47 protein-coding genes (1 of these 47 only partly in view) are annotated in these 57,671 nt (G+C 68.6%); 25 read left to right on the forward strand and 22 right to left on the reverse strand.

Annotated features, from left to right (window positions below; genetic code table 11):
* On the forward strand, positions 1-81 hold the 3' portion of the coding sequence (locus AB0J93_RS14780) for a hypothetical protein (RefSeq protein ID WP_363921926.1). 387 nt of this gene lie to the left of the window's left edge; the window shows 81 of its 468 coding nt (coding positions 388-468); its start codon lies beyond the left edge, outside the window; the stop codon is at positions 79-81.
* Between the two features lie 43 nt (positions 82-124).
* Here AB0J93_RS14780 and AB0J93_RS14785 read toward each other — a convergent pair whose 3' ends face one another.
* A complete protein-coding gene (locus AB0J93_RS14785) occupies positions 125-823 on the reverse strand; it encodes an RICIN domain-containing protein (protein ID WP_363921928.1) in 699 nt (232 codons plus the stop codon).
* Positions 824-948: 125 nt separating this feature from the next.
* On the opposite strand from AB0J93_RS14785, the gene AB0J93_RS14790 reads away from it, so the two are divergent.
* The 9 genes from AB0J93_RS14790 to AB0J93_RS14830 all read left to right on the forward strand — a co-directional run bounded on the left by AB0J93_RS14790 (position 949) and on the right by AB0J93_RS14830 (position 12,167).
* Entirely contained in the window at positions 949-2,328 is a 1,380-nt protein-coding gene (locus AB0J93_RS14790; RefSeq protein WP_363921930.1) for an FAD-binding oxidoreductase, read from the forward strand.
* 76 nt (positions 2,329-2,404) lie between these two features.
* The gene (locus AB0J93_RS14795) at positions 2,405-3,745 is read left to right on the forward strand and encodes a class I SAM-dependent methyltransferase (RefSeq protein ID WP_363921932.1); all 1,341 of its coding nucleotides are present in this window, start codon (positions 2,405-2,407) and stop codon (positions 3,743-3,745) included.
* Between the two features lie 101 nt (positions 3,746-3,846).
* Positions 3,847-4,404 (forward strand): helix-turn-helix domain-containing protein, encoded by a 558-nt coding sequence (locus AB0J93_RS14800; protein ID WP_363921934.1) that lies wholly within the window; start codon positions 3,847-3,849, stop codon positions 4,402-4,404.
* A complete protein-coding gene (locus AB0J93_RS14805) occupies positions 4,397-5,257 on the forward strand; it encodes an SRPBCC domain-containing protein (RefSeq protein WP_363921936.1) in 861 nt (286 codons plus the stop codon). The genes AB0J93_RS14800 and AB0J93_RS14805 overlap by 8 nt, the downstream gene beginning before the upstream one ends.
* 110 nt (positions 5,258-5,367) lie before the next feature.
* Positions 5,368-6,471 (forward strand): hypothetical protein, encoded by a 1,104-nt coding sequence (locus tag AB0J93_RS14810; protein WP_363922071.1) that lies wholly within the window; start codon positions 5,368-5,370, stop codon positions 6,469-6,471.
* A 64-nt stretch (positions 6,472-6,535) separates the two neighbouring features.
* The gene (locus AB0J93_RS14815; RefSeq protein WP_363921938.1) at positions 6,536-8,029 is read left to right on the forward strand and encodes a hypothetical protein; all 1,494 of its coding nucleotides are present in this window, start codon (positions 6,536-6,538) and stop codon (positions 8,027-8,029) included.
* Positions 8,030-8,686: 657 nt separating this feature from the next.
* The gene (locus AB0J93_RS14820) at positions 8,687-11,014 is read left to right on the forward strand and encodes an EAL domain-containing protein (RefSeq protein ID WP_363921940.1); all 2,328 of its coding nucleotides are present in this window, start codon (positions 8,687-8,689) and stop codon (positions 11,012-11,014) included.
* Between the two features lie 36 nt (positions 11,015-11,050).
* The gene (locus AB0J93_RS14825; protein ID WP_363921942.1) at positions 11,051-11,809 is read left to right on the forward strand and encodes a MerR family transcriptional regulator; all 759 of its coding nucleotides are present in this window, start codon (positions 11,051-11,053) and stop codon (positions 11,807-11,809) included.
* 73 nt (positions 11,810-11,882) lie between these two features.
* On the forward strand, positions 11,883-12,167 hold the full coding sequence (locus AB0J93_RS14830) for an antibiotic biosynthesis monooxygenase family protein (RefSeq protein ID WP_363921944.1): 285 nt from the start codon (positions 11,883-11,885) through the stop codon (positions 12,165-12,167).
* A gap of 60 nt (positions 12,168-12,227) precedes the next feature.
* Here the strand turns inward: AB0J93_RS14830 and AB0J93_RS14835 are convergent, their stop codons facing one another.
* Positions 12,228-12,995, reverse strand: coding sequence for a hypothetical protein (locus AB0J93_RS14835; RefSeq protein WP_363921946.1), 768 nt, complete (start codon positions 12,993-12,995; stop codon positions 12,228-12,230).
* 59 nt (positions 12,996-13,054) lie between these two features.
* On the reverse strand, positions 13,055-13,699 hold the full coding sequence (locus AB0J93_RS14840) for a sigma-70 family RNA polymerase sigma factor (protein ID WP_363921948.1): 645 nt from the start codon (positions 13,697-13,699) through the stop codon (positions 13,055-13,057).
* 332 nt (positions 13,700-14,031) lie between these two features.
* Here AB0J93_RS14840 and AB0J93_RS14845 point away from each other — a divergent pair, with 332 nt between their 5' ends.
* Positions 14,032-15,165, forward strand: coding sequence for a hypothetical protein (locus AB0J93_RS14845; protein ID WP_363921950.1), 1,134 nt, complete (start codon positions 14,032-14,034; stop codon positions 15,163-15,165).
* An 8-nt stretch (positions 15,166-15,173) separates the two neighbouring features.
* On the opposite strand, the gene AB0J93_RS14850 is transcribed toward AB0J93_RS14845, so the two are convergent.
* Complete coding sequence (locus AB0J93_RS14850) at positions 15,174-15,542, reverse strand: VOC family protein (protein ID WP_093401989.1); 369 nt, start codon at positions 15,540-15,542, stop codon at positions 15,174-15,176.
* Between the two features lie 150 nt (positions 15,543-15,692).
* A complete protein-coding gene (locus AB0J93_RS14855) occupies positions 15,693-16,049 on the reverse strand; it encodes a helix-turn-helix domain-containing protein (protein ID WP_093401988.1) in 357 nt (118 codons plus the stop codon).
* 148 nt (positions 16,050-16,197) lie between these two features.
* On the opposite strand from AB0J93_RS14855, the gene AB0J93_RS14860 reads away from it, so the two are divergent.
* Together AB0J93_RS14860 and AB0J93_RS14865 are read left to right on the forward strand one after the other, a co-directional pair.
* On the forward strand, positions 16,198-17,067 hold the full coding sequence (locus tag AB0J93_RS14860) for an NAD(P)-binding domain-containing protein (protein WP_363921953.1): 870 nt from the start codon (positions 16,198-16,200) through the stop codon (positions 17,065-17,067).
* Positions 17,064-17,960 carry an NAD(P)-binding domain-containing protein gene (locus AB0J93_RS14865; protein WP_363921955.1) on the forward strand — a complete coding sequence of 299 codons (897 nt, stop codon included), beginning with the start codon at positions 17,064-17,066 and terminating at the stop codon, positions 17,958-17,960. The genes AB0J93_RS14860 and AB0J93_RS14865 overlap by 4 nt, the downstream gene beginning before the upstream one ends.
* On the opposite strand, the gene AB0J93_RS14870 is transcribed toward AB0J93_RS14865, so the two are convergent.
* Entirely contained in the window at positions 17,957-18,400 is a 444-nt protein-coding gene (locus AB0J93_RS14870; RefSeq protein WP_363921957.1) for a winged helix-turn-helix domain-containing protein, read from the reverse strand. The two genes, AB0J93_RS14865 and AB0J93_RS14870, sit on opposite strands and share 4 nt — an antisense overlap.
* 107 nt (positions 18,401-18,507) lie before the next feature.
* Between AB0J93_RS14870 and AB0J93_RS14875 the strand changes: the two genes are divergently transcribed.
* A complete protein-coding gene (locus AB0J93_RS14875) occupies positions 18,508-19,740 on the forward strand; it encodes a multidrug effflux MFS transporter (protein ID WP_363921959.1) in 1,233 nt (410 codons plus the stop codon).
* Positions 19,741-19,764: 24 nt separating this feature from the next.
* On the opposite strand, the gene AB0J93_RS14880 is transcribed toward AB0J93_RS14875, so the two are convergent.
* From AB0J93_RS14880 to AB0J93_RS14915, 8 genes are all read right to left on the reverse strand, one after another.
* Positions 19,765-20,523: a DivIVA domain-containing protein gene (locus AB0J93_RS14880; protein ID WP_363921961.1), complete on the reverse strand. Its 759-nt coding sequence runs from the start codon at positions 20,521-20,523 to the stop codon at positions 19,765-19,767.
* Positions 20,524-20,620: 97 nt separating this feature from the next.
* The gene (locus AB0J93_RS14885; RefSeq protein WP_363921963.1) at positions 20,621-21,439 is read right to left on the reverse strand and encodes a hypothetical protein; all 819 of its coding nucleotides are present in this window, start codon (positions 21,437-21,439) and stop codon (positions 20,621-20,623) included.
* A gap of 114 nt (positions 21,440-21,553) precedes the next feature.
* Positions 21,554-21,988 carry a VOC family protein gene (locus AB0J93_RS14890; protein ID WP_363921965.1) on the reverse strand — a complete coding sequence of 145 codons (435 nt, stop codon included), beginning with the start codon at positions 21,986-21,988 and terminating at the stop codon, positions 21,554-21,556.
* 29 nt (positions 21,989-22,017) lie between these two features.
* On the reverse strand, positions 22,018-22,371 hold the full coding sequence (locus AB0J93_RS14895; RefSeq protein ID WP_363921967.1) for a nitroreductase/quinone reductase family protein: 354 nt from the start codon (positions 22,369-22,371) through the stop codon (positions 22,018-22,020).
* 149 nt (positions 22,372-22,520) lie between these two features.
* On the reverse strand, positions 22,521-24,737 hold the full coding sequence (locus tag AB0J93_RS14900; RefSeq protein WP_363921969.1) for a choice-of-anchor J domain-containing protein: 2,217 nt from the start codon (positions 24,735-24,737) through the stop codon (positions 22,521-22,523).
* A 165-nt stretch (positions 24,738-24,902) separates the two neighbouring features.
* Positions 24,903-25,400, reverse strand: coding sequence for a hypothetical protein (locus tag AB0J93_RS14905; RefSeq protein ID WP_363921971.1), 498 nt, complete (start codon positions 25,398-25,400; stop codon positions 24,903-24,905).
* Between the two features lie 85 nt (positions 25,401-25,485).
* Positions 25,486-25,662 carry a hypothetical protein gene (locus AB0J93_RS14910; protein ID WP_363921973.1) on the reverse strand — a complete coding sequence of 59 codons (177 nt, stop codon included), beginning with the start codon at positions 25,660-25,662 and terminating at the stop codon, positions 25,486-25,488.
* A 46-nt stretch (positions 25,663-25,708) separates the two neighbouring features.
* Positions 25,709-26,716, reverse strand: coding sequence for an MBL fold metallo-hydrolase (locus tag AB0J93_RS14915; protein WP_363921975.1), 1,008 nt, complete (start codon positions 26,714-26,716; stop codon positions 25,709-25,711).
* Positions 26,717-26,891: 175 nt separating this feature from the next.
* Between AB0J93_RS14915 and AB0J93_RS14920 the strand changes: the two genes are divergently transcribed.
* The 3 genes from AB0J93_RS14920 to AB0J93_RS14930 all read left to right on the forward strand — a co-directional run bounded on the left by AB0J93_RS14920 (position 26,892) and on the right by AB0J93_RS14930 (position 29,823).
* Complete coding sequence (locus tag AB0J93_RS14920; protein WP_363921977.1) at positions 26,892-27,932, forward strand: DUF5937 family protein; 1,041 nt, start codon at positions 26,892-26,894, stop codon at positions 27,930-27,932.
* 341 nt (positions 27,933-28,273) lie between these two features.
* Positions 28,274-29,023, forward strand: coding sequence for a hypothetical protein (locus AB0J93_RS14925; RefSeq protein ID WP_363921979.1), 750 nt, complete (start codon positions 28,274-28,276; stop codon positions 29,021-29,023).
* Positions 29,020-29,823, forward strand: a complete 804-nt coding sequence (locus AB0J93_RS14930) for a hypothetical protein (protein WP_363921981.1) — start codon at positions 29,020-29,022, stop codon at positions 29,821-29,823. The genes AB0J93_RS14925 and AB0J93_RS14930 overlap by 4 nt, the downstream gene beginning before the upstream one ends.
* Positions 29,824-29,834: 11 nt before the next feature.
* On the opposite strand, the gene AB0J93_RS14935 is transcribed toward AB0J93_RS14930, so the two are convergent.
* Complete coding sequence (locus tag AB0J93_RS14935) at positions 29,835-32,903, reverse strand: DUF3427 domain-containing protein (protein WP_363921983.1); 3,069 nt, start codon at positions 32,901-32,903, stop codon at positions 29,835-29,837.
* A gap of 623 nt (positions 32,904-33,526) precedes the next feature.
* Between AB0J93_RS14935 and dpdE the strand changes: the two genes are divergently transcribed.
* The 8 genes from dpdE to dpdD are packed head-to-tail and all read left to right on the forward strand — an operon-like array spanning position 33,527 to position 50,929.
* Positions 33,527-36,631, forward strand: coding sequence for a protein DpdE (gene dpdE, locus AB0J93_RS14940; RefSeq protein WP_363921985.1), 3,105 nt, complete (start codon positions 33,527-33,529; stop codon positions 36,629-36,631).
* Positions 36,628-39,165, forward strand: coding sequence for a protein DpdF (gene dpdF, locus AB0J93_RS14945; protein WP_363921987.1), 2,538 nt, complete (start codon positions 36,628-36,630; stop codon positions 39,163-39,165). The genes dpdE and dpdF overlap by 4 nt, the downstream gene beginning before the upstream one ends.
* Before the next feature lie 2 nt (positions 39,166-39,167).
* Entirely contained in the window at positions 39,168-40,079 is a 912-nt protein-coding gene (locus tag AB0J93_RS14950) for a hypothetical protein (protein WP_363921989.1), read from the forward strand.
* Positions 40,076-43,147 carry a hypothetical protein gene (locus tag AB0J93_RS14955; protein WP_363921991.1) on the forward strand — a complete coding sequence of 1,024 codons (3,072 nt, stop codon included), beginning with the start codon at positions 40,076-40,078 and terminating at the stop codon, positions 43,145-43,147. Before AB0J93_RS14950 ends, AB0J93_RS14955 begins: the two co-directional genes overlap by 4 nt.
* A complete protein-coding gene (locus tag AB0J93_RS14960) occupies positions 43,140-43,829 on the forward strand; it encodes a hypothetical protein (RefSeq protein ID WP_363921993.1) in 690 nt (229 codons plus the stop codon). Before AB0J93_RS14955 ends, AB0J93_RS14960 begins: the two co-directional genes overlap by 8 nt.
* Positions 43,822-48,249: a protein DpdJ gene (gene dpdJ, locus AB0J93_RS14965; protein ID WP_363921995.1), complete on the forward strand. Its 4,428-nt coding sequence runs from the start codon at positions 43,822-43,824 to the stop codon at positions 48,247-48,249. Before AB0J93_RS14960 ends, dpdJ begins: the two co-directional genes overlap by 8 nt.
* The gene (gene dpdK, locus AB0J93_RS14970) at positions 48,246-48,776 is read left to right on the forward strand and encodes a phospholipase D-like domain-containing protein DpdK (RefSeq protein ID WP_363921997.1); all 531 of its coding nucleotides are present in this window, start codon (positions 48,246-48,248) and stop codon (positions 48,774-48,776) included. The genes dpdJ and dpdK overlap by 4 nt, the downstream gene beginning before the upstream one ends.
* Positions 48,773-50,929, forward strand: a complete 2,157-nt coding sequence (gene dpdD, locus AB0J93_RS14975; protein ID WP_363921999.1) for a protein DpdD — start codon at positions 48,773-48,775, stop codon at positions 50,927-50,929. The genes dpdK and dpdD overlap by 4 nt, the downstream gene beginning before the upstream one ends.
* A gap of 119 nt (positions 50,930-51,048) precedes the next feature.
* Here the strand turns inward: dpdD and dbpB (AB0J93_RS14980) are convergent, their stop codons facing one another.
* The 7 genes from dbpB (AB0J93_RS14980) to queC are packed head-to-tail and all read right to left on the reverse strand — an operon-like array spanning position 51,049 to position 57,317.
* On the reverse strand, positions 51,049-52,251 hold the full coding sequence (gene dbpB / locus AB0J93_RS14980; protein ID WP_363922001.1) for a DGQHR domain-containing protein DpdB: 1,203 nt from the start codon (positions 52,249-52,251) through the stop codon (positions 51,049-51,051).
* A complete protein-coding gene (gene dpdA, locus AB0J93_RS14985; RefSeq protein ID WP_363922003.1) occupies positions 52,235-53,476 on the reverse strand; it encodes a tRNA-guanine transglycosylase DpdA in 1,242 nt (413 codons plus the stop codon). Before dpdA ends, dbpB (AB0J93_RS14980) begins: the two co-directional genes overlap by 17 nt.
* Complete coding sequence (dbpB, locus tag AB0J93_RS14990; RefSeq protein WP_363922005.1) at positions 53,473-54,615, reverse strand: DGQHR domain-containing protein DpdB; 1,143 nt, start codon at positions 54,613-54,615, stop codon at positions 53,473-53,475. The genes dpdA and dbpB (AB0J93_RS14990) overlap by 4 nt, the downstream gene beginning before the upstream one ends.
* Positions 54,615-55,616, reverse strand: coding sequence for a hypothetical protein (locus tag AB0J93_RS14995; protein ID WP_363922007.1), 1,002 nt, complete (start codon positions 55,614-55,616; stop codon positions 54,615-54,617). The genes dbpB (AB0J93_RS14990) and AB0J93_RS14995 overlap by 1 nt, the downstream gene beginning before the upstream one ends.
* Entirely contained in the window at positions 55,613-55,972 is a 360-nt protein-coding gene (gene queD, locus AB0J93_RS15000; protein ID WP_363922009.1) for a 6-carboxytetrahydropterin synthase QueD, read from the reverse strand. Before queD ends, AB0J93_RS14995 begins: the two co-directional genes overlap by 4 nt.
* Entirely contained in the window at positions 55,972-56,703 is a 732-nt protein-coding gene (queE, locus tag AB0J93_RS15005) for a 7-carboxy-7-deazaguanine synthase (RefSeq protein ID WP_363922011.1), read from the reverse strand. Before queE ends, queD begins: the two co-directional genes overlap by 1 nt.
* Positions 56,616-57,317 carry a 7-cyano-7-deazaguanine synthase QueC gene (gene queC / locus AB0J93_RS15010; protein WP_363922013.1) on the reverse strand — a complete coding sequence of 234 codons (702 nt, stop codon included), beginning with the start codon at positions 57,315-57,317 and terminating at the stop codon, positions 56,616-56,618. Before queC ends, queE begins: the two co-directional genes overlap by 88 nt.
* Positions 57,318-57,671 lie beyond the last annotated feature (354 nt).

Below are 57,671 nucleotides of genomic sequence, written 5' to 3' on the forward strand. Positions count from 1 at the left end.
GGCCGCACGATCGATCTGCACGCCCGCGTGCACCTGCCCCGCCACCTCAACGAGCTACGCGCCCTGCGCCGCCGGCCCTGACGGGTACGGCTTGCTGGGCGCCTCCCCGGGGAGGCAAGCTCGGCTACTGGAGCGTCCAGCGCTGGGCGGGGTTGCCGTCGCAGGGCGCCTGGACGATGTCGGTGCCGGCCGCGGCGGCACCGTCGCGGGCCTGGGCGCACTTGCCGCTGTGCACGGCCACCAGCACGGTCGCGCCGCCGTCGACGGGTCGCAGCCGCCACTGCTGGTTGCCTTCGCCGTGGCAGCCGAACTGCTGCAACCGGGCACCGTCGTCACCGCTGCCGCCCTCGACGTCGAGGCACTGGTTGTGGGCGGCGTTGGTAAGCGTCACCGTGTCCGGGCCGAAGGTGTTGACCACCCACTGCTGCTCCGGCCCGCCGCTGCAGTCGGCGAGCTTGGCGACGGCCCGCTCGCCGTCACCGTCGAGGCCGAGACAGAGATTGGATCCGACCCCACGGAACACCTTCGGCCCGGCGATCGCGTCCGGATCCTCGCTGGGGCTCGGCGTGGGGGATGGCTCGGACCTGGTCGGGCTCGGTTCCGGTTCGCTCTCCGTCGGGCTGGCCTGCACCGTGCTCGGGCTGGGCGCGGCCACCGTCGGTGCCGCCTCCGGCTCGCCGCCGCCGAGCACGCCGGTGGCGAACAGCACCCCCAGCAGTACGCCGACCAGCCCGACCGCCAGTGCCGTGACGAGCAGCGGATCGCGGGGCGGTCCGGCTCGGCGGGTGCCGTAGACGCTGCCCGACCCATCGGTGTGCGACATGCCGGCATCCTGTCCCACCGCGCGAGGTACCGGCCAGCCGCCCCCGGGTGCCCGGCCTGATCTGGGCGAGAAACGCCTCCGATGGACATCCCGCCAGCCGCCCCCATGACGCGTAAAGTGATCCCATGCACGCCGTGCGTGATCATGACCAGGCGGTGGCCCAGCTACGACGGTCGTACGCGGCGGTGCCACCCGGCCAGCCGGTGCGGTTGGCCAAGCGCACCTCCAACCTGTTCCGTCCGCGCAACGCCCCCGTCTCCGGTCTGGACGTCAGCGGTCTCGGCGGGGTGCTGGGCGTCGACCCGGTCGCCCGCACCGCCGATGTGCAGGGCATGTGCACCTACGAACGGCTGGTCGCCGCGACCCTGCCGTACGGCCTGATGCCACTGGTGGTGCCGCAGCTGCGCACCATCACCCTCGGCGGGGCGGTGACCGGGCTGGGTATCGAGTCGACGTCGTTCCGCAACGGACTGCCGCACGAGTCGGTGACCGAGCTGGACGTGCTCACCGGCGCCGGTGAGGTGGTCACCGCCCGGCCCAACGGCCCACACGCCGACCTGTACGCCGCCTTCCCCAACTCGTTGGGCAGTCTCGGATACGCCACCCGGCTGCGGATCGAGCTGCAACCGGTCCGCCGGTACGTGGCCCTGCGCAACCTGCGGTTCACCAACCTGACCGCGTTGACCGAGGCGATGGGCGAGATCGCCGCGACCCGCCGTTGGGCCGGTGAGAGCGTCGACGCGATGGACGGGGTGATGTTCAGCCCCGGTGAGGCGTACCTCGTGCTGGGCAGCTTCACCGACGACGTGCCGGCGGTCTCCGACTACACCGGCCAGGAGATCTACTACCGCTCGCTGCGCCAGCGCCCGCACGACGCGCTGACCGTCCACGACTACCTGTGGCGCTGGGACACCGACTGGTTCTGGTGTTCGGCGGCGTTCGGCGCGCAGCATCCGGTGGTGCGGCGGTTGTGGCCGGCGCGGTGGCGGCGCAGCGACGTCTACCACCGCATCGTGCGTCTGGAGCACCGGCACCGGGTGGCCGCCCGGATCGACAGGTGGCGCGGCCAGCCGGCCCGGGAGCGGGTCGTGCAGGACGTGGAGATCCCGCTGGACCGCACGGCCGATTTCCTGCACTGGTTCGCCACCGGCGTCGGGATGACGCCGGTGTGGTTGTGCCCGCTGCGGCTGCGGGAGCCGGCGGGTCCGGGCTCGGCCCGGTCCTGGCCGCTGTATCCGCTACGGCCGGGGCAGGACTACGTAAACATCGGGTTCTGGGGGAGCGTGCCGATCGCCGAGGGCGCCGCCGACGGCGACGTCAACCGGGAGATCGAGCGCGCGGTGTCGGAGGCGGGCGGGCACAAGTCGCTCTACTCCGACGCGTACTACGACCGGGATTCGTTCGACCGGCTCTACGGCGGCGGGACATGGCGCGCCGTGCGGGACCGGTACGACCCGGAGCACCGGCTCACCGGACTGTACGAAAAGGCGGTAGCACGCGCATGAGCGAGCGGAGCGAGCGAATCATCAGGCTCAGTGCGGATGTGCCTCATGGCGGCACGGAGCGGAGCGGAGTGCCGGCATGAGTCTCACCGACCGTAGCCAGGGAGCGGCAGGCGCTCCCGCCCCGCCGCCCCCGGGGGGCCGGCGGCGTGGGTCGACCGTGGCGGACATCGTCCGGGCGGTGACCTCGGGCCCCCTGCCGGTACGCGTCACCGCGTACGACGGCAGCTCCATCGGCCCGGCCGACGCCGGGATCACCCTGTCGATCCGCTCCGAGCGAGGGCTGTCGTACCTGCTCACCGCGCCGGGAGATCTGGGCATGGCGCGTGCCTACGTCAGCGGCGACCTGAGCCTGGAGGGAGTGCACCCGGGCGACCCGTACGAGGCGTTGCGGGTGCTCAGCGGGCTGCGGATGCGGGCCCCGGCACTGGCCGACGGGCTGGCTCTGGTGCGTGAGCTGGGCTGGGAGCGGCTGCTGCCGCCGCCGGCTCCGCCGCAGGAGGCCCGGCCCCGTTGGAAGCGGATCCTGGGTGGCCTGCGGCATTCGCGGACCCGCGACGACAGCGCCATCTCGCATCATTACGACGTGTCGAACGCGTTCTACGAGAGGGTGCTCGGCTCGTCGATGACGTACACCTGCGCGGTGTACCGCAGCCCGGACGACACGTTGGAACAGGCGCAGGCGAACAAGTACGACCTGGTCGCCGGCAAGCTCGCGCTGCGGCCAGGGATGCGGCTGTTGGATGTGGGCTGCGGCTGGGGCGGCATGGTCCGGCACGCGGCCCGGGAGTACGGCGTCAAGGCGATCGGGGTGACGCTGTCGCGGGCGCAGGCGCAGTGGGCTCAGGCGGCGATCGAGCGGGAGGGGCTGACCGGGTTGGCGCAGGTGCGGCACCTGGACTACCGCGACGCGCCGCGCGAACAGTTCGACGCGGTCTCCTCGATCGGCCTGACCGAGCACATCGGAGTCCGTAACTATCCGGCCTACTTCGGGTTCCTGCGTGACCGGCTGCGCCCGGGGGCCCGGCTGCTCAACCACTGCATCACCCGGGCGGACAACCGGGCGCCGCACCGTTCCGGGGCGTTCATCGACCGGTACGTCTTCCCGGACGGCGAGCTGGCCGGCCCGGGTCGGGTGATCAGTGAGATCCACGATGCCGGGTTGGAGGTGCATCACGAGGAGAACCTGCGCCAGCACTACGCGCTGACCCTCGCTGCCTGGTGCCGCAACCTGGTGGAGCACTGGGATTTCTGCGTCGCCGAGGTGGGTGCGGGTACGGCCCGGGTGTGGGGGCTCTACATGGCCGGTTCACGGCTGGCGTTCGAGCGCAACGGCATCCAGCTGCATCAGGTGGTGGCGACGCGTAACGGCCCGGACGCGGTGAACGGTTATCCGCTGCGCCCGGACTGGCTGCCCTGACCGGGTACCTCGGGACTGAGCGGGGCCGCGCCGGAGCTGCCGGCGCGGCCTTTCTCGAACCCATTGACAAGGAAGTTTTTTACGTACAAACTGATTTTGCCATGAGAGACGTCCTGTACCTGGAGCAGATCGAGCAGGCCGAGGTGCTGCTGAAACCGCAGCGCGTCGAGATCCTGCGGCAGCTGGCCGAGCCACGCACCTGCACCGAGGTGGCCGCCCGGCTGGAGCAGACGCCCCAGCGCGTCTACTACCACGTCAAGCAACTCGTCGCGGCCGGGCTGGTCGAGCAGGTCGACCAGCGCAAGGTCCGTGGCATCACCGAGGGCATCTACCGGGCGGTCGCCCGGTCGTACTGGCTCTCACCGCGTCTGGTGGGCCGGATCGGGCTGCGCCGCGCCCGCGACGAGCTGAGCCTCGGCTACCTGCTGGACCTGATGGAGGAGGTCCAGGCCGACGTCGCCGCCCTGGACCGCACCGCTCCGGAGCTGCCGTCCATCGGCGTTTCCGGCGAGATCCGTGTGCCGGCCGAACGCCGGCAGGAGTTTCTGCACGACCTGCAGTCCGCGCTGCAGGAGTTGTTCACGCGCTACGGCGGCGCTGAGGGAGACGCCTTCAAGCTCGCCGTGGCCTGCTACCCGAAGGGAACCGACAGTGACTGAACCGATGACCCTCGCCGTCCGTCTCGCCGCGCCGATCGCGCGGGTGCGCCAGGCCCTGACCGACCCGGCCGAGCTGCGCGTCTGGCTGGCTGAGCACGCCGAGGTCGAGCTGCCCGAGCGGTACGAGTTCTGGGGCCGCTACACGCCCGAGGGCGACGCTCCACATCAGCGGGTGCTGCACGCCGACGACGACCGGCTGCGCTTCGCCTGGCTGCTCGACGGGGTGGAGACCACCACCGAGATCACGCTGAGCGCGGACGGGCCGGACGCCACCGTGCTGCGACTGTCACAGACCCACTTCGACTTCAACGACGTGATCAACGGCACCAGCATCCGGGGTGTCCTACAGACCTACTGGGCGCTGACCATCGCCAACCTGGAGGCCCACCTCGCCGGCCAGCCGCTGCTGCCGAAGGTGGACTTCACCGGCACCGACTTCCGAGGCGAGCTGGAGATCGCCGCACCAGCCGACAAGGTGTGGGAGTCCCTGACCGACTCCGAGCAGGCCAGCGCCTGGTTCGGCTACCCGATCGGCATCGAACCCTGGGTCGGCGGCCGGTACGCCATGGGCGGCTTCGACAGCGGGTTCGCGGCCAAGGTGGTCGACCTGGAGCCCGGGCGGCGGATGTCCGTCGACTGGGGTGCGCCCGGCGTCACCAGCTGGGAACTGACCGAGTCCGAGGGTCGGACGAAGCTCACCTTCGTGCAGAGCGGCTTCGACGAGCAGAACCCGCCGTACGCTGCCTGGGCGGGGTCGGTCTCCGGGCTGGCCGAGCTGCGCCGCTTCCACGAGGTGCCGGACTGGCAGCCGATCTGGCTGCCCGAGGAGACCAGCGCCGCGACGGCCGGTTGAGCCCTCCCGGCACGGGCGGTCACCGGGACGTCTGGTGACCGCCCGACGCCCCGGCGTGCGGGACGGGCCGGAACTCGCCACCGCGACTATCGTGGCCTGTCGTGACGGACATCGAGCAGCGACTGGCCGCGATCCGGGGCGACGCACCGCCGAAGCGACACAACGCCCGCACGATCGCCGCGCTTACCGGCAACCCGGGCTGCACCCGGCGGGCGGTCCTCGATGGTGCCGGGGTGGACAAGCCGGCACTGGCTGGACGGGTCGGCTTTCCCGCCCGGTTCGGGCAGTCCCGCTTCGCCATCACCCGGGGCAACATCTTCGAGGCGCAGGTGAAGGCCGACGGCGGGGCCGAGTTGCTGCGACTGGTCGCGGAGCGGCTGGGCGTACCGGTGCCGACGGCGGCCAGCTGGACGGACCTCGGCGACGGCGACGACCCGGCCACCCGGGCCCGACGCTCGGCGACCCTGCTCACCGAGGCGGTGTCGCCCGTCGATACCGACGCCGACGCCGACGAGCCGGCGGCGCTGTTCGACCATCCGATGCTCGGCCTGGTGGTCGCCGGGCAGCGGGTACACCTGGAACCGGACCTGGTGGCCGCCCGGCTGGGCGGCCGGTTCCACGTGGTCGAGATCAAGTCGTTCCCGGTGATCGACGGCCAGGCCGACCCGGCGAAGGTGGCCGCCGCGGCGGTGCAGTCCGCCGTCTACGTGCTGGCCCTGCGGGAGCTGTTCACCGCCCGGGGCCACGACCCGCAGCTGGTGTCGCACGAGGTGGTGCTGGTCTGCCCCCGGGACTTCAGCAACGAACCGGTCGCGCACCTGCTCGACGTCCGCCGGCAACTGCTTGTGGTACGCCGGCAACTGGACCGGATGGACCGGCTCGACACGCTGCTGGCCGACGTGCCGGCCGACGTCACCGCCGATCCCGCCGCCGACCCGGCGATCCTGGCCGGTTCGCTGGCCCGGGTGCCGGCCCGGTACGCCCCCGACTGCCTGGCCAGCTGCGAGCTGGCGTACTTCTGCCGGCACGAGGCACGCGGGCAGACCGGGGCGCTCGGCCGCCCGGTCCGCGAGGCGCTCGGCGGAATCGCCGACGTCGGCGAGGTGCTGGCGCTCGCCGGTGGGGAACCGGCCACCGAACCCGAGCGGGCGGAAGCCGCCGCGCTGCTGCGGACCGCGGCCCGCCTCCGCGCCGACGCCCTCACCACCGCATGACCGAGCGCATCACGCACCGTGCCGCGGCGTCTCCGGCCGGCACCCGGTGCAGCGGAGTGCCGGCATGAGTACGTTGCGGGCGCTGGCGGCGGCACAGGCAGTGGCCTCCGGGGTGGCCCAACCGGTGGCCACCGTCCGGCATCTGCACCTGTCGAGGCGGCCGCTGGTGCTGGTGCCGCTGGCGATGGCGGGGGAGGCCAACGCCCCCCTCGCCGCGATGGTCGGCTCGGCCCCCGGCGAGGGGCGGCTGTTGATCGTGCCGCAGCCACGGAACCGGGACCAACGGTTCGCGTTCGCCGCCGAGCTGGCCGCGATCGTCCTGCCGTACGTGGACGGGCACCGTACGGCGAACGAGGCGGTCTCCGTGGACCGGGGTCGGGACGTCCGGTACCGGTACCTCGACGCTCCGCAGCTGCTGGTGCCGAATCCGGCGGGGGTGACGTTCCTGCGGCTGCTCGGGCGGTCCACCCGGTTCCGTCGGGTCGACGGCGAGTATCCGGTGCCGCCGCAGGTGCCACTGCTGGGCCGCTGGCTGACCTTCTTCGCCGAACGGGCCGAGCATCCCGGCTCGTCGGCGCTGCTGGCGATGACGCAGGCGTTGACGCTGCACTGGGCGACCGGGCAGAGCGCGGTGGAGGATCTGCACCTGCCGGCGCTGCTGGGCTGGATCGCGCCGCCGGCTGGGCTCTCCGGCGCCGAGGCGGCGGCCCGGGCCGAGGACCCGTCGATCTGCCCGCCAGCCGGCCCGGCCACCGATCCGGAGTTCGACAACCGGCTGCTGGCGCCGGCCATCGAGGCGTACGCCGCCGCCGGCACCGACGAGGCGACGCGCGTCGAGGCGTACGCGGAGCTGGAGCTGCTGCTGCGGGACCAGCTGACGCCCACCTGGGAGCTGATGTGGCGCGGCCTGGGGTTGTTGCGTGCCCTGCCGCCCGGCGCCCGGGTGGCCGGGCGGTGGGACGGCGACCGGGACGCCTTCACCGCCCACACCGAGCACCTCGACTCCGACGGTGCGCCGCAGCCGCGCCGTGACGGTGCGGTGGCCGCGGCGGCCCGGCTGCACCGCCTGGAGCGGGCCGCCGCGAGCTACGCGGTGCAGCGCGCCTACGACGACCCGCTGGTGATGGCGGAGTACCGGCTGACCGGGGAGGCTTTCGTCGGCGAGGTGCTGCTGGCCGACCCGACCCGGGTCGACGACAGTGGCCGACGCCCGGTGTTGCGCCCGCGTATCCAGCTGATGACCACCGACCCGGTGCTGGTGCCGGTCGGCGCGACCCTGTCCAGCCCGTCCCGCCCCGGGCAGAAGGCGCGGCTGGTGTTCGTCACCCCGACGGCCGACGGCAAGACCGAGGTGGTGCTGGAGCTGTCCGGCAGGATGGGACGCGGCCTGACGGCCAGCCCGGGCAGCGTGCCGGAGGTGGGGGAGCGGCTCTGCTACACCACGCTCAGCGACGCCTACATGCCGGGCGCGGCGTTCCCCACTGTGGACGAAACCCCGTGGACCCACGGCGGTCCCCCCGCGGCCGGAGTCGCGGCACCCGACGAACAATGGGCCTGAGCGCAGCGCCCGCGCCCGATTGACCACCCGCCCTGACAAACCCACACATCGCCGAGCCGGACCGCCGACCGCCGCCAGGACCGCCGACCGCCGCCTGGACCGAGTGACCGCCGACTGGACCGGTGACCGCCGACCGCCGATCCCGGACGGTAACCATTCCCCGGCAGGGACACTGTGACCTTTGGACGCTTTGCTCTGCTTACCTATACGCACAGGTTGCGCTGCGTGACTGGCGCGAACGCCGCGCCTTCCCGATAAGGCCAGCTCAACGTTGGGTTGCGTATAGGTAAGCAGAGCAAAGGTGGAAGACAACATTGTCGGTGGTGGGCTGGCCGGTCACGTTCAGTGATGCATCGTTATGGTCACGCAGGGTCATGTCTGTGTTGCGGCGGGTCGTGGTCGGCGGGTGGAGTGGGAGGCCCCGCCCTGAGGACACCTCCCCGCCGGTGCGGGTGCGACAGGCGCGACAGGGCACTACGGGGAGCCCGCGAGCGGGTCGTTGCCCGCGTCGCCGCACCGGGAGCCATCAGGTTGTGGACTTGCCTACCCCGTTGGATCTGGCGGGGCGGCTGCGGGCGTGGCTAGGCTTTCGGGGTTTGCCAGGGCAGGACCTCGCCGTCGAGGGTGTACGCACGAGAGAGAGCCGGAGCGATCGCTGTGTCGCGGAAGGACGTCGAGCGGGCTGCCGCGCGCTCACCCGGAACGGACCGGGTCGGCCGTGTGGGGCTGGTCGGTGCCGGTGCCGTCGTCGCGATCGAGGCGCTCTGGTTGGTGCTGGGGCTACCCGCCGGCGCGCTGGTAAGCGATCTGGGCGCGCTCACCGTGGCAGGTTGGGCGGCGGTGGCCTGCGTCGCGGCGGCCCGCCGGCATCCGGCGACGTTGCGCCGGTTCTGGCTGCTGTTGGCCGCCACCATGGCGTTGTCACTGGCTGGACGGGCACTGTGGACGTCCCAGCGGCTGCTCGGTGAGAGCCTGCCACACACCCTGCCCATCGGGTTGATCTTCGCGGCCAGTCTGCTGACCGGCACCGCCGCGTTGTTCTGTTCGGTCACCGCGCCGCGTACCACGGTGGGTCGGGCCCGGACCCTGCTCGACGGGGTGATCGTCGGGCTGGCGCTGATCCCGATCGGCTGGCTGCTGATCTTCCGCAACGTCAGTCTGGCCGACCTGGACGAGCCGCTGCGCACCGCCGGCCTGCTGTACCCGATGTTCGATCTGATGCAGCTGACCATCCTGGTCGCGGTGGTCGGCCCGGGCCGGCCGGTGTGGCGGCCGATGGCGCTGCTCGGCGTGAGCCTGACGGTACGGGCGGTGGCCGACACGTTCTACGTGTCGCTGGTGGCCGCCGGCACCTACCAGCCCGGCACCCCGGTCGACGTGCTCTGGCCGCTGAGCTACCTGCTGATCGTGGTGGCGACCCGGATGCCCCCACCTCGGGACCATGGCGCTGCCGAGGAGGCCGGGGAAGCGCCGTTGCCGCCGTGGTGGCGGGTGGTGCTGCCCTACCTGCCGGTGGGCGGGGCGATCGTGGCGACCATGCTGGCCCGCGACGCCGGCGGTCACACCCCGATGCCGATCTTCCTGGCGATGATGGCGCTGTTGGCCACGCTGGCGCTGCGGCAGGGCTTGGCGGCCAACGAGAACCTGCGTCTGGTGCTGCAGCTACGCAAGCTCGCCTACGTCGACCAGCTCACGGGGCTGCCGAACCGACTGGCGTTCATCCGCCGGCTGCGGGGTGCGTTGCGCGGCACCAACCGGGTCGCCGTGCTGCTGTTGGACCTGGACGGGTTCAAGCAGGTAAACGATCGGTTCGGGCACACCACCGGCGACACGCTGCTGTCCGGTCTGTCCCGGCGGATGCGCCGGGCGGTCGGCGACGACGGCATGATCGCCCGGATCGGTGGTGACGAGTTCGCCGTGCTGGTCACCGACGGGCGGCCGTTGGCACCGGAGCGGCTGGCCGAGCGGTTGCTGGCGGCGCTGCAACCGTCGCCCGGCGAGGAACTGGTCGGCGTGCACCCGTCGGCCAGCATCGGCATCGCCGAGTACGGGCCGCAGCACATCTCGCACACGGATCTGCTGCGCGACGCGGACATCGCCATGTACGCGGCGAAGGCGGCCGGCAAGTCCGCGTACCGGCGTTGCACGCAGGGGTTGCGGGAGTCGGCGGTGAGCCGGGCCGAGCTGATCGCCGACCTGCGGCGGGCCGTCGACGAGGAGCAACTGCACCTGGAGTTCCAACCGATCGTGGACCTGGCCACCGGGGTGGTGCGCAGCGCGGAGGCGTTGGTGCGGTGGCGTCACCCCCGGCTGGGCGTGCTCAGTCCGGCCCGGTTCCTGCCGCTGGCCGAGGAGACCGGGCTGATCCTGCCGATCGACAGGTGGGTCATCCACGAGGCGTGCCGGGCGGCGGCCACCTGGCAGGACCGGGTTCCGTCGGCGACGGTGGCGGTGAACATCGCCGCGTCGCACCTGCGCCGGCCCGACCTGATCGCCACCGTCACCGAGGCCACCGCGGGTGCCGGGCTGGCACCCCGCGCACTGACCCTGGAGCTGACCGAGTCGGCGTTGATCGAGGGCAGCGACGCGGTGCTGGACCGGCTCGGGCAGCTACGCGAGTTGGGCATCCGAATCGCCATCGACGACTTCGGCACCGGGTACTCGTCGCTGAGCTACCTGCACCGGATCCCGGCGACCGAGTTGAAGATCGACCGGTCGTTCGTGGCCCGGATACCCGAGGACGCCCGGGCGTACGCGACGGTTGAGATGGTGACCCGGCTGGCCGGCGCGTTCGACCTGAGCGTGGTGGCCGAGGGGGTGGAGACCGAGCGGCAGCACGAGGCCGTGGCCGCGATCGGCTGCGTGCAGGGGCAGGGCTACCGCTACGGTCGCCCGACCGCCCTGGCCGAGCTGCGTAGCCTGCTTGTCAACTCCGACCCGCAGAGGGTGTCCGGCGTCGCAGAATCGGGCTTGACCCTCACGTAACGGCAGGCGGGACCGTGGTTTCGGAAAGGGGGAACCATGGCTCACACGGTTGGTCAGGTGGCGAAGCTCGCCGGCGTGACGGTCCGGACGCTGCACCACTACGACGAGATCGGTCTGCTGACGCCGAGCGGGCGCAGCGGCTCGGGCTACCGCCGCTACTCCGAGGCGGACCTGGAGCGGTTGCAGCTGATCCGGTACTACCGCGAGCTGGGGTTCCCGTTGGACGAGATCGCCGTGATCCTCGACGACCCGGCGAGCGGCCCGGGAGCGCACCTGCGCCGCCAGCACGAGCTGCTGACGGTGCGGATCAAGCGCCTTCAGGAGATGGTCGCGGCGATCGAATTCGCGATGGAGGCGAGCAAGATGGAGATCCAACTGACCCCGCAGGAGCGGTTCGAGGTCTTCGGGGACTTCGACCCGGACGCGTACGCCGAGGAGGCGGAGCAGCGGTGGGGCGGCACCGAGGCGTACCGGGAGTCGAACCGGCGGACGTCGAGCTACCGCAAGCAGGACTGGCAGCGGTTCAAGGCGGAGACCGAGGACTGGGGACGGCGGATCGTCGCGCTGCTGGCCTCGGGCGCGCCGGCTGACGGGCCGGCGGCCAGGGAGTTGGCTGAGGAACACCGACAGCAGATCAGCCGGTGGTTCTACGAGTGCACGTACGAGATCCACACCGGGCTGGCCGACCTGTACCTCGCCGACGAACGGTTCACCGCGCACTATGAGGCAATGGCCCCCGGTCTGACGGAGTATCTGGCCGAGGCGATCCAGGCCAACGCGATCAGCCGCGCCTGATCGATAGCGTGCGGACGGTGGCGGATCGGGAGAGTATGACTGGCGTCCGCTCTCCCGATCTTCGGAGGTTGCATTGCTGATCGTCGCCGGCACGCTACACGTCGACCCGGCCGAGCGGGACGATTACCTGGCCACCTGCGCCGAGATCGTCCGCCAGGCCCGCGAGGCGCCCGGTTGCCTCGACTTCGCCATCAGCCCGGACCTGATCGAGCCGGCACGGATCAACGTCTACGAGCGCTGGGAGTCCGAGGAGCAGCTGCTGGACTTCCGTGGCTCCGGCCCGGAACCGGAGCAGCAGGTGGCGATCGTCGAGGCCGAGGTCCACAAGTTCCTGATCAGCGCGGTCGAGTCACCCTGATCGCCGGTTGGAGTGGGCGCGGGGCCGGACGGGTCGGGGAGAACCCGTCCGGCCCCGCGGTCAGCGGCCGGGGGTGCGGGGCGTCGCGGCCGGAACGCTCCCGGTAGGCGCACCGGGGACGGTCACGGTCGGGACGCCACCGGGCCGCTTGGTGGTGGGCGTGTCGGGGTGGCTGGTCGGTGTGCCGCCACGCGGGTTCGGGGTGGGTCGGGTGGTCGGCCGGCCGGCACCGCCCGGTGCGCCCGTGGGGCGGGCGCGGTCCTCCGACGTGGCGTCGGCGCAGTACTCGTCGACCTGTCCGGCACCGCCAGCCGCCTCGACCAGTTCGGCGAAGGCCGGGTTCTCCGACGCCTTGCCCGGGTTCGTGGCGGCACCGGCCGCATACGCCTGGCACAGGCCCACCAGCGAGGGCGACGGACCGTCGCTCGCGCCGCCCCGGTCGGCCGGTCCGGTCGGGTGCGACGGGGTGACGGTAGGTACTGCCGGGGCGTGGGTCGCCGGGCGCGTGGTCGGGTCGACAAGCGGGTTGGGCAGCGCGCCGGTACCGGCGGCCAGCGCCACACCACCGAGCCCAGTGGCGACGACGGTCGCCGCCTTGACGGTGAGCAGCTTCGCCAGCGTGATCTTGAGCATTGATTCTCTCCGTGGTCGAGGTTCGGGGGCGAGATCAGCGGCAGCCCGGAACGCGGCCACCGCCAGCTGCTCCCCAGCCATCTCGTCGTGTCGTGCCGGCCCGCGTGCCGCGCGTAGTGGCGCGGCGAGCGGACCGGCCTGGCTCAGGGCGACCGGGTCGGCGTTCAGCAGCCGCTCGGCGGTCTTCCTGTCCATGCGTCGAGGTGACGGTTTGCTCATCTCGTCTTCCCTGGCGTCGTCCCGGATCATTTGTGTCACTCACCCGCCGCGAGTCGCCGCATCGTGGGCGTGGGCGGGCGTAATTCCTGTTCGGGCGCGATGACCCCGTCCCGTACGGTCTGCGAGTCGAGGCGCGCGGCCAGCCGGCGCAGACCCCGCCAGGCGGCGGTACGCACCGCGCCGGGACGCTTGCCCAGCACCTGGGCGGTGGCCCGGGCGTCGAGTCCGACCACCACCCGGAGCAGGATCGCCTCGGCCTGGTCGCTTGGCAGCGTGGCGATCAACTCGATGGCCGCGCGGGTCGCGGTTGCCTGGACGGCCTGGTCGGCGGTGTCCTGAGCGGCGGGCAGGTCGACCAGCGCGTCGGGCGACAACGTCGCCGCGGGCCGCCGTCCCTGGCGGCGTAGGTGATCCAGCGCCCGGTGTCGGGCGATCCCGGCGGCCCAGGCCCGGAACCCGGCTCCTTCGTCACGGAATCGGCGCAGGTCGCGGGTGATCTGCAACCACGCCTCCGAGGCCACGTCCTCGGCGTCGGCGCCGACCATGCCTCGCAGATAGCGCAGCAGGCCGGGTTGCACCTGCCGGTACATCAGCCGGAACGCATCCTCGTCACCATCCTGTGCGGCCCGTACCAGCGCGGCGAGGTCCGATTCGGTATGGCCGCCGGTGCCGCTCGTCACCGACACCACCGGCAGGGATCCACCGGCACGACCGCCAGTTCCGGTATCGCCAGCACCTCGCCACCAGATTCGCCATCATGGGCCACGCCATTGGACGGCAGCCCTCGTCAACCCGTACGACTGATCGGCGTACCGGTGGCCGGTTACGTCACAGCCGCGGGAACGGAAAGCGAACGGCGCGGAGCGAAACCACCGTCTCGTCCATGTTGCTCCACCGATCGGGTAATTCGACCACTTCTGGCCGTGTCCATGCCGGTGCTCGCAACCGTTAACACTGTGACACCCCATTAGGTGGCCTGCGGTTGGTGGCATGCGCGGCGAAGGAGTTCGGCGTGGCGAGGACTGATTCGACGGGTTCGACATGGCGGTACCGGTGGGCGCGCCGGCAGAACGAGCGCCGGCTGCGGCTGTTCCGCAGCGCCGAGGGGACCTGGCGGCGACGCGACGACGAACTGCGTCGCCTGCGTACGCTCGCCGAGCAGTGCCAGGGCTCGGCCACGGCCGGCGACGGCCTCCCGTTGGAACTGGCCCCCGACGAGGTCGTACTCCGGGTGGTGCCGGCCGCGCAACTGGTCGAACTGCGGCACAACGGCGTGCTGCCCGCCCCGGACCTGACCGTGGGCGCGCAGACCGGTCGGCTGCGCCGGCGCCTTCCCGACGGGGTACGGGTCACCGACGCCGGCATGGCGGTGATCACCAACCGGCGGCTGGTGCTGCTCGGCGGGCGGGGCCGGCGCGACTGGGCGTACGGCAGGATGACCGGTCTGGCCCACGACCCGCACGCGTCGGTCACCCTGATCCAGGTGCTGGACCGGCGGCGGACCTCCGGCGTGCTGCTGCGCCCGGACGTGGCGGCCGAGTTCCGGTTCGTGCTCACCCTGGCCTTCGCCGACGCCATCGAGCAGCGCCAGGCGGTCATCGATCAGCTCGACGAGCTGATCGGCGAGCACGCCCGGCTGCGCCCGTCCCGCCCGGGCATCGCCACCCCCGGGCAGGCCCGGCTGTCGACCCTCATCCCCGGTGGCCGACGGACCGCCGTGGTCGCCGCCGCGCTCGCGGTGATGGTGCCGGTGGCTCTGGCCAACTCCGGCCCGTCCGACCCGACCAGCACCGAAACCGCTGTGGCCGCCGCCCCGGCACCTGTCGCAGCCAGCGCCTCGACCACACCGCGCGCCACCGGCTCAGCCACACCCCGCGCCACCGGCTCGGCCAAACCGCGCCCGGCCAGCCCGAAGCCCGAGCGGCGCTGCGGGGCCCCCGAGAACCCGATGAGGTACGACTTCTGCGGCGGCGAACGAATCCGCGAACCCGCCCGCGAGGTGTGCGACCACTTCGACTGCGTGCCCGGCTTCTGGGAGGGACGCGGCTACCTGGTGCAGTGCGAGAACGGCAAGGTCAGCCTGGCCGGCGGCAGCCCTCGGGCCTGCGGCCTGCACGGCGGCGTACGCCGCACCGTCTGGGACTGACCGGCCGCCTACCCGGGTGCGTGGCAGACCGCCTCGACGTTGTTGCCGTCCGGGTCGCGGACGAACACGCCGAAGTAGTCGGCGTGGTATTCCGGCCAGACGCGAGGCTCGTGCAGCACCCGCGCCCCGGCGGCCACCGCCGCGTCGTGGAATGCCCGCACCGCCCCGCGGTCGGGTGCGGTGAAGGCGATGTGGCTCTCCTGCCCCACCGCCTCGGCGGGGGCCGGGCTGAGCCAGAAGTCCGGCTTGCCGCTGCCGTAACCGACGGCCTCGGGATACTGCAACATCCGGCGGGCACCGAGCGTGGCCAGGACGGCGTCGTAGAACGTGATGCTGGCGTCGAGGTCACGGACCTGAATGCCGAGATGGTCGAGCATCTGCTGCCTCCGGCGTACGGGAAGGGCTCGGACGAAACAGAGGCTAGGGCCCGGGTGCGACAGGAGCCGAGGTTCGCCGTCGAGTCACCCGACCGCAGTGGGGCGCGGCCAGGGACGGCCGCGCCCCGCCCGGCAGGCGACGGGACACAATCAGGACGCGGCCGCCGCCTCGGCGGCCAGCCGCTCGGCCCGGCGCTGCCCCCACTCGCCCAGCGGGCCGAGCGCCTCGTTGAGTGACCTGCCGTGTTCGGTCAGGGAGTACTCCACTTTGGGCGGGACCTCCCGGTAGACCTCGCGGTGGACCAGACCGTCCTGCTCCATCTCCCGCAGGTGCTGGATGAGCATCTTCTCGCTGACGCCGGGCAGACCACGTTTCAGCTCGCCGAACCGCCGGGTGCCGTGGTTGTCCAGCTCCCACAGGATCAGCGACTTCCACTTCCCCGACACCACGTCCATCGCGGCGTCGATCCCGCAGATGTACGGGCCGCACCTGTCGCCTGATGCCATGGGTCCGCCTCCTCGGTAGCCGATCTTCATCACTTACCTTCAGGTAAGTATTGAACAAAATAGTGGGTACTTGCCCGCTCGATTGTGGTCGCCAACCATGGTGATCGGCGCGCCCGTCGGATCATCGGACAGAGCAGGGGACCACCGAATGACAGTCAGCACCACCTTCCTGGGACTGGGCGCGATGGGCAGCGCGCTCGCGAGAACGGCATCGGACGCCGGCCACCGGATCGTCTGTTGGAACCGCACCGGTCACCGGGCGCAGAGCCTCGGCGAGCAGGGCGCCGTCATCGCCGACAGCGTCGAGCAGGCGATCGTCGGTACGCGCACGGTCGTCGTCTGCCTCTTCGACGCCACCTCCGTACGGCAGGTGCTCGAACCCGTGGCGACCGGCCTGTCCGGTCGTACCGTGATCAACCTGACCACCACGACGCCGAACCAGTCCCGTGACCTCGCCCGCTGGGCCGGCGAGCGGGACATCGGCCTCCTCGACGGTGCGATCATGGCCGTCCCGGAGACGATCGGCGGCCCCGAGTCGGCGATCTTCTACAGCGGATCGGCGGAGGGCTTCGCGCAGCACCGACAACTGCTCGACCTGTGGGGTGAGAGCAGCTACCTCGGGCCGGACGCGGGCATGGCGGCGCTCTACGACACGGCGATGCTGGCCGGCATGTACGCGATGTTCGCCGGCTTCCTGCACGGCGCGGCCATGGTCGGCTCCGAGGGAGTGCCGGCCGGCGAGTTCGTCCGGCGGCAGGCACCGTTCCTCGCCGCGATGACGGAGCAACTGGCCGACTACGCCGCGACGATCGACGAGCAGGACTACCTCGGGCCGGGCCAGCAGAGCCTGCGGTTCACCGAGACGGCCCTCAGCACGGTGATGCAGGCCAGCACCGGGCAGGGCGTCACCGACGAGGTGCTCAAGCCGGCGCACGACCTGGTCCGTCGGCAGCTCGCCGCCGGGTTCGGGGAGCACGGCACCGCCCGCATGTTCGAGGAACTGAGGAGTGTCCGATGAGCGGGAACAGCGATCTCCGGCCGGTCACCGTCATCGGTCTCGGGCCGATGGGGCAGGCGATGGCCGCCGCCCTGATCCGCGCCGGACATCCGGTCACGCTGTGGAACCGCACCCCGAGCCGGGCCGACGCCCTGGTCGCCGCGGGAGCCACCCGCGCGCCGACGCCCGCCGCCGCGGTGGCCGCCGGCGAACTGACCATCCTCAGCCTCACCGACTACCCGGCGATGTACGACATCCTCGGCCCGCTGGCGGACGAACCCGGGGCCCTGGCCGACCGCACCCTGGTCAACCTCAGCTCCGACACCCCCGACATCTCCCGACAGGCGGCGACGTGGGCCGCGAGCCACGGTGCACGGTTCGTGACCGGCGGGGTGATGGTGCCCGCCCCCATGGTCGGCACCAGCGAGGCGTACGTGTTCTACAGCGGAGCCGGCGACGCGTACGACCGCAGCCAGCCGGTCCTGAGGATCATCGGCGAACCGAGGTACCTGGGCACCGATCCGGGGTTGGCGCAACTGTTCTACCAGGCGCACCTCGACGTCTTCCTGACCTGCCTGTCGAGCCTGCTGCACGCCACCGCACTCGTCACCGCGGCGGGCGTACCAGCGGCCGACTTCCTGCCCGGCGCGCTCACCACCCTCACCGACATCCCGGCGATGATCGGCGACGGGCTAGAGTTGGCCCGCGCACTGGAGGCCGGCGAGCACCCGGGCGACCTGAGCACGTCGCGGATGATGGGTGCCACCGCCGAGCACATCCTGCGGACCAGCGAGACAGCCGGCGTCGACGTCGAGTTGCCGAAGGCGGTCAGGTCACACTACGAGCGGGCGGTCGCGGCCGGGCACGGCGACCAGGACTGGACCGCCCTGTACGAGGTGATCCGGGCCGGTTAGGGCAGCTCGGTGGTGCGGTCGGCCAGGCGGGACAGGGCGGGCGCGGCGGCGCGCAGCCGCTCCCGGTCGGTCGCGTCGAGGCCGGCCAGAGCGGCGGCGAGCAGCTCACGGCGGTACTGCCCGTAGGCGGCGATGCGCTCGTACGCCACGTCGGTCAACTTCAACCGGACGGTACGCCGGTCGGCCGGATCCCGGTCCCGGCGCAGCAGGCCGGCGGTGGTCAGCTCGCCGACCAGGGTGCTCACCGTGTTCGCGGCGGTGCCCAGTCGCTCGGCGGCTTCCCGGACGCTGATCCCGGGCTGGCGCTGCACCAGCCGGAGCACCTCGACCTGCGCGTCCGGCAGGGCGGCACGTCCGGTCCGCTGGATGGCCCGCCGGCGGAGCACCCGATGCAGGTCACTGAGGGCGGCACCGAGCTGGTCGAGCGTCTCGTCGGTCACAGTGCCGCCCTTCCACGCTGCAACACCTCTGTAGGCAGAGCTATCGTAGCCGGACGCCCCCGGCAGCCGGCCACGCCGTGGTGGCACCGACCGCCGAGGGGACACCGATGCCGCAGACCGACGTGCCCGTACGCCCGCCGGAGCGCATCACCCCACCCACCGGTCGCGCCGCCCTCGCGCTGCTGGTGCTGCTCGGCTCGCTCACCGCCATCGGCCCGCTGTCGCTTGACACCTACCTGCCTGCCTTTCCCGGGATGACCCGTGACCTGGCCGCCAGCCAGGCGCAGATCCAGCTCTCCCTGACCACCTGCCTGATCGGCATGGCGCTGGGCCAACTCGTCACCGGCCCGCTCAGCGACCGCTGGGGGCGGCGCCTTCCGGTGCTTGTCGGCGTCGCCGCGTACACCGTGTTGTCGCTGGTCTGCGCCCTCGCACCGTCGGCGGAGACGCTCGCGGTGGCCCGCTTCGCGCAGGGCTTCGCCGGTGGCATGGGTACGGTCGTCGCCCGCGCCGTGGTGCGTGACCTGTACTCCGGCCGGGCCGCCGCCAAGTACTTCTCCCGACTCGTCCTGATCTTCGGCATCGCGCCGATGGTCGCCCCCGCGCTCGGCAGCCTGGTACTCAACGTCGGCGACTGGCGCACCATCTTCGTCGCCCTCGCGCTGGTCGGTGCCCTGCTCGCCACCGCCGTCGCGCTGCGGCTGCCGGAGACCCTGCCCGCCGAGCGGCGCAACACCGGTGGCCTGGCCGCGACCGCCGCCGCCGGCCGCGCCCTGCTCGCCGACCGCGTCTATCTCGGGTACGCGCTGACCCAGGGCCTCGCCTTCGCCGGACTCTTCGCCTACCTCTCCGGCTCCTCGTTCGTCCTCCAGGACGTCTTCGGCCTCTCCGCCGGCACGTTCAGCCTCGTCTTCGGTGCCAATGCCCTCGCCTTCGTCGCCGTCGGCCAGCTCAACGCCCGCCTGCTCGACCGCTACGATCCCCGACCCTTGCTGGTCGCCGGCCTCGGTCTCGGCGTGCTAGCCGCCCTCGGTGTGCTCACCGGGGCACTGCTAAACAACCTGCCAGTGGTCATCGCCGCGCTCTTCGTCTTCCTCGGCTCGCTCGGCCTGGTGATGCCAAACGGGACCGCCCTCGCCCTGGACCGGCACGCCGCCCGCGCCGGCACCGCCGCGGCGGTGCTCGGCGGCATCCAGGCCGTCATCGCCGCCAGCGCCGCACCACTTGTCGGGCTCGGCGGGGAGGGCAGCGCGATCCCGATGGCCGTGGTACTCAGCGCCGCCGCTGCCGCCTCCCTGCTGACGCTGCTGACCCTCGCCCGCCCGGGCCGCGCCCGATAGCCCGGGCTGTGCCGGCTGCTCCGGCTACTCGGGCTGTGCCGGCGCTCCCGGCTCGTCGGCGAGGGCGGCGGCGAGCCGCTCCAGGAAGGCGTCGACCTGCCCCATGTCGTAGCCGCGCAGCGCGACCTCCAGCGTCCTCCCGTCCAGCTCCGCCCTGACCGCGTGACGCTGTTCCGCCGGTCCCGAGGCGAGCGCGTCCAGACCCCGCTGGATCAGGTCGTCCACCATCCGCTTCTCATAGCCGCGCAGCGCCGAGTCGAAGACCGGCTCGGAGAGAATCCGCTGGCCCTGCCGGGCGTCGATTCGGCCTTGCCGGGCGTCGGTGAAGCGGCCACCGCTGACCCGGGTCAACTCGGCGGCCACCTCGTCCGCCGACTCCCGCACGTCGGCGAGGCTGAGCAGCACCAGGGCGGGCCGGTCGTCGACCGGGGTCCGACCGACGAGCGGACGGTCGATTGCCGAGCCGACGCCCGGGACCAGCAGCAACGACGGAGCAGCCGGTCCCGCAGCCGCTGCCCGTGCGGGTTGGCCCAGCACGATCGTGTCGATCTCGGCCCACGGCACCAACCGGTTGAGCCCGGCGACCCTCAGGTCCAGCCCGTCGGGGCCGATCCGGAACCGGAACGGCCGCAGCGACCGAGCGGTGATCCAACCACCCGTCAGCAGTGCGGCTCCGGCGAAGATCGACGCGCCCATCCCGGGAGAGCCCAGCAGGAGGGACACCCCGAACGCGAGCAGCAGCACCCCGAGCGCCAGCGACCGTCGATTCCTGCGCAGCTCCATGACGACACCTCGATCATCTAAATGGCGTGCAGAGCATGGCACGCCGACGCAGTCAGCGCTGACCCTGTCGGCGTCGGCCGCCGCTGATCACTGACACTCAGCCGGGCGGGTTGCTCGGGTTGCTATGGCTGGACGGGTCGCTCGGGTTGGACGGGTTGTGCCGGTCAAGCGGGACGGCCTGGTCGGGTAAGCGGGCGATCAGGGTCGACAGCTCGTCCAGCATCGAGTCCACCTCGGTGCGGTCATAGCCCAGCTCGCTGGTGGGCAACTCCGCCCGGATCCGATCGACGAACGTCTTGGCGTCCGAGCGCAGCCGCGACTGTTCGCTGAGCAGCACCTGCTGTCCGACCTGGATCAGCTCGTTGACCCGGGCGGGCTCGTACCCTCCCGGCCTCATGGTGAATCGCGGCGAGTCGAAACGAGCACGGCGTAGTTGGCGGACGTCTGTGAAGCGGCTCCCGGCGTAGCGGGCCAGCACCGACGCCACCTCGTCCACCGGCTGCTTGACATCGACGAGATCGACCAGGACCAACGCCGGCCGTCCGTCGAGCGGGCTCCGACCGTCGAACGGGCCGCCGATCGTCGAACCCGCCGCCGGCACCAGTAGCAGAAAGGTGGATATCTGGTGCTTCTCGCCCACCACCGGCACCTGCGGGTCGAGGATGATCGCGTCGACCTCGGCCCACGGCACCGCCCGGCTGAACCCGGTTACCTGAACGACCAGCCCGTTCGGGCCGATGTGGAACGTGAACGGCCGGCGCTGGGCGAGGACCATCCCGCCGCCTATCAGCAGGGTCATGAGGCCGAAGATCCACCCGAACACGGTGAGACGCTCGATGCAGCCCAGCACGAGCGCGCCGGTCACGAAGAGGAACAGGCCGAACACCAACAGGGTGCGGTCTCTACGCAACTCCACATCGATCCCCTCGGATGCGTGAGTCGTTGGGGAGAGCATGGCACGGCGGATACCCGGACGGCCGCCCACCGACGGGTAGGCGACCGCCGTGGTTGGCGATGATGCGGCCGTTTGTCAGGGTGCGCCGAAGTCGGGGATGGTGATGGTGCCGTCCGCCGCGATCGGGAAGCCTGGATTCCAGGCGACCTCCCAGAGGTGACCGTCCGGGTCGGTGAAGTAGCCGGCGTACCCGCCGTAGGAGGTGTCGCGGGCCGGTTGGGTGACCTTGGCACCGGCCCGGGCGGCGGCGGTCATCAGCTGATCCACCTCGGCGCGCTCGCGTACGTTGTGGGCCAGCGCGACCCCGGCGAAGCCGCCCGCGGCCCGGTCGTCGACACCGGCGTCCTCGGCCAGTGACTGGCGCGACCACAGTACGACGGCGAGCCCGCCGGCCTGGAAGAAGACGGTGTGCTCGACCTCCTGGCCCTGCCAGCCGAGCTGCCGGTAGAAGTCGCGGGACCGGGCCAGATCGGCGACGCCGAGCGTGATCAGACTGAGACGCTGTTCCATCAGCGCAACCTAACCCGGGGTCGCAGCGGCTACCCGAGGGGGACCTGGACGGCGACGTCGTGTTTCGGGTAGAGCGAGGCGATCTGGTCGGCACCGTACTTGTCGCGGAACATCGCCACGACGTGGTCGACCCGGTCGGCCTCGGTGATCGGGGTGGCGCTCGAACTCAACGCGGTGCCGTTGACCGCCAACTGGACCATCGGGGTCTGCCGGACGTTCTTGTACCACTGGCTGTCCGAGCCGGTCACCGGCACCAGGAAGACGTTGTCGTCCTCCTGCACGAACCACACCGGATGGGTGATCTGCCGCCCGCTCCTGCGGCCGGTCACGGTCAGCTCGACTTCGCGTACGCCATCAAGTGCGTCACCGATCGCGTTGGTCATGGTGTCCCCCGCTGCTTGCCCCCGACGATGTCTCTGCTGGCCAGGCTAGGGACCGACGCCGGGCCGCGTCGCCGGATCCGGCAGCTTCGCCCGGCGGAACAGAAAACTCCCGGTGCCGCGTGGCGCGGCACCGGGAGTTCCTGTTCAGGTCAGCTCAGCGGAGCGCCGCCGGGCTGTACCACGTTGTTCACCGTAAGGGTGTACGGCGCGTACTGCGTGACCTGCTCGGTCGGCTCGTCGTAGGCGACGATGGCGACCACCTTCGGGAAGGCGCTCAGCAGGGCCGTCTGGATCAGGCCGAGGGTGAAGTTGGACTTGCCGTCGGCCTCCACCTGGTAGGCCAGCTTGAGCTTCTCGTTGATGCCGACGAAGCGGACGTTCCAGTTCGCCACCGGCGTCGGGTTGATCTCCGACGGCGAGTCGAACGGCTCCAGGCTCGAACCGTCGCTGACCAGCGTGCCGCCGACCGCGATGTCGTCGACAAGCAGACCGCCCTCGTTGACACCGCCGTCGCTGACGTACCGGAAGCTGACCAGCACGTCCTGCCCGGCGTACGCGGACAGGTCGAACGAGTGCGGCTGGAAGCCGTCGGTGGTGCCGTTCAGCGCCGGGCCGAGCGGACCGGCGACGGTCTCCTCACCGGGGATGACGGTGTAGGTCTCGCCGCCGTCGGTGGAGACGCTGACGTAGCCGTAGTCGTAGCCGGTCTCGGCACCGTACTTCGCCAGGAAGGTAAGCGTCGGGTCGGCGGCCGGCACGGTCACCGGGGTGACCGCGGCGACGTCCAGGCTGTTGCCGTTGCCGGACCACAGCACCGGGTTACCGCTGCGATCCGGGTCGTCGCTGACGATCTGCCAGGCCAGCGGGACCGGCGGCAACGTCTTCGTGCCCTGGAACTTGATCGAACGCAGATCGCCCAGGCCCAGCGGCTTGCCGTTGGCCTTCTGCAAGGTGACGTAGTCGGCGCCGTTGGGTGCCGCGCCGCCGGCCGCGTACGAGGCGGGGTTGGCCAGGTTCACGGTGGCGTCGAGGCTGGCCGTGGTGACCCGGCGCTTGTCCACCCCGAGCATGATGCCGAGCTTGGAGTTCCCGACGATCCGGTCCACCAGGTTCATCGTCTGGTAGTCGTGGATCACCTTGTACATGTCCTTGACGCCCTCGGCCTTCAGCGCCGCCTCCAGGCTGGCGAAGCCCTGCAGCTCACCGTCGCGGTGCAGCCGCGAGATGAAGTCCAGGCCGTAGCGGTCGTACAGGAACAGCACGAACGAGTAGACGTTGCCGTAGTCGGCCAGCACGCCACTCGACGTACTGCCCTCGTTCCACAGGTTTATCGAGTTCTCCGGGCCACCGCAGTCCCGTGGATTGGTGTTGTAGTCCGTCTGGACGATGCCGAAGCCCTGGAAGCAGTAGATGTGGCTGTCCGTGCCGGGCTCGTCGACCCGGGCCGTGGCGTCGACGTACCCGGCGAGCGTCTGCACGAAGTCGGAGAGACCCTCGTTCAGCCAGGTCGTCTCGAACGGGTCGGTGTAGTAGTGCGCCAGGTGCTGCCACTCGTGGATGAACGTGCCCTCGTACAGCTGCGGGCGGGCCGGCCGGCTGGTGCACAGGTCGTCGGTCGGCTCGTTCGGCGGGTTCGCGCCGGTGCGGTGCGCCCAGTCGAACGCGTCGACAGTCATGATGTTGCGGTCGAGCAGCTCGTTGAAGAGCGAGAAGTGGAACCCGGCGATGTAGCTGGGGGCGGCCGGGAAGTCGTAGAAGTTGTCGTCGCGTACGTTGTCGACGAGCGTGACCGTCCGGTTACCGGCACCGGTGAAGTCCCCGTCGATCTGCGCGTTGCTGCCGTCCCGCTCGGGCGGGGTGCTGAACGCGGCAGTCGACTTCGGGTACATGTTGGTGTCGAACTCGTGGACCAGGCCAGCGACCTGCTCGTCGGTGACCACCGTGGAGTTCGGGATCTGCCGGCGGCAGTCACCCTCCGGGAACTCCGTGTCGTTGGCGACCCACACCTCGATGTTGTCGCCCACGCCGCGCAGCGTGTAGTCCTTCAGGTAGATCACACCCTGGTAGTCGTCCAGGGCGAGCCACTGCCGCACCGTGCCGACCGGCGGCGTGTCGGCCGCAGCCGCCTTCGACCGGGCCTGGGTGCGCGGCTGATACTGGGTCGGGGCCTCCAGGCGCTGACCGTTGAAGGTGAAGTCCTTGCGGGTCAGCTCACGGACATCGCTGGCGAGCCCGGTGGCCGGGGCCGGCACCGGCTTGACGGTCGCGGCCTCCGGGGTGGCCGAGGCGGCGGTCGGCTGAGCGATGACGAGTAACGGTAGGACGATGGCGCTGGCTGCTATCCCCGCGAAGCGGCGTCGTGCCACGAAACCTCCTCATAGGTGGAAGACCACCGGCCCGGGGTGGCCCGGGCACCGGTGGATCTACGCACGCTGATCGAGCGTCCCCGTATCCTGTGCACGTCGCCCCCGATCAGGCAACCCTTCACCGGAATCAATCGAGGCGGTGAGGCTTTCGCGCCAAGCGCCCGATCAGCCGCAGTTACCCCAGCTGTACCGGCCGGCGCTCTGCCAGCTCGTGAAATACAGAACCTCGCCGTTGTACATGACGCACTTGTCCCGGGCGGAGCGCTGAATCGCCGCGTAGTACTTGTAGTTGCCCGGGTCGTAGGCCCAGGAACCGCCCTGCACCCGGATCCCGGCGGAAACCCCGGTCGTCGAGCCCACCGCCACCCGCTTGAGGGTGACGACACAGTTGTACCCGCTGGCGCTGTTGTACATCAGGTAGACATCGCCCACCTTGGTGCCATCCGGTGCGGAAATCGACCGGTGGCCGTCAGTGGTGTGGGCCCACGAACCACCGAAATCGTTGTTGCACGCCTGTGCCGCGGTGAACGGATTCGTCGCGGCCTGTGCCGGCGACGCGAGCGTCACCGCCGCCACCGTCGCCGAGACAATCGAGATGGCCAGTCGTCGTGCCAGTCCCCGCATTACGCCCTCCTGATGCTCCGGCGCGAAGATCGCGCACATGCGCTGGCATCCTCCCACATTGGAGGCTCATCAAGATCCATGGGCCGCCGATCGCCCGGACGCGACCGTACTTCGTCAGACCGGCTTACCGAGCTGGGCCAGCACGGCGTCCAGGTGGGCCAGGGCCTGCTGCCGGATCGGCGTAGAAATAGCCGTCGGTGAACTCGACGACGTCGCGCAGCTCGACCTGCGCGCCCAGGGCCTGCCGCAGCAGGCCGGCGATCTCGTCCCGGGACAGATCGCGCCTGGTGATGCTCCGCACGCCGGTCCGGGCTGATCGGGTGGTGCCGACCTGGCCGGACGCGGTTTCAGTCGAGTTCGACGAAGGGGCGGTTGAGGTGCGCGGTGGCGAGCACCGCGCGTTCGTGGCGGGCCGTGTCGAGCAGACTGCGGCGGGTCAGCCGGGCCAGGTCCTGGTCCGCCTCGTACCGGTAGGCGACGTCCGGGTCGGCGATCTGGACGGCGTGCACGAGCACGTCACCGGTGACCACCACCTGGTCGTGGCGGCCACCCTCCACCAGCACCGACTGGTGCCCAGGGGTGTGGCCGGGGGTGGGCACCACCCGGATGCGGTCACCGCTGCGGCCGGTGAGGGTACGACGGCCGGCCCCCGCCGGGTCGCCGCTGAGTACCACGGCACCGTCCACGGGGTGCAGTTGCCCCGCCGCCCGCAACGGCCGCACCACGTACCCCAGCATTTCACTGCCGCCGGCTTCCAGCGCGTCGAGTTCGCGCTGCTGCACCACGTACCGTGCGTTCGGGAACATCGGCACGCCCTCGGCCGTGACCGCCCAGCCGGCATGGTCCTCGTGCAGGTGCGTCAGCACCACCGTGTCCACCCGACGTACGTCGATCCCGTTGCCGGCCAGCACCTGAGGCAGCGCGCCCGGCACCGGCGCCCATGCCGAAGCCGGGCTGCCCTCCGGCCCGATCCCGGTGTCCACAAGCGTGTACCGGTCGCCGGGACGGCGGATGGCGTAGCAGCGGAAGTCCAGGTGCCACGTCCGATCCGGCCCGAACGCGGCCGGGTCGATACGCCGGGCCGCCGCCCAATCATTTCCCGACGCCCCGGAGAAGGCGTCGTCGTAGCTGAGGAAGAACGGGCCGGCGGCGTCGCGTAGCGCGAGCACCTCGAAGCATCCCACCGCGCGGACAGTCGAGCGGCCCCGCCGCGCCTCCGCCAGCGCCGGCCGGGCCGCTGCCTGCGCGGGCGGCACCTCCGCCTGCGCGGGCCGGGCGGCGAGGACACCGCCACCCACGGCCGCCGCCCCCAGCAGCAACGTCCGCCGGCTAACCCCTTCTCGCGAGTACGACACAGCACTCTCCTCCATCCAAGTCCACGCCGACCGCCGTCGCAGGGCCGGCTGGGTGCAACTTCGGGGAAGGTGTCCCCTCACCTCGGCGGGAGGCGACATCTTCCCCGTAGTTGTCAGGAGATCAGCGGGGCGAGGGCGGGTGCCAAGGATTCGAGCGGGTTCTAATGTTGGCGATGTGTTGACTCTGCACGTCGACGCGGAACGGCTCGTCCGGTCACGGTTTGCGCTGTCGCGGCTGACGGAGGTCACAAACGCGCTGGAGGTGCTCGCCCACCCCGAGCGGGCACCGTACGCCCGTAGTTGGGTGACCCAGACTCGGCGCACCCTCGACCCCGGCTCGGTCGACGTGCTGTTCGCGCTGGTCAACGGTGCCGCCGCGTACATCCCGGATTTTCTGTCCCCGCTGCCCGGCAGCTACCAGCCCACCCTCGACGAGGAACTCGCGGCCGTGGCGGCGACCACCGGCGAGAACGTCCACCGACAGCTACGGACGGCGTTCCGGATCGGCCCACCCCCGCCGGTCCTGTTGGAACGCAGCCCGACCGGACGAGACCCTCGGCCACCACTGCCGGCCACGGTCGCCGAGCTCCTCGCCCGACGTGGCGAGGAGGCGCTGCTCACCTGCGTCGTCGACCAGCTCGCCCGCTTCTGGCGGCACACGCAGGTCGACCTGTGGCCGACCCTGCACCGGGTGCTCGACGAGGACATCCGCCACCGCGCCACACTTGCCACCCGGACCGGGCTCGCCGACATCGTCCGCACCCTCGACCCGAGGCTCACCTGGGACGGCCGCCGGGTGACCCTCGACTCGCCCGCCGAGCTGTCCCTCGACGCGGCCCGAGGGCTCATCCTGTCCCCGTCGGCGTTCCTGCCCCGCCCAGCGGTGTACCTGGGCGCACCCGGCCTGGTCATGGTCGGCTACCCGGCGCGGGGGCGGGGCCAGGTGTGGTCGCTGCCCGCCCCGGCCGGCGAGGAGACCGGCATTCTCGGCGCGCGCCGGGCCGCGCTGCTGACCGACCTGGCTACGCCGCTGACCACGACCGAACTGGCGGCGCGGCACCGGATCAGCCCGGCCACCGTGTCGTACCACCTGGGGCGGCTGCGCCGGGCCGGGCTCGTCGTGTCCCGGCGGGAGGGACATGAGGTCCGGTACGAGCGGACGCAGTCGGCGGCGGGGCTGTTACGGGCGCTGCGCGGCGACGGCCGCAACGGCTGACGACCGGTGAAGCCGCGCGATGTTCTCCGCCCAATGTCGGCGAGCAGCAGGTAGACAGGGTGTATAAGTATTACCGAGGGAGGTGGGTAATGCTTATATCGACGTCCGTCTGGCAGGCGCTGACTGAAGCGGGGGTCGCGCTCGTGCCGCGTTCGGCTGACCGGGTTGAACTGAGCTACGCCGATGTCCGCGCCACGTTGACCGTCATCGCCTCCCCTACTCCGCTGACCCCGCGCGACATCGCCATGTCGATCGACCGCCACGCCGGACCGTGCCTGATCATCGTTCCGTCAGCGACGGCCGCAGTGCGGGAAGCAGTCGACGCCGCCGGCTGGTCCTGGTTGATCGACGGCGAGCAGCAGGTGACGGGTGTGCTGCGCCTCGACGGGGAACAGGTCGCGCTGCGACCCCCAACGGAGGCAGTAAAGCGATCAGCCAAGCGCGGTCGGGTGCCCTGGGGCACCTTCACCCTGGTCCGCCGGCTGATTCAACAGCCGTACGCGACCCAGCAGGAACTGGCCGTCCTTGTCGGCGTCTCCCAACCACGGATTTCCCAGGCGCTGGCTGCGTTGGCTGACGATGACCTCGTGCGCCGCACGTCGAGCGGCTGGGTCGTGCGGAACCTCGATGAGGCGATCCTGTGGTGGCTGTCGACCTATCCGGGACCGGGGGGCATCAGCACCTACTGGTACAGCCTGGCTTCAGTGGTCGAGCAAGCCCGGGCGGTCGTCGAACTGGTCGCGGAAAAAGATGCTGCTGGCGTCGTGGTGTCCGGGGACGTCGCGGCCGACGTCATCGCCCCATGGCGTGCCCCGACACGGGCGATCCTCTACGCCCGCGCCGGAGTGAACCTGGCCGACGCGGGCTTCGTGCCCGCTGGCGACGAGGAGGCGACGCTCGAACTCACCGTGCCGAGGGATCCGGGTCTGTGGCCAGCCTCCGGCCACGCGGTGCCCGGCCTCCCACTCGCCGATCCGCTCCAGGTCCTCTGGGACATCCGGCGCTCGCCCGGTCCCGACAACGAAGAGGCGGCACAGCGCGTGTGGAACACGCTGCGCCAACGCCACCATGATCGGAGGTACGCGGCGTGACCGGATCGACCCCAGTGCCACCGCGTTCCGTCTCGCTCGTCTCGACCAGCCGAGCCGCGGACGCAGGATTCCTCACCCTTGCTGACCTGGCGGAGATCACCACCGCGCTCGAACTCGACCATCGGATTGTCGGCGGTCACATGGTCACTCTGCTCGTCGCGCTGCACGGCGTATCCGCACAGGTGCCACTGCGCGAGACGGCGGACGCCGACTTCGCCGCCCTGCCCACCGTCATCGCTGACCCTCGCGTACCGGCCGAACTCTCCGAGCGCGGTTACACGTCTCGGGAGGCAGCCAACCGGTTCACCCGCGAGGTCGAAGACTCCCAAGGGCCGCTGACTCTGGTGGTCGACATCCTCGCCCCGTCGTACCAAGGTGCGTTGGTGCCAAACCAACGACACGGTGAACTGGTGGTCGACGAGGTACCCGGCCTCGTGCTCGCGCTACATCGGCCTGCCAAGTTACTCGACGCCCACGTCCAACTCACCGGCGGCGAGGCGCTCAACCTGCGCGTCATGCTTCCGGACGTGGCCTCCGCGCTTTGTCTGAAGGCGCTCGCTTACCGCGGACGATTCGCGGCCAAGGACGCGGTTGATCTGTGGCGACTCATCAACGCGGGCTATGAGGCCGGGCTGCGGGTGGCGGACTGGCCGGGCAGCGTTACCGGCCGCCAGGCCGCAGAGGTGCTGCACCGCTTCTTCGGCGCCCCCCAAGCGGCCGGCCTGAAGCAGATGTCGGCCAGCACGGCAGACCGCATCCGGATGCGGGCGCTGCTGAGAGAAGTGGTGCCGGTTCCATAGCTACGTGGGGGTCAGGCGGCGATGGCGCGGGCGGCGGCGTACATGTCGGCGGGCAACGGGTGCCTCAGCTCCCAGATGATCCGCATCGGCCGGTCGCCGGTGTGTTCCTGGTACGTCATCGGGCCGGCGTACAGGTAGGCCGGCGCGCCCAGGTCGCGGTCCGGTATCCGGGTCTCCCGCACGAAGAGATGCACGGTGGAGCCGCGTGCGGCGTGGTGGATGTATCGCTGCCCGGTCGCGGACGCCGACGACGTGGTGCTCTGCGACTCCCACTGGAAGAGGGTGTCGGTGATGGCCCGGTCGGTGTACATCGTGGTGGGGGAGTAGTGCTGCTCGGACTTGACCAGGGTGACGAAGAAGATGTCGGCCCTGGCATCTGGCAGCCACTTCACGCCTTCCCGCAGCGACCCCGGCTTCGCCATGCCGAAGCCGGCGCACGCCTCGTTGCGGCTGTACCGGGCGTGTACCCGCAGCGGCAGCCCGTCGACCGGCTGCGTGACCCGGTGGATGCGGTCGCGGAGCACCTCGGCCACCTGCCGAAGCTCGGCGCAGCGGGCCGGTTCGGCCCAGAGCCGCGTCAGTCGTTCCTCGCGTTCGGTGAGCGGCACATTCGGCCCCCACAGGTCGAAGTGCAGAATGTCCCAGAGCCGCCCAACCTCCGGCCGCTCGCCGGCCGCCACCCGGGCCAGCAGGTCGAGCCGGTCAGGGTCGTCCAGGTGCAGCATCCGCCCGATGGCCCGGCCCAACTCGCGGTCGTCCCGGCCGCCCGGCGAGCTTTCCAGCCCGGCTAGCCGCCGCAGCCCGGTCCACCCGCCGACGCTCGCCGACCGGTAGACGTCCTCGATCTCCACGCCGGCCTCACGCAGGAACTCGCCCAGGTTCACGTCCCCGAGTAGCCGAAGCTCCTTGACCAGCCCGGCCTTCGAGGTCGGCATCGCTGACTTCAGGTTGGCCAGCACGATGTCCTTGGCCACCCGGTCGAGCTGGATGTGGCAGCCGCTCGGCAGGGACGGGAAGTCGTCGCGTACCGCCTCGGTTATCGCGCGGCGGCTGACGCCGGTCAGAGCCCGCCACCGCAGGTCGAAGCGGAAGTTGGCGTGCTGCCCGCCGATGAAGTCGAGCACGGTCAGGCACGGTTTGTCGTCGTCCAGGCGCAGCCCACGGCCGAGCTGCTGAAGGAAAATCGTGGCACTTTCGGTCGGCCGCAGCATCAGGATCGTGTCGACCATCGGCAGGTCGACACCCTCGTTGAACAGGTCGACGGTGAACAGCACCTTGACCGTGCCGTCCCTGAACTCCTTGAGCAGCGCCTGCCGACCGACACCGTCGACTCGGGAGGTGATCGCCGCCGATCGCACACCGTGCCTGCTGAACCAGCCCGCCATGAACTCGGCGTGCCCGATGCTCACGCAGAACCCGAGCGCCCGCATCCGGTCGACGTCGACGCTGTCCCGTACCGCCCGCAGCACCATCCGCGCCCGCGCGTCGTTGCCGGTGTAGACGCCGTCCAGCTCCGCCGGGTCGTACCCCTGCCCGCGCTTCCAGCGAAGCTGCGACAGGTCGACGTCGTCGTGCAGCCCGAAATACTGGAACGGCGCGAGCAGTTGCCGCTCCAGCGCCTCCCACAGATGCAGCTCCACGGCGGCGCGACCATCGAACCACCGCCGCACGTCGCCGCCGTCACTGCGGTCGGGCGTCGCCGTCAATCCCAGGAGTACGCGCGGCTTCAGCCGCTCCAGCAGTCGGGCGTACGTCGGCGCTTCCGCGTGATGGAACTCGTCGACAATCACCATGTCGTACGCCTCGGGGTCGATCTCCCGCCGGTGCAGCGACTGGATGGAGGCGAAGACGTGCCGCCAGTGCTGCGGCGCCCGGCCCCCGACGAGCGTCTCGCCGAAGCTACCGTCCCCCATGACCTGCCGGAACGTCGCCAGGCTCTGCCGCAGGATCTGCTCCTGATGCGCCACGAACAACAGCGAGTCGACGGCCTTCTCCTGGTGCAGCCGGCGGTAGTCGAGCGCCGCCACCACCGTCTTGCCGGTACCGGTGGCCATCACCACCAGGTTCCGCCAGCGACCGTGCACCTTCCGCTCGGCGTCCAGGTCGGCAAGCACCTCGGCCTGGTACGGGTACGGCCGCACATCCAGGTTGGCGATCTCGGTCGGCGATTCGTCGCGCCGCTCCCCGCGCAGCGCGGCGCGCAGCCGCTCGCCGTCCCTGCCGGGGTGGTAATCCTCGAACGCCGGGTCGTGCCAGTAGTCCTCGAAGGTGGCGGTGAACGTGTCGATGACGTACGGCTGCTCGACGTTCGAGATCCTGACGTTCCACTCCAACCCGTCGACAAGCGCAGCCTTCGACAGGTTCGACGACCCGACGTACGCGGTGGTCATGCCGTTGTTGCGGCGGAACAGCCACGCTTTGGCGTGCAGCCGGGTGGTACGCGTCTCGTAGGAGATCTTGATGTCAGCGCCGAGTTCGGCGAGGCGGTCGAGGGCGCGTTGGTCTGTCGCGCCGAGGTAGGTCGTGGTGATGACCCGGAGGCGGCCACCTCGGTCGATCAGGTCGCGGATAGCCGGCTCGATGATGCGCAGGCCATGCCATTTGATGAACGCGCAGAGCAGGTCGACTTGGTCGGCGGACGCCATCTCGTGGGTGACCTCGTGCCCGATGCGCGGCTGGTGGCGGCCGTTTACCAGCAGTGCGCCGGTGGAGAGTGGGGTGTTGGGGCGTGCCGGGAAGACGGGCGCGGCCGGTGGGGTCGGTGGGGCGGCAATGGCGTGCAAAAGGTGATTGGCGTCGGTCACCTGGTCCTGGGCGGTGGCCACTTGTGGGCTGAGGGCGGCGATTGCTTCGGAGATCCTGTTGGCCAGCTTGACCTGATGCGCAAGTTTGTCGTCGCCCCCGCCAACCGCGAGCAGTGCCCGGCCGGCGAGCGCCGCGATGTGCCGAGCGAACACGTCGTGCGCATCGGCCGGATCAAGTCTGGCGTGCTGGATTAGCCCGGGGCCCAGGTGTTGGAGGCGGCTGGCCAACTCGCGGGTGATGAGGTGCTCGTAGATACCCCGCTCAAGATCCGTCACGCGGGCAAAGTAGCTGGCCCTGTCCTGGGACGCTGCCCTGCCCCGAAGCCAGATGCCCTGCTGTCGGATCTACGACAGATGTGCGCTGTGTCGCTGGCAGAGCTATCCGGAATCGACGCCAACCGTCAGCAAGCACAGGGTCTCAGCTTGTGGCGGGTGCTGTCCTGAGCTGCAGGGACGCCTCAGCCCATGACGAGTTGTCACCATCGGCAATATCAACTTCGCAGGTTATTGACATCGCAAATAGGTTAGAGGAGACCGGCTAAACAGGCGAATACTTTTGGGTCCCGCTGGTAGGACCTCTGCCGGTAATCTCCGCGGCACACCTTGTGGGGAGGTGAGGTCGATGTTTGCCGGGCTGGAGAGGCCGCCCGCAGTCGAGGGCGGTGCTGCTGATCACGGCTGTGCTGGCCGACCTGCGCTCCGCCCGCCGCCAAGGCGTCGTTGCGGACCTCCCGCGGAGGTCTAGTAAGGCCGGTACAGGTGGCACGATCCGCCGCTGAGATTGTCCCGGCCGGCAGAGTTGCTGATCATGATCGCGAGAACGAAGAGCAGGTCGATGGGCACCATCGACCTTCCGCGGAAGGTAGCCATTGTCCGGACTGCCCACTACATCGAATGCCGTGGCTCGGCCCCGGTCTGCGAGCAATGCAGGCGAGCGTAGATCGTACCTGGCCGGGCGCATCGTCCGCGATGTTGACAGCGATAACGGCTTCGCGTGGTGCGAAACGGTCGAGGGTGGGAAGGCGCATCTCCGTTACGTCGACTTGCCTGGTGTACGCGAGGAGGTCCATAAAGTACCTGTCGGCCGCGTTCGCCTAGCAAAGCTTAGCCACGGGACGCGAGTCTGGGTCAGGAGCACGGTATACGGCTGGATGGCAGGCGAAGTGACCGGCCATCTGAGCCGCAGCCGTTACCTGGTACGGCTACCTGCCGTCGCCGGCGACATCGCGCTGGAAGAGCGACACCTGTTGGTGCGATGGTACCGGCCACTGGCCGACCCGATCGCTGCCGTGGCGCACGGATTTTGTGATTCACCCGAGTACTATGAGGCACGTTACCGCTTCTTGGACCAGCTGGTCCACCAGCGTCGTGTCGCCCGCGGTTTCACTGCGGCCTTGTCGGCGCCCATCGCGATTTACCAACACCAACTCGACACAGCCGCCAGAGTGCTGGCAGATCCGGTGCCGCGCTATCTTCTAGCGGACGAAGTCGGGCTTGGCAAGACCATAGAAGCCGGCCTCGTAATCCGCCAGATGCTCCTCGATGACCCCGAAGCGACCGTACTCGTTTCCGCACCAGCCGAGCTGACCAGTCAATGGGAAGAGGAACTGTACGAGCGCCTGCTCCTCGACGGGGAGATTGACGCAGGAAGGCTGCAGTTGGCCTCCCACGAGCAGTTAGCGGACCACCCCACGCTGGAGCAGTTGGCCCTTGTCGTAGTGGACGAGGCGCATCGAGTCGTCGATCTTCTTGACCGAACGCCCGCGCTCCGGCAGAACCTGTTGAAGACCAGGGCCCTCCTACTGCTGTCGGCGACGCCGATGCGCAGAAACTATACGACTTTCCTTGACCTGCTTAATCTTATTGATCCCGTGGCCTTTCCGAGGAACGACATAGAGGGCTTCCGGGAGCGAGTCCAGCAACGCGAGAGGGAGGCTACCGGACTTCAGCTCCTCTCGTCCGCCCGAACTGCCAGGCGCCATCGTCTTAGCGTTCTGAACAATTTAGAAATGCTGCACGGAGCAGACCCGACAATTCTCCGCCTCGTACGGGAGTGCCGATCGGAGGAGGATGGGGCGTCCCCCCTCTGGACCGACCTGGCCGACTACGTACGGGAGACGTACCGCGTCAGCAGGCGAATGATCCGGCATCGCAGGAACACGCCCGCCACTGAGGAATATCCGGTCGCGGGCCGCCGCGCCGTCTTCGTTCGACTCGATGACCCCGCCCGGACCACAGTGGACACATTCCTGGAACGGTATCGGGAACATCTAGGCGAGCGATCTAGTCGAAGCCTATACGCAAGAGCTGTCCTCAACGGACTGGGTGGGCCGCGTGTACTTCTACGCCACCTACAGTTGCGGCTCGCAGCATCGGCCGGCACTCACGACTTCGTACCCCCGAACGACCGGGCCCTGCTGAAGGCAGCCGTGGCTCGCCTCCAAATGATGGACATGAGCGTGCGCCTGCGCTCCATTGTCGAGGTGGTGCAAAATCGGCTCGACCAGGGCCTGAAGGTTGTGGTCGTGGGGACATCGCCTCACACGGCTCGGGAGTTCTACGAGCACGCCACCGCTCGCTGGCCGGGGCGGGTCGGTAGGCACTTCGGCGGTGCGGGTCAGAGCGACCACGAAGAGATCGTCTGGGACTTTTTGTCAGCGCCAGGCGGCCAGGTACTGGTCGGAGACCAGTCACTCGAAGAAGGCCGGAACCTGCAGGATGCCCACGTCCTCGTGAACTTGGACCTGCCGCTCGATCCGAACCGACTGGAGCAGAGAATCGGGCGCCTGGATCGATACAGTCAGCGACCAGGTGCTGCGGAGATCGTCGTCTTCGCTGAACCGGACAGCGACTGGGTCAGCGCGCACCTCCGGCTGCTGACCGACGGTATCGGAATCTTCGCGCAGTCCGCCGCCACGCTGCAGCACAGGTTGGCCGAACTTCTGGATGAGCTGACCCAACGGTTGCAGCATTCAGGCAGGCTTGCATTCGAGTTTGACCTGGTCCAACTGCGGGCCAACCTTGAGGAGGAGCGCGAGGAGGTCGACCTTCTCGAGGAAGTTGAGTCCGGCGCGACTACCTCGCACTTCGACCAGGCGGCTGTGGTTGAACTCCGCGAAGCGGAAAAGGATGTTACCGAGTTGCATGAGGCATTCTCCCGACTTGTCGGGGGGCGAGGAGGCGTTGGGCTGCGATCCTACGAGGACCCGGACAAGGGCTTGGTGCACTTCGGCTCGGAGATCCACGGACTTCCCGCCGATGAAGTAGAGGACCTGCGTCCCCTACTCAAACGACCCCGCGCGTACGAGCGCGATGCTGCCATCGCCCGGAGAGGTGCCGCTCCGCTACGTCTCGGGGATCCCCTCGTCGACTGGCTCTCGCGGTACCTGCAGACGGACGAGCGGGGACGGGCACGCGCCTTCGTTCGACCCTGCTCGGCGGTCGAAGTACCGACTCTCTGGCTGCTTTGCGACTTCCTGGTGGAATTCGACGCCTCGCATGAACAGGTCAGCAGCGAAGCCGAGCGGCGGCGTTTGCAGCGTCGGGCTGATGCGCTGCTGCCACCAGCCATCGTCCGCACTTGGACAAGCGCCTCTGGCCCGGCGCCAGCAAGCCTGGTGCGGGACGTACTGGGCTTACCGTTCGACCCGGGATCAGACCAGGTGTTGAGGGGCGAACTGTGGGAGAAGGTGTTGTCTGCTCTTCCCGACTGGCAGCAACTCTGTCAGATGGCCGGGGAGAGCGCCCACGACATCCTGAAGACCTCCTCGGCGGTGGCGAGTGCACCGGCGGTCGCGGGTAAGCGGGCGCAGGAGGAGGTAACGGCGCGCCTTGCTGTGCTGCGTGCCAGATCGGAGCGGCTGGGGTCAACTGCTGAACGTTTGAGCGCGCAGCTGGACCTTAAGCGCGAGGAGGCTCTCGGTCAGGCGCTAGCAGGTGGCGTCAGGAGGCCCGCTGTATCTATGACCGCCTGCGGCGCCATCGTCCTTTGGCCGGCCTCATGACAGAGCACGCGCCCTCCCTCGATCAGGACGAGCAGCTTCGCGAGCTTCTGGTCTCCCCCTCCAACGGCGTACCCGTATTCGGGGACGATCTCTATGCCCGGGTGGCGCAACTTGTCAGCGACGCCAAGAGCGCCGACCTCGACCTCGCCGTACTCTTTCGGCATCTCCTGCGGCGGTGGTCCCTGGTCGCCAGGCGGAACGTTCGAATTACCGTCTCCCCGCACGTCTCCGCCCGGCTGCGCCACGTGGCTGATGTCGTGGACCTGCGAGAGCACTCGGCAGACACCTGGTTTGCGCCCGCCTGGCAGCCCAAGTGGCTCGACCTGTCGTCGGAGAACTCACCGGACGCCGCGGCTGCGGCTGGCACGGATTTGGCGCGGCGCTTTCACCAGGACGACCTGCCTGCCGACACGTTCTTTGAGAGCTACACCGGGCACACTCAATACCGCACGGCCGGCCAACGTGCCGCCTGTCGGGCCGTGGTTTCGGTTCTAGCCGGCAGCAGCATCATCGCGATGCTGCCCACCGGCTCCGGCAAGACAGAGGTGGCGCTCTGCTTGGCAGAACGATACCCGGATGCGGTAACCCTCATCGTCGTGCCGACAGTGGCACTGGCCTACGACTTCGAACGTCGGTTCCGAGATCACTACGCGCGCAAGAACCCCCGGGTGGACAAGTCTGCCCTGCACTTCGCGTGGACCGCCAGCACGAATGAGGATCTGCGGGAACGACTGCGCCGTCGGGTCATTGACGGCACGCAACCGATCCTCGTCACCTCGCCAGAGTCGGTCAGCCGGGCACTGCGCTCACTGTTGATGGAGGCTGCGTCCGGCGGTCGCCTGGGGGGCTTCGTCGTCGACGAGGCCCATCTGGTCACTCAATGGGGGCGAGACTTCCGCCCAGAGTTCCGGACGCTTGCCAACCTTCGGGATGATCTCGTGAAACGGGCTGGGGAAGCAGGACATCCTAGCCCGACGACCCTGCTACTCAGCGCAACTCTAGGGTCACATGAGCTCCGGGACCTGCGGGAGCTCTTCGGATCCGGGGGGTCGTGCACGTTGATCGCGGCCAACGCCCTGCGGCCCGAGCCCGATATGTGGATCTGCGATGCCGATGACGATCAGCAGCGTGAGGAGTGGGTGGTTGAGGCCCTGGCGCACCTACCGCGACCAGCCTTGCTCTATGTGACCTCGCCAGAAATCGCCGCGCGCTGGCTGACTCGCCTACGCGAAGCAGGGTATCGGCGGATTGCGATGGTGACGGGCGAGACCAAATCTGACGATCGCGCCCGGGTCTTGGCCGACCTCCGTACCACCGACGGCCATCCGAGCAGGGTGGACCTGGTCGTCGCCACGTCGGCCTTCGGGCTCGGTATCGACTACGGACACGTTCGGACCGTCGTGCATGCGTGCCTGCCCGAGACGGTCGACCGGTGGTACCAGGAGTTGGGACGAGGTGGACGCGACGGCGACGCCTCGGTTGCGCTCCTGTTGACCGCCCCGCAGGACCGTCGAGAGGCGTCGAATTTGGGGATCACCGTGCTGACGGCCGAGAATGCGCAGGACCGATGGTCAGACCTCTGGCGCCACCGTCGAGCGTTGCGTGGGAGGTCTTTTCTCGATCTGGAAGGCAGTCGCGGTGTGGGCAAGGGATCGTACAACCGCCGCTGGAACGCCCAACTCGTTCAGGGCCTCGTCGAGTTGAGGGGGCTTCGCCGCTTCCAGGTCGACGCTGAGGACCTGACCGAGTTGATCGCGGACGGCGATCACGAGGCTGACTGGACGGCAGTGGAATTGACTCGCAGTGACCTCGCGACGCCTCAGTTCTGGTCTCAGGAGTGGACGCCATGGCAGAAGGGGGAAGCAGGGCGTTCCACCCAAGCCCTGGAAGTCATGGAGTCGGTCGCCAAGCGAGACGTCCGGGCCTGCGAGGCGATCGCACAGTCGTATCGTCCAGATGTCGGCGTCTATGCGCTGTTCGGTCAGGCAGCCGACTTCGTCGAGCCCGCTTGGCCATGCGGCCGGTGCCCAGGTTGCCGAACCAACGGGGAGACCAAGGCGGACGAACGCCCACCGTGGCCGTCCCAAGCGTGGCCACTTCCCGGTGACATGACCCCCAACCTGGACGACCTCGCGGACGCTGCGGGCGCCCGGGACGGTCTCATCCTCCTCGTGACGGACGACCACGAGCGAGTTACTCCCCCGCTCGCTCGCGCACTGGTCCGCCGCGGCGTCCGGCACATCGCCGGGACTGTAGGAAGCCCTGTAGAGAAACGTGACTGGCTGTTTGTCGACCCGTCGCCTGTCGACCCGAGCGACTTGACGCCCTGCTCTTCCTTTGTGGTCTGGCCGCCAGGACATCGCATCCCGAGATCCTGGCTGAGCTCGCGAGCCCGATCGTCTCGGCGGCTCGCCGCTCCTCCGGCCTTCGATGTGCTGCTGCTGCCGGCAGGGGCAACCATCGGAGGTCGTGAGGTGGGCCGGGATCTCGTGGGGCTCGATGCCGACAGCGCCCTGCACATCCTGGGGAGTTAATCGTGGACTACCTGAAACAGCACAACCTCGCCAGCGTTCCCGCCCTGCTGGTGATCAGCCGGTATCTCGCAACGCAGCCCGACGGTGCGGAAGAGAACGAACTGCAGAGGATGCTGCAACCAGAGGCCATGGCCGAAGGGCGCAGCGCCTCATCTGCTGGCAACGACGCATCCAACGTCCTCACCTCATCATTGAGCGTCGGGGAGGACCTGGGGCTCTTCGACAGTGAACGCAGCGGTCGCGGACTACGCCTATGGAACCTCAAAGACAGTATCCGTGACGATGTTGGGCGACTCCCGTCCGCAGACTCCCGCGGCTTCCGCAGCCTAGTACTCCGTCTGCTTGCAGCGAGAGCTTTGGAAGAGGTGAGGGCTGGGAACGCGCCGTCGGACGTCGCGCTCGCGCTGACCTGGGTACTGCTACGAGATCCTCTTGACCCTCTTTCGACCAACTGGGACAAGGGACCGGAAGCTGCGTTCGAGAACGCCGGCATGCGTACAGCTGTCAGGAATGCCGAGCAGTGGCGAGCCTTTCAGCGGTGGGCCCGGTCACTCGGGATCGCGACGGTCGCAGAGGTCGGCGGGCAGGAAGCCTACCTGTTGATGGACGCCAGCAAGGCCCTGCTCGACGTACTCGGCAGGCTTCCGCAGCAGGAGCGCGCCGAGCAGTGGTTCCGCCAACTACAGGAGATCCTGCCGGTGCTCGGCCATCCGATCCTCGTGTCGGCCCTGCCCGAGGGCAGTGCGAGACCTCAGGGAATCCCGGCATCGCTTGCGCTGGCCGTGCAGAAGCTGAAGCGCCGAGGAGTGCTTGATCTCGCCTTGTCCGCCGACGCGAGCGCCGCAGCCGTCCTGAGAATCGGCGGCCAGAGTTTGCGGATCGGCGAGGTACGTGTCGCGGAGGTGACCGGATGAACAGCACGATGAAGGGTTTCCGCTGCTGGACGACCGGGGACGTGCGCCAGACGGTCTACTCCGACATCGGGGCGCTGCCCAGCGACGCAGACGCAGTCTTCCTCGCCGCACACACGCCCATGGTCGTGTCACACCCCAAGGGGGAGCAACTTCCGGGCGGTGGCTCCGACGAGCGCCAGGTCCTGCGGGCCCTACAGGCGCACATCGGAGATCCCGACCGGAACACGCTGATCGCGGTCACCGGTGAATCGGGGGCCGGCAAGAGCCATGTGGTCCGGTGGGTGAATGCACACCTAGACCCGGACGCTCGATACCACATCCTCTATGTGCCGCGGGCAGTGCAGACCATCCGCGAGCTACTCCGGCGTATCGTCAGCGGTCTCCCCGGCGGCGGCGGACAGGACTTGATGAAACGCATCGACGCGGCCGTCGGAAAGACGACGCCTGCCGAGTTGCAGGACCGCCTGCTGGAAGGGATGCGACTCGCCCTTACCTGGACACTCGAGCCACAGGCAGGAAGCAACGACGAGGACCCGGACAAGCGGAGCGCTCGGGAGGAGCGCAACAACCTCCTGGGAGAGCCGGACGAGAACGGAAAGCGCCGCGACGGACTGGCCGATCTTCTGGTCCTGCCACAGGTGAACCGGGTCCTTCTCAGACCAGGTGGATTACTCGACAACGTCGTGCAGTCGATCTTCGCACAGACCTCCCGGCGGGATGAACAGCAGGAGCGGTTCGAGGATGCGGATCTACCGCTGCGTGTGCCGGGTGTGCGGAGAGAGTTGGCAGGAAACGGCAACCTTCGTGTCCTCTGGGATCAGATCACGCTGGATCCCGAACCGGCGTTGCGGTTGCTGGAAGAGGCACTGCGCAAGGCCTTACCCAGGACCATCGGTCTGCACGACCACACCGGCGAGACCCTGAGCCTTCTGTTTCAGCACTCCCGGCAAGCGCTCCGCAAACAGGGACGCGAACTGATCCTCCTCTTCGAGGACCTCGCTCAATTCGGCCTGGTTGATGGCGAACTGTACGATCAGTTCGTCATCCAACCCGGATCCGACATGGCTCCACTACGCGTCCTCTTCGCGGTGACCGAGCACCGCTACGCAGACTTCCCAGAGACGGTACAGACGCGCATCACGCACCGGTTCAAGGTCGACACCTTCCCCCTCGAGGATCGTGACGCCTTTGTGGCGCGGTATCTGAACCTCGTCCGCCTCGGGCGTAAGGGCGTCGAAGTCGCCTGGTCTGCGGCGCGCAACAGCGGAACGGAGGACTGGGTCCCCAACGCCTGTGATACTCGCGAGGAGGGGTTGGCATGCCGCTTTCGCAGTGAATGCCACGCCGGCTTTGGCACCACGGATGTCCCGGAACTGGGCAGGGTCGGGCTCTACCCATACAACAGCATCGCACTGAGGCGGTCTCTTGAGGCCCGGGGCTCGGATGCGACGCCGAGGCAGATCCTGGACGTCGGCGTATCAGAGGCGCTCGTTGAGGCTGAACCCCACATCGCCCGCGGCACCTATCCCCACGAGCGCGTGCGCGAGCGTTTCGACTTCAAGGTTCAACGTGGGAAGGAGACCCTGCTCGGCGGCCGGGCCGGCGACGACGCGGAGCGGCTGTACCGAGCCATCGTGATCTGGGGCGACGAGGAGCCTCTGCCGTCGGCGGTTCTCGAGGCCTTCGGGCTAGGCAACGGAGCACCACGGAAGCCACAGGCACCGGCGATCGTCTCGCCCAAGCGGCGCGAGGAACCGGCGCGTGTGCAACCCAGTCCTCTCTCGGACCTCTTTCAGTGGCAGAACGGTGTGCGCCTTCCGGATAACCAGGTCGACCTCTATCGGGGCATCCTTCACCGTCTCGTGTCCTCGCGCCTCGACCTGGACCTGGACCTGTTCCACACCCTGAACGGGCACGGCGCTGAGATTCTCAATGGCCTCTTCAACCGGCAATCCTTCGACTTCGGCTCCGACGCGCGTGGCCGACCTGCAGGGGCCGGGAGACTACACTTCGAACTAGGGCGTACCGCGGAGGACATCCGGGTCCTGATTGCCGCGCGATGGTTCGTGGACAATGGGCACTGGCTCCCGGACAAGGGCAAATGGCCGTGGCCGGAGGGCTACGATCCGGTCGAGATGATGCTCAGCCTCGAAGAGCGATTCGATCACTGGGCTGAACTCGTCCGCACGGCGTTCCGGGATCGCGTCGGCGGACGGGACCTGGCGTGCGCGTCGGTGGGCACCCGAGCAGTCGCGCTGCTGGCCGCCGGAGCCTCGCCCGACCAATTCCGCGACGTCGGCGCTGTGCTGGCTGAGACCGCCGGAGCGGTCATCAAGAGCACACCGGGTTGGGCGGCCGTCGACGGCACGGCACGTGACGTGCTACGACGTGTAACAGCGACTGACCTGGTGGGACAACTCGCCGCGGTGCGGCAAGGACCGACCGGCAAACCGCAACTCATCGATGCCGCCGAGCTTGAGGCTGGGCTTCAACGAGTCCTGAGCGAACCGACGGAGCACCTCAGAACGGTGGCGGTGCGATACGCCGACGCTGAGCCGGTTGTCGCCAAGGCAGCGCAGGATCTGCTGTCCGCCATCGAAGGAGAGACTGCAAGCTTCCTGGCGGAGGTGGCCGCGGCCGTCAAGGAGTTGGCTGGCGGGCTCGAAGGGCAGACGCCGACGTCCGTTGCCCAGGCGGCGAAGGAGGTGGGGAAGCGCGCTCTCGACAATCACCTGTTCCGTCCTCATGACGGCTGGTACGCGTTCAGCAACGCACTTGATCGGCTCGAGGTCCTGCCACATCACCTGCCGCTCAACTGGCAGGCAGACGTCGGAGAGCCAGCCGCGCAGGAGGCACTGAGCATCCAGCACTGGGCGCGAAAGGCGGTCGTGGGTGCGCAGGACCTCGAGGTGGTCCGGCAAGCAATGGCAGCCACACGCCGAGAGTGCGCCCGCAGCGGAGGTCAGGCCGGCGATCTGGGTCAGTTGTCCGCGACAGTGCGCCGGAAGCTCAGTCAGGTTGAGGCGCTCCTCCAAGCCTTGAGTACCGCGGAGGCGAAGAATGGCTGACGTCACGACGTGGATCAGGGAGACCCGGGAGGCGGTCGACCAGGCCAGCGACAGCCTGCTGCTACAGGCTGACCTTGACGCTTTTGGCCAGTTCGACGAGCAACTCGAGGATGCCCTTCGGGAGCTCACGGCATTGGCGCAGGCTGCGGTCCTCGGCCGTGGCGACTGGTGGGCCGGCGTGGATGCCACGCCGGATCTCTGGACTCAACTGCGGTCGGCACAAAGCGAGTTGGACAAACGACAGTTGGGTTCGGTCGTAAACCTGCTCAACAGGCTGAGGACCCAGGCGCGGGACGCCGTGAAGGACGGGTGGAGCACTTATGTCGCGTCCCGGGCTGGCAATGCTCTCGAGCTCCGAGACCTGGTGAGGGCACTTGCCGGTGTCGAGGGTCTTGAGGATGTCGCGCCCAAGCTCGATGCTGCCCTCGGCGACTTGGCGCGGCTTCAACGAAAGCCGCCCGACGCCGACTCGGTGCGGGTGCTCGCGGAGGTCACGGAACTCCTGGCGCTTCTAGAGCAGCGACTCCCTCCGGCAGTGAAGGGGTTTGTTTCTGCGGCGACACAGGGCGGCGCCGCACTCGACCTGGTCAACGACGACGTGCGGAATTGGCTGGTCGACAACAACGCCCTTTACAACTTCCGGGTGGTGCCGGGGCGGCCTCAGGACGGCCACGGTGGGTGAACCAGCGCTCGAAGCGCTCACGACCATCGAACTCCGTGAGGCGGAACTGCTCGCGTGGGGAGCGGTTGGCGCCGAGTGGACCGAGGACGAAGCCCTGGCGCTGTTGGCGGACCATGACGAACCGACGGCTCTGCTGCGTGAACTGGTCGACGCCGCGCTCGTCGTCCTCTCCCCAACCGGCGGCTACCGGTCCCGCAGCGCCGAAACGGTACGTCTGCTTGCCACGTTGCGTCAGGCGTTCCCGGGAAGACGAGTTACCGAGGGACGGCCGCTGGTGCTGGATCACCGGTTTCTCCATCGGCCGCGGAGGCGCCCCAAACGGGACATAGCTGCCGGTCAAGTGCTCGCGGAAATCCGCGGGTCCCTGGGTTCGGCAGGCGTCGCCGCGGCCAGGCGGCTCATCCCCGAGACGTTGTCCGGATTTCAGCAGCGGAGCACAACGGCTGTGCTGGAGGCGCTGGGCAGCCGTCAACAGGCGGGAGCGATGATCACCGCTGGGACCGGCAGTGGGAAGTCGTTGGCCTTTTACCTTCCATTGATCAGTTGGTTGGCGGACCAGACGGCGACGAGGCGGAGTGGGTCACCAGGTGGCACTTTAGCTCTGGCCCTGTATCCCCGTAACGAGCTGCTCAAGGACCAGCTGCGAACGCTGGTGGGGTACGCGAAGCGCCTCGGCGGAACCCACGGTTCACGCGGTGTGGGGTTGAGCATCGCCACGTGGTTCGGCCCCACCCCCGCCTCCGCCTACCACGTTCAGAAGGGCTGGGCTGAGGGCTGGGAGAAGCGCGGAAGGGGCTACGTCTGTCCGTACCTGCGGTGTCTCGAATGCGACGCGGACCTGGTATGGCCGGAGGCTGACTGCCGTGCTGGCGACGAGCGGCTGGTGTGCAGCTCCTCCTCATGCAAGGCGGAGGTGGAAGGGAAGTACCTGAGGCTGACGCGCGACCGCGCTCGGCAGCAACCTGCCGATCTCATGCTCAGCACGACAGAGTCGCTCAACCGGCAACTCGCCGCCCCGGGCAACCTCGGCGCATTCGGCATCCGTCCGGCGACCCTCGCCGCCGTCCTGTTGGACGAGGTGCACACGTATGAGGGCACCTCTGGGGCGCAGAACGCCCTCCTGCTGCGCAGGCTCAAACACAGGCTGGGTCGTACTCCTGTCTGGGTCGGCCTGTCGGCGACGCTGCGTAACGCGGGTGACTTCTTCTCCCGGCTCGTAGATTTGCCGCCGAGTGCCGTCACGGTCGTCGAGCCAGACGTCGGCGAGTTGGCGGAGTCAGGGGCCGAGTACCTCCTGGCGCTTCGCCACGACCCACACTCCGGGACGGGTACGCTCTCCACCACCATCCAGGCCTGCATGGCGCTCGCTCGCTGCCTCGACTCTACCGCGGATGACCCGTTCAACCCACCACCCTCGTCCGGCGGCGCCTTCGGCAGTCGGCTGTTCGCCTTCACCGACAAGCTTGACAGCACCAACCGGCTCTACTGGGACCTTCTGAACGCCGAAGGCTGGCGGTGGCCGGGGAAGCTTCTGAAACGCCGCCCGCAGACCCTCGCTCACCTGCGCGGGGCAGTGCAGGGACGGATGGCGGCGGACCGCCGGGAGGCAACCGGTGACCGCGACCCCGACGGGCAATGGTGGTGGCTGCCGGACCACCTGGGTCACGGCGTGGAGGCGGACCGACCCTTGCGGATTGGCCGCACCAGCTCGCAGGACCGGGGAGTCGCCACCACCGCTCAGGTGATCGTCGCAACCGCAACCCTCGAGGTCGGGTATGACGACGACCGGGTGGGCGCAGTCCTGCAGCATAAGGCACCACACGACGCCGCGCAGTTCCTGCAGCGCAAGGGCCGCGCCGGACGAGTGCCGTCGATGCGGCCGTGGACCGCGGTAGTGCTCAGCGACTGGGGCCGGGACCGCCAGGCGTGGGACGCCTACGACGCCCTGTTCGACCCGGATTTGCCGCCGCGAAACCTCCCCATCGAGAACTTCTACGTACTGAGGATCCAGGCGGTCTACGCTCTTCTCGACTGGTTGTCCATAGAGCTGGGTTACTCCGCCGGTGAATCCACCTGGGAAGATCTGGCAGGTCCCGCCTCGGCGCTGTTTCGCGAGAACCCCAGAAAGCAGTCCGAGGCGCGTAGCCGGCAGGCCGCCCTGTTAGCTTTGCTCGATCGGCTGTTGCGCCCCGGTCCGGAACGAGAGCGGCTTCGTCGCCACCTGCGAGACGCGCTCGCCATCGGCATCGGTGAATGGGCGGACTCGGTCGTCGACACCCTCCTGTGGGACGCACCCAGGCCCCTGCTGCTGGCCGTTGTGCCCACGATGCGTCGTCAACTGCGGGACCAGTGGCGGGGCGAGGAGCCGCTGGAGGACAACGCCGGCCTGCGGACGCGCACCCCGCTGCGGCAGTTTGTGCCGGGCAACCTCTTCGACGACCTCCTGGTACCTGACGTCGAGTTGCAGGTGCCTGGGCGTGGTGACGAGGTGGACGTCGCGCACCTCCCGGCCCTGAGGGTGCTGAACGAATTCTGCCCGGGCAACGTGAGCAGGCACTTCGGCGTGTGGGCGACGAACAAGCGGCACTGGCTGCCGCTGCCCACCACTGCTCCCGGCGAGCAGGAACTGCTGGTCGACGTGGAGAGCACTTACCGTGCTGCGCTGGTGGACCTCGTCGACGATGACGATGACCGGGTGGCCGTCTATGCGCCGATGGCAGCAGCGCTGGAGCCTGTCCTCGACAGCGTCCGGGACGCGTCCAGCGTCCGCCCCGAGTGGCGCTTCCACGTATCGGCCCTCGGCGGTGGATCCCCGGTGCGGCTCGCCCGGAGAGCCAGCCGGATGCTCGAGGCGGTCACCGCCCACCTCCATGTCCAAGGCGGTGGGGTGCGGACCGTGCGGTACGCCAGGACAGCACGCGGGACGGTGTGGGAGCCTCGCCCTCGACCGGTCGCCCTGAGATTCGGTATTACCGGAGAGCAGGGGTGGCTGCCGGCAGCCGTGGGTGTGGACATGCAGTGCGACGCCTTGGAGGGCAGGGTCAGGATCCCCGACGGCATCCAGCCCCCCACTCCCCCGGAGCGATCACAGCGCCTCCGGCACCGGCTCGAGGTCGAAGCTGATCTCCCAGACGCCATGTCAGTCTTCGACCGGGACACTCTCGTCGACGTAGTACTTCTAGCAGCCACGTCGGAGCAGGTCGAGAGTGGGAAGCCGTTGGGCGAGTCAGGACTGGCTGGCGCGTTGCGGCAGGCAGCCGAGACGTTGGGGCTGACGGTTCCGGACGAGACCGGCGAGCGAAGCGAAAACGACGAGCGGCGCTGGGAGAGCTGGCTCGGCGATCCCACCCTGCTCTCTGCCGTGCACGACTCGCTGAAGGAGATCTCGGGAGACGAGCGGTCGCCGGCGTGGACCACGTGGTGGCACAGGCGGTTCACCCTGTCGGTGGCCCAACTCGCCCTGGCTGCGCTCTCGACGCTGTGCCCCGGGGTCGACATCGACGACCTCATGATCGACCTGTCCCCCGAAGACGACAGCGCCTTTTGGATCTCGGAGCCCTCGCCCGGTGGGACGGGGCACGTGGAGGCATTCCAGTGGCTCCTCGCGGAGAATCCGGAGGCGTTCGCGCACGCGCTCGAGGACGGGCTCACCCCGTCCGAGGCGGAGACCATGGACGAGGAGCTCAGCCTGCTGGTACGCACGGAGGCAGCCGAGGTGCGGGCAGCGCTTGACGAGCTCCGGACCTCTTGGCGTAACGGCCACGCTGTTGTCGCCCGCGCAACGGAGCGGGTTGACGAGGTGGCACAGACGCAGGATCTCGCCCTGGGCGGTCCGGCCCGATCCGCGCTGAGCACCCGTCTTGCCGGGCCGGGCGCCCATCCTCGCCTCTTGGCAGAGGTCGCATCGTGGCTGGATCTGCGGGACCACGCGGCCGAGCAAGCTGGGATCGAGGTGAGCGCGCGGACCCTGGGGGCGCTGCTGGCCGACCACGTGGACCTCGACCAGGTGCTTCATCTTGGAGCCGGGGTGACTGCACAACGGCGGGCTCGCGCGGTGTCCAACGTACTGTGGCCGTGGGGTCAGGCCGCCCAACCAACCGTCTCCTCCAACCCCTACGGTCCCCGCCTTGCGGCGTCGTTTCCCCTTGTGCGGGAGCACGTGGATCTCGGACCGGTCGTGTTCGACGTCGCGCCGTGGGATGACAAGCGGCGCAAGGAACTCCACGACATGCTGATCGAGCAGGGTGAGGTGGCGCTGCGGGTCGGGCACGCCGATCGGGAGGTCCTGCGGTCTGCCGTCTTGGACCTGCAGACCCAACCGGTCGAAGTCGGGGCGCTCCTGTGTCATCCGGTGATCCTGGGCGTACGGAGGACGGTCCGCTTCCTGGAGGCCCGGGTGTTGCTGCGGGAGTCGCTGTGAACAGGGTGATTCGCAAGTCCAAGGCGCAGAGCGCGAGTGAGGTACTGGACCTGCTCGGCGCGCTGTTCGCTGCGGAACTCGTCAATCCCAGCAAGTGTCTGTGGCTGGTGTCGCCGTGGATCTCCGATGTTGAAGTGGTCGATAACCGTGGCGGCACCTATCCGGCCCTGACCCGTTACGGACGCCGGCGTATCCGGCTCGCTGAGGTCCTCACCAGCTTGGCGGCCGAGGGGACGCGGGTGGTGATCGCCACGACGTCTGACGCCCACAACGACACGTTCCGCCGTCGCCTTGAACGTCTTTCCGTCGACATGCGGGTCACCGACCAGGTCACGATCGTCGTGAACGGCACCCGCAGCCTGCACACCAAAGCCCTGACCAGCGACGACTACGCCCTGGTTGGCAGTATGAACATCACCTACAACGGCATCCTGCTCAACGAGGAGCAGGTGGAGCTGAGGCGCGAGCCCACCTACGTTGCCCAGGCGCGGATGGACGCCTTCGACCGCTTCGGGGGTGTGCTGTGACGCTGCTCGAGACGCTGCAAGTGGGCATGGGAGACCCGGCCCGCTTTAAGGGGCTCCGCCAGCGGGTGGAGATGCTAGTAGAGGGGCAGGCGCGGGGCTGGGTCAGCGGCTCCAGCGGCTGGCTGGTCGTCCCGCTCCAGCGCCACCCCCAGGGCTTCTACCTTCTGTCCGAGGACCGGGAGGGGCAGCGTCGGGGACGCGAGGTGTTACAGGCGTTCCTCGGCCCGGCGACTGCGGTCATCGAGGCGGTACAGCTCTCGCCCGGGGCGGAGCAGGCTGACCGGTCCCTGCAGGCCGCGGGCTTGGTGCAACTGTCGTATGTGCGCCGGATCGATTCCGCACCCGGCGAGTTGCTCGACCGGCTGGAAGACGCGGTCTCCACCGCCAAGGGCAGGGACGCGCGGCTACGCCCTATCCGGCCCTCGCACGTCGACCTGCTGCGTGACTTCCGACTTGCCCTGCTGCAGCGGGACAGTCGACTTGCTGAGCAGGCGCTGCAGGACCTTCGCCTGACTGGGCAGCTCAGCGCCGAGAACCTCCGGTTCCTGCACATCGAACTTCTCGGCGAACTCGGGCGGTGGCGCGAGCTCCGCGAGCTGCCGTATCTGGCCGAGCTGCTGCGGACGCGTCGATCTCGCACGGTTAACGAAGTCCTTCTCGAAATGCTGTGGTGGACCGAGGTGGCCGACCTGTGGGCAGGCGGTCTTACCCCACAGGACGTGTACGAGAACGCCCAGCTCGGTGCCCGTTACGGCGCCGTCCTCGCCGCGGTCGACGTCCCGTCCAGCGCCGGTGGCCGTGCGGTCGCCGCCGTGGACGCTCTGGCGCGGGGTGACGACGAACGATTCCTGCGACTGCTACACGTCGCTGACGATGCCGAGCAGGAGCGGCTCCACCGCTTGGCTGCGGTCGCGCAGCCTACGGCCCAGCCGACGGCGATCGGCAGCGACGATATCCGAGCGTTGTTCGAGGGCAGCCAGTACGAGGCGGTCATACAGGCTTTCCTCAACACCGCCGACCCTGACATCGCCGAATTCGCAGTGCAGGCCGTCCTCGACAAGCAGGACAGCGGCAATGGCCCTGCCGTGCTCGAAGTCGTCCAGGCACTCGTCGGGGAGGAACGGCTAAGCCTCGACCGGCGGCTTCGCCGGGACATCGACGACCTCGCCCGGTTCGTCGATGGCGCCTGCCGGGGTTGGATCGAATGGTGCTTGCGGCTAGGCGGGGACGAACGCTGGCCAGAAGCGGCGGAGGTCCTGCGTATGCAGCACGCACAATGGGAGGGCCTTCGAACGCTGCCGGCTTCCAAGCTGAGTGGGTTGGCGAGCGGCGTGTTGGACGCCTGGACGGGCGTCAACGCGGACCAGGTGGCGGTAGTGCTTGACCTCCTCTGTCTGGCCGCTGCCGATGCAGCTTCGACAGCTCAGGCGGTAGAGTTCTGTGACACCGTCCTGGAAGTGCTGGCGGACCAGCAAAACATGAGCGGGCCGGTACGCGAGGCGTACCTGGTTCTGCTCGAGCAGCTACTGCAGGCGGCTCCGGCAGAGAGTCGTTATCTGGAGTTGCTGGGCCAAGTGGCCGTCGTCTGGCGGCGGGTGGCCTCACCGACCGTGTTCGACTGGGGTCTCGCTCTCGTCGAGGTCCTGTTAACTGCTCCCGCTCCAAACCTCGGCAGCCGGGACGCGACCGTAATGGAGGTCCTGAGTAGAGGACAGGACTTCCAGAAGCGGCTCAGCCTGCGGCAGCGCTCGGAGTTGCAGGCGCTAGCCGAAGAGGTTGGTCTGCCGTTCCAGTCCGTGCAAGAGCCGACGGAGAAGACGGAAGAACTGTGGCGTCAACTTGATGGTCGAGTAGTTGGGCTGTATTCGCTTCTACCAAGAGCCGCAGAATCACTCGAGAAACGTCTGTCTCGATTGTGTTCGCCCAGAGCAGTTGAGGGAAACGCCGACACGGTATCCACTACTGCATTGCAGTCGCTCGCGCGTCGCGCTGACTATCTGATTGTGGATACCTGGCATGCATCCCATTCTGCCACCGGCGCCATCGACGCCGTCCGGACGAGGAGTCGACAAATCTTACCGCGGGGACGTGGCGTGACGGCGTTCCTGCAGGCGTTGGAGCAGTCGCTGTCTGCACCGACGATGGTTGAGTAGAGTTTACTTGATTGGAAGCGCCGCCAATAGTTTCTGGCAATTGGTCGCGTTGGTGCGGTCTTGAACTTAACGGCTAAGACCGCACCAACGCTATTCGCTCTAGGTGAACAAGAGGGCTGCTAAAAAAGTCGACTCGATCGGTCGTGTCGTTTTCCATGCTTGGCGTAGTACGTCGACACCAAGAAGTCGGTAATCCGCTGGATGTCGCGCGGGGTGTTCTGGACGTCGTTCCACCGACGAGGAATGCCGTCGCCGAGATCCCAGGTGCCTTCGGTCCAGCGGCAGTAGTCCTTCACCGTCTTCAGCCCTGCGGCAAATCCCTGCACGTCTGGGACGTCCTCGCTACTGCCGCTCGTGTCGGCGATGGCATCCATCAGGTAGCCCATGCTGATGATCCCGGCGCCGTGCATCAATCGCGACTTGCGAGGGGGCTTGCCCCACGCATCCTCACCGAAGACCTCCCGTACCGCCGTCCAGAAGTCGCTTAGTACGGTCACCATCAGTCCGATGTTGGGCAGCGTCCCGTCGCTTCCGCGGAACCGGTACAGGACACCATCCGAGATGCTGTTCTCGAGCATGCGCAGCATGGAGTTGTCCTTGATGACACCCGTGGGATTGGTTGGCGTCTGGATCATGTGACGTAGCGGCGAACGCTCCTCGAAGTTGAGCCGCTCAAGGACCGTCGCGGGAAGTTGCCGTACGCGTAGTTGGTTCGGTAGCGGGCCGGACGCCGCCGGGAGTAACTCGTGGATCAGGCCCTTGGGAAGCGGCTTCGTGGAGTTGACCAGGATGAACTGCGACCGGTGGTCGGCCTGGTCGGCGGTGATGAAGGCGGTGACGCAGATAGGGAAGGCCGTGACTTCCGCGTCGCGGATGGCGGCGCAACGCTGCTGGCCGTCCACGATGAAGCCAGGCTTGTCGGCCTCCTCCCAGTCCTCGCTCACGGGTACTAGGAGGGTTCCCATGCGGACGTAGCCGGGTCCGTCGGTAGCGGTGTCGTCGGAAGGGACGAAGCGAACTCGGTCGTCGAAGGCGACGACGATCGCGTTGGGCAGCAGGGGGCTGTCGTCGGACTCCACGTAGCGGCGGATCGCCGCCACGTGGGCCAGGACCTCGGGCCGTTGGTAGCCGTGCAGTTGCTGCTGGCTGTCGCGTCGGACCCGCGACACAGCGGCGAACGACGGGACTTGCTTGCCGTCCACCGCAAAGGTGTAGAGACGGCGGTTCGGGCCCTGCCTGATCTCGAGAGCTGGAAGATGCAGCACCTGCCTGTGGCTCGCTGCCATGGCGCTCTCGTCTCCCTGCTTAGTCACGGTCGTCATCTCCAAGCTGCCGGCGCAGTCGCCGCCCGAATACGTGTAGGTTGTGGAAGCCGCGGCGCTTGTTGCGTTCCGCCCCGCGGAAGATGATTGTTTCGATGCCGGCCTTGGTGCAGATCGAGCAGTCGCATGCCTGCCACGGCCGATTCTCGAGTGTGTCGCGGTACTGACTGCTCCTGTCCGCCTTGCCGTCCCATACCTCGCTGTAGGCGACGAGCGCCTCCAGGGCTACCTCTACGTCGACCTCGCCCCTGTCGAATTCTCGAAGGCGTGTCAGTGCGGCGCGTTCCAACTGCATGGCCCGCCCTTGGCTGATCTCGCCTGAACGAATCCGTGCCTTGAGCTTCGCGTTCCCGTCGACCTGGGGGACGCGGAGCGCCACGTAGGTCCGGTCGAGCGCGTAGTAGTTGTCCCGGTCATCCTTGAACGCCTGCCGGAAGGGCGACGTGCTGTCGAAACTCTTCACGCCGTGGCCGGCGAAGGTCGGGATTTCGTCGACGCGGCTGATACCTAGGAGATGCAACTGCGTGTCGGGTTCGCGTACGTCGTCGATGGCGCGGAGGCAGGCGAGGATCTCCTTCGTCTTCAGCGGAACCATGCCACCGACCGCAATTCGTCGATATCCGATCCGTTGGAGTTCCACCACCGCATAAGCGTATGACTCCGGGCTCCAGCCCTGAGTCACCCCGAGAGGCGTGAAGTGAACGTCGCTTGCTGTACAGCGTTGCCAGAATTCTGCGGCAAGATTGAGCGTGATCTGCTGCCGGCGAACCCACTCCTTGGCCGCCTCGTCGGTTCGGAGGACCTTCGGCTCGTATTGAAAGATGACGTGGTCGACGGAGATGCCGTAGTCGAACCCGCACCCCTCGTAGAAGCCGATCACCTCTTCGACCGTATAGGGCGGATACTCCTCGCCAACGTACGAGAAGGCTCCACAGTCGCCCATGATCTTCAGCGGGGCGCTGCCGTTGTCGAGGCGGAAGAACTTCCGCGCCCCTTCCCGGTACAGCCTGTGGCGCTGGGGCAGGGTGTACTTGCCGGTGCTGGAGCCGGCGGTCCCGTCCACGATGGCTTTGGAGACCAGGAGGCCGTTGAACGGCGGCGGCTTCAACACTTCGTGGGCGTACAGATCGTCGCGTTGGCGTACCCGGAACGGGTCGCGTTCCTCGGTAAGGAAGTTGAACGTGGGGTCTACCTGGTCCTGGCTATCGGGAAAGAAGAACTTCATCGAATTCCCGCCCGTTCGTTCAGGTAAACGCGGATGAGGTAGTTGGACAGCTCCTGCACGTGTCGGGATACGTTCTCGATCTCGTTCCAACGAAGGTTGAGCTCGCCCCACGTTCCTCCCGTCCACTGACAGTGCGGAGCGATCACTGCGAGGTGCTTGCTGACCAGTTGTGGCGCCTCGGGGAGGCGGGGGTCCACAGTGCCCAACACCCTATCCATCAGTCGTCCCATGGCCCTTATGCCCGCTCCATGCATGAGGCGGCTCTTGGTGGGCGGCTTGCCCCATGCGTCAGGAAAGGTGTCACGGACCGCTGACCAATAGGTGCAGAGTGCCTGGAGGATCCCGTCGAAGTCCGTCTCGTTGCGGGCGACGTCGCGGTAGGGGAAGAGGCAGCCGGCCGGTGAGGTGAGGCTCTCCTGGATCATCTCGACGACGAGGGTGTCTGTGATCACGGCGTTCGGTGCCTGCTGGCGGTTGGTTGACGCCCGTTTGATCAGCCCGTAGAAGGGCGATGCCTTGTCGGCATTCAGGACGTCACACAGCGCCGAGGGCGCCTTCTTGATGGCGAGTCGCGGGGGTAGTGGGCTGTCGACCTCCGGCAGTAGCTCGGTCACGAGGCCCCGCGGTAACGGACGGGTGTTGTTGATCCGTAGGAACTGGTCGCGCTGGAATCCGACGCTGTCCGCGACAAACGCGGTTACCGGTACCGGAAACTGCTGCCGCTGGGTACGGGACAGCGCGAGAGCCCGCTGTTGCCCATCGACGATCCAAGCGGGCTTGGGCTTGCCGGGTTGCGGCAAGGGAATGCTGAGCACCCCGGAGGTGGCGAGTCCGTCCCCGGCACCCGGTCCTCTGCTCGACTGGAACCGCACGTTGGAGGACAGGGCCAGGATGATGGGATTGGGGAAGACAGCGGCCTCGGTGTTGAGGTAGTCGACGATCTCTTGAATGTGCTTACGTACCTGTGGACGTTGGTAGCCGATGAGCTTCCCAGCGTCGTCCCGACTGACCCGGGAGATGTCCGCGATTTGCAGGACCTCTTCCGCTTGGAGTGCGAAGAGATAGAGGGCCGGGGTGCCGGGCTGGGCGATTCGCAGAGCACGGCGCGCTACGGTCTTGGAGTCGTGTGCGGGGGGCATCAGCGGCGCACGTCCAATTCGATTGCGTCAAAGATTTGCTTGAAACGTCCCTGCTCACATGACTTGCCGGAGTCCCGTAGCTGTCGGAGCAGGCGCGTTGCCGAGGTTGGTCCGGCCGCTGCGAGTGGCCGGATGAAAGCCTTGACCTCATCGTCGGTCATGCGCTCGCGATGAGCCCGAGGTGCTGGCGGGGGCGCTGTGGCTGCCAGTTCATGAGCCAGGGCGCGGAGGTGGGAGCGGCGGTGGGTGCCGGGATCCGCGTTAACGAGGCCGAGGAGGCGCTGCGCTACCCGGACGTTAAGGGCGAGCAGGCTCCCGCCGACCGCCGGCCTCATTAGAGCGGTTACGCCGACGACAAGTTCGTCCAGGTTGGGATCCGCCTGGGCCGGCCCGACGATCGTCAGCCGTTGTGGGTCGCTCACCTGCCCCGCCGCTCTACGGAGATCGTCACTGCACGCCCGAAGATAGGTGTCCGACAGGACGGCGATGATCGTGTCGTCGGGGTTCGTGCGGGCAAGGTCGTAGAACGACCGCGGCGCGCCGGGTTCCGGGCCGACCCATTCGCTAAGCCCGCGCCACCAGTCGCGGTTCTCGGCCGCCCTGCGCCCGACCGAGTCTGCCTCCCGCGTCGTGAAGGTCGCGGCATAGGGACGGACCTGTGCGGTGGCGGGGATCAATCCGTAACCCGCCGAGCAGACCCACAGTTGCGCTTCCGCGCGTACCGAGGTGGCCAGTTGACGTGCCGCCGCCCAATGCTCGCCGGCATAGAGTGAGGCGGCGGCAGTGGAAGGTTGGCCGGGTTCGGACAGTCGTCGAAGCCACTCCGCCAGCCTTTGCTTCGGCAGGTACTCCGACAGGACTCCGACGCGCAGGTCGGCTGGAACCGCGAGACTCTTACGGTTGGTGCAGGTCACGACGATGTGTACGCGTGCCGATCCTTCCGCCCGGTTGCTCTCCCGGGCCGCGCCTGGTGGATGCTCGTCGGCCGTCGCTTCCGTCACGAGGCATCGCCGCGGTAGACGGCGCCCGAGGTGCAGGTCTCCCTGACCACGATGGCTGATAGCGGCAGCTGATCGACAAGTCTCGCCCAGATCCATTGCGCCAGCACTTCGCTCGTCGGGTTCTCGAGACCCGGCACCTCGTTCAGGTAGTAGTGGTCCAGTTGATCCAGGATGGGGCGGAACGCCGCCTTGATGTCACCGAAGTCCATAACCCAGCCCGAAGATGCACCTACCTCGCCCCGTACGTGCAGTTCAACCCGGTAGGAGTGGCCGTGGAGACGGGCGCACTTGTGCCCCTCGGGCACGTGAGGCAGTTGATGAGCGGCTTCAAAGGTGAACTCGCGAAAGATTTCCATCACGCAATCCCGATGTACTTGTGCGTCTGCAGGCTCAGCGACCATTGAGGATGGGCAAGGCAGTAATCGATAGCGGCTCGGGTGTTCGCTGCCTGGTCCGGTCCGTCCATCGGTTGCAGGAGGAAGTGGCCGAAATTCAGGTCCTCGAATCGTTCGGGCTCTGCGCCATGCTGGGGGTACACGAGCTTGAGTTCTTCACCCCTCCGAAGAACGAGGTCTGTCCCCGCTTTCGGGCTGACGCAAATCCACTCGATGCCGGCCGGTGCGGGCCGCGTCCCGTTGGTCTCGATAGCGATCTCGAAGCCTTGCTCGTGTAGCGCTTCGACGGCAGCGGCGTCGAGTTGCAGCAGAGGCTCACCGCCCGTGCAGACGACGTACGGCCTGCTTCTCGGGTGGGCTGCACCTGCCCATGTCTTAGCCACTGCGGCAGCAAGGTCTTGCGCCGACTGGAAGCGTCCTCCTCCTGGCCCGTCCGTACCGACAAAGTCGGTATCGCAGAACTGACAGATGGCCCGGTGGCGGTCCTTCTCTCGGCCCGTCCACAGGTTGCAGCTAGTGAACCGGCAAAAGACAGCCGGCCTCCCGGCATGCGTGCCCTCGCCCTGCAGTGTGTAGAAGATCTCTTTGACCCGGTACGCAGACCTCAAGATGCGCCGCCGAGGACGGGATCCGACATGCCGAGCTCGGCAAATCCGCGGATACGGAGCAGGCAGGAGTCGCAGCTGCCGCACGGCCGGCCGTCGACGGGGTCGTAGCAACTATGCGTGAGCGAATAGTCCACGCCCAGGCTAAGGCCCAGCCGAATGGTGTCCGCTTTTGTGAGGTGGATGAGCGGGGTGTGGATCTTCATTCGCTGGCTGCCTTCGACGCCCGCCTTGGTGGCAAGGTTCGCCATACGCTCGTAGGCCTCGATGTACTCGGGCCGGCAGTCGGGGTAGCCGCTGTAGTCGAGTGCGCTCACCCCGATGAAGATGTCCGACGACCCAAGCGTCTCCGCCCAGGCGAGCGCGAACGACAGGAAGATGGTGTTCCGCGCTGGCACGTACGTGACAGGGATCTCGGTCCCGATCTCCTCCGCGCTCTCGTGATGAGGGACCGCGAGTTCGTCGTCGGTCAGCGCAGAGCCGCCAAAGATCCGGAGATCGATATCGGCGACCACATGACGCGTTGCCCCAAGAGCCTTCGCGACCCGCGCGGCGGCTTCTAGTTCCACGGTATGCCGCTGCCCATACCGGAAGCTGAGGGCGTTGGCCTCGAACCCCTCGTTCACGGCCACAGCAAGGGCCGTAGCCGAGTCGAGACCCCCGCTCAGCAGTACTACAGCTTGAGGCTTGGCTGCTGACATCTGAGGCTCCTCGCTTCGTCAACGGTCGAGAAACTGCAGTGGCTCGCTCAGCCAGCGGGTGTGCAGTTATGGCTCGCAGGTTGCGTCACGTTACCCGAGTACTGCGCGTTGTCGGAAGGTGGCCAGGGCGTGTCTTCGGAACTCGTTAGCTACTGGTCGAAGGTGCGGCACAAGCCCAGCCACGACGTGCGGCGCTCGTCGTGCTTGCGGTGGCGATGGCTTGAAGGCGGTGGCGGGCACGACGGCGATGGTGGTGGCCGGCGGATGTGGCTCGGGCTCACCGGGCTTCCGCCAATTGACCCGGGCGGGATACCTGGTCTGCTATGCCAGGGCCTCTCGGTCGATCCACGTCGC

It is taken from the genome of Micromonospora sp. NPDC049374 (genome assembly GCF_040677165.1).
GTDB lineage: Bacteria > Actinomycetota > Actinomycetes > Mycobacteriales > Micromonosporaceae > Micromonospora.

What these genes read in the sequence shown, in the direction of transcription:
- AB0J93_RS14855 (WP_093401988.1), bottom strand. Translation starts at nt 16,049, where the DNA reads ATGGCATCAGGCGACAGGTGCGGCCCGTACATCTGCGGGATCGACGCC.
- AB0J93_RS14960 (WP_363921993.1), top strand. Translation starts at nt 43,140, where the DNA reads ATGGCTGACGTCACGACGTGGATCAGGGAGACCCGGGAGGCGGTCGAC.
- dbpB (WP_363922001.1), bottom strand. Translation starts at nt 52,251, where the DNA reads ATGACGACCGTGACTAAGCAGGGAGACGAGAGCGCCATGGCAGCGAGC.
- dpdF (WP_363921987.1), top strand. Translation starts at nt 36,628, where the DNA reads ATGACAGAGCACGCGCCCTCCCTCGATCAGGACGAGCAGCTTCGCGAG.
- AB0J93_RS14785 (WP_363921928.1), bottom strand. Translation starts at nt 823, where the DNA reads ATGTCGCACACCGATGGGTCGGGCAGCGTCTACGGCACCCGCCGAGCC.
- dpdA (WP_363922003.1), bottom strand. Translation starts at nt 53,476, where the DNA reads ATGAAGTTCTTCTTTCCCGATAGCCAGGACCAGGTAGACCCCACGTTC.
- queC (WP_363922013.1), bottom strand. Translation starts at nt 57,317, where the DNA reads ATGTCAGCAGCCAAGCCTCAAGCTGTAGTACTGCTGAGCGGGGGTCTC.
- AB0J93_RS14895 (WP_363921967.1), bottom strand. Translation starts at nt 22,371, where the DNA reads ATGACCAACGCGATCGGTGACGCACTTGATGGCGTACGCGAAGTCGAG.
- AB0J93_RS14815 (WP_363921938.1), top strand. Translation starts at nt 6,536, where the DNA reads ATGAGTACGTTGCGGGCGCTGGCGGCGGCACAGGCAGTGGCCTCCGGG.
- dbpB (WP_363922005.1), bottom strand. Translation starts at nt 54,615, where the DNA reads ATGCCCCCCGCACACGACTCCAAGACCGTAGCGCGCCGTGCTCTGCGA.
- AB0J93_RS14860 (WP_363921953.1), top strand. Translation starts at nt 16,198, where the DNA reads ATGACAGTCAGCACCACCTTCCTGGGACTGGGCGCGATGGGCAGCGCG.
- AB0J93_RS14955 (WP_363921991.1), top strand. Translation starts at nt 40,076, where the DNA reads ATGAACAGCACGATGAAGGGTTTCCGCTGCTGGACGACCGGGGACGTG.
- AB0J93_RS14800 (WP_363921934.1), top strand. Translation starts at nt 3,847, where the DNA reads ATGAGAGACGTCCTGTACCTGGAGCAGATCGAGCAGGCCGAGGTGCTG.
- AB0J93_RS14865 (WP_363921955.1), top strand. Translation starts at nt 17,064, where the DNA reads ATGAGCGGGAACAGCGATCTCCGGCCGGTCACCGTCATCGGTCTCGGG.
- queD (WP_363922009.1), bottom strand. Translation starts at nt 55,972, where the DNA reads ATGGAAATCTTTCGCGAGTTCACCTTTGAAGCCGCTCATCAACTGCCT.
- AB0J93_RS14850 (WP_093401989.1), bottom strand. Translation starts at nt 15,542, where the DNA reads ATGCTCGACCATCTCGGCATTCAGGTCCGTGACCTCGACGCCAGCATC.
- AB0J93_RS14890 (WP_363921965.1), bottom strand. Translation starts at nt 21,988, where the DNA reads ATGGAACAGCGTCTCAGTCTGATCACGCTCGGCGTCGCCGATCTGGCC.
- AB0J93_RS14905 (WP_363921971.1), bottom strand. Translation starts at nt 25,400, where the DNA reads ATGTGCGCGATCTTCGCGCCGGAGCATCAGGAGGGCGTAATGCGGGGA.
- AB0J93_RS14880 (WP_363921961.1), bottom strand. Translation starts at nt 20,523, where the DNA reads ATGGAGCTGCGCAGGAATCGACGGTCGCTGGCGCTCGGGGTGCTGCTG.
- AB0J93_RS14835 (WP_363921946.1), bottom strand. Translation starts at nt 12,995, where the DNA reads ATGGACAGGAAGACCGCCGAGCGGCTGCTGAACGCCGACCCGGTCGCC.
- AB0J93_RS14795 (WP_363921932.1), top strand. Translation starts at nt 2,405, where the DNA reads ATGAGTCTCACCGACCGTAGCCAGGGAGCGGCAGGCGCTCCCGCCCCG.
- AB0J93_RS14790 (WP_363921930.1), top strand. Translation starts at nt 949, where the DNA reads ATGCACGCCGTGCGTGATCATGACCAGGCGGTGGCCCAGCTACGACGG.
- AB0J93_RS14875 (WP_363921959.1), top strand. Translation starts at nt 18,508, where the DNA reads ATGCCGCAGACCGACGTGCCCGTACGCCCGCCGGAGCGCATCACCCCA.
- AB0J93_RS14825 (WP_363921942.1), top strand. Translation starts at nt 11,051, where the DNA reads ATGGCTCACACGGTTGGTCAGGTGGCGAAGCTCGCCGGCGTGACGGTC.